The organism is Nocardioides sp. NPDC057772, assembly GCF_042798075.1.
Taxonomy (GTDB): Bacteria; Actinomycetota; Actinomycetes; order Propionibacteriales; family Nocardioidaceae; genus Nocardioides.
Window position 1 is genome coordinate 1 of the sequence record NZ_JBHVKN010000020.1, and the last position, 44100, is coordinate 44100.

Below are 44100 nucleotides of genomic sequence, written 5' to 3' on the forward strand. Positions count from 1 at the left end.
ACCACGTCAAGGCCGGCGAGGTGACCCGCGGTGAGTGACGAGCCGGTGGTCGAGCCTGTGGTCGAGCCGGTGGTCGAGCCTGTCGAGACCACCGCCGCAGGCGGTGAGGAAGAGGAACCCGAGAAGCGCCCCGACGGCCTCGATCTCGCCCGCTCCCTGACCCGGGCCACGGCCAAGATGCCCGCGCCCAAGGCAGGCATGCGGAAGAAGCGGCGTACGCCGGACGGAGCCACGCGACGGGGCATGGTCTCCGGAGCCCGCCCCGACGACCGCGACCCGCAGCTCATCGACTCCGTGGTCAGCCGGATGGTCAACGACCATGGCTGGGACACCTCGCTGCGGGTCCACGGTGTGATGGCCCGCTGGCCCGACATCGTCGGCGAGGAGATCGCCGACCACACCACCCCGGAGTCGTACGCCGACGGCAAGCTGTCAGTACGTACCGACTCGACCGCCTGGGCGACCCAGCTCAAGCTGCTCGCGCCCAATTTGGTGAAGCGGCTCAATGAGGAGCTCGGCCACGGCACCGTCCTCGTGATCGAGGTCCTCGGGCCGCATCTTCCCTCCTGGAAGAAGGGCCCCCGCGGCCTCCGGGACGGCCGCGGGCCACGCGACACCTACGGCTGAGAAGGCGTCCTGAGCGAGGCCATGAACAGGTGTTCGAGGCGTATCTCCTGAGCCGCGATCTGCCGCTCCAACGGGCTCTTGGACGTATAGGGACTCACCCAGGCCCCTGCTGAGGGCGCAGAGACACCGTCAGGAGACGCACAGACGCCCATTTCCGTCACAGTTCCCCCTCAGGAAAGCCCGCGTGCGTGGAATCCGGGGTTCTACGGGGTAACATAGGGGTTGGGTCGATCGTCCTAGGTTTCAGTTCCCCGGCGCAGGTCGGCCCGTTGCATGCCCGACCGACACCACGTCCGATTCCGGACCGAAATGACAGGTGGATCGCACCGGTGACCGCTGCCGACCAGACGACTCCCATGCCGGACGACCAGACCGCAGACGGAGTCGAGTACGACGCGTCTGCCATCCAGGTTCTCGAAGGACTCGAAGCGGTCCGCAAACGACCGGGTATGTACATCGGCTCGACGGGATCCCGGGGTCTCCACCACCTCATCTGGGAGATCGTGGACAACGCGGTCGACGAGGCGCTCGCCGGCTACTGCGACACCATCAAGGTGACGCTGCGCGAGGACGGCTGGGTGAGCGTCTCCGACAACGGCCGCGGCATCCCGACCGACACCGCGCCCGGACAGGAGATCCCCGCTGCGACCCTGGCGCTGACCGTGCTGCACGCCGGCGGCAAGTTCGGCGGTGGCGGCTACAAGGTCTCCGGTGGTCTGCACGGCGTCGGCTCCTCCGTGGTGAACGCCCTCTCGACCAACCTCCACATGGAGATCAAGAACCGCGGACGCCTGTGGGAGCAGGAGTTCACCCGCGGCGTACCAGACTACGACCTGCGCGAGGTCCGCGAGCTCGAGGAGGGTGAGCGCACCGGCACCACGATCTCGTGGAACGCCTCCGCCGAGATCTTCGAGTCGACCGACTACAACCTCGAGACCATCTCGAGCCACTTCCGCGAGACCGCGTTCCTCAACAAGGGGCTGCGGATCGAGCTGCGCGACGAGCGTCCGCAGGCCTCCGCGATCGCCGAGGCCGTCGAGGACGGCACGGTCGAGCAGGACACCGACGGTGCCGACGAGCTGCACAGCTCCGGCAACGGCGAGCGGGTGCTGGAGCAGTCCTTCTTCTACGAGCGCGGCCTGGCCGACTATGTCGACCACCTCAACAAGCGCAAGACCCCGGTCTCCAGCATCATCGCCTTCGAGGCCGAGACCGACGACAAGGCGCCCAACCCGATGAGCGTCGAGATCGCGATGCAGTGGCAGGCCTCGTCCTACAACGAGTCGGTCCACACCTTCGCCAACACGGTCAACACCCCCGGCGGCGGCACCCACGAGGAAGGGTTCCGCGCCGCGCTCACCACCCTGATCAACCGTTGGGGCGAGGAGTGGGGTCTGATCAAGAAGAAGGAGGACCGGCTCACCGGTGACGACATCCGGGAGGGTCTCACCGCGATCATCTCGGTGAAGATCAGCGAGCCGCAGTTCGAGGGCCAGACCAAGGACAAGCTCGGCAACACCGAGGTCAAGGGCTTCGTGCAGGGCGCGGTCAACGACCAGCTCGGTGCCTGGCTGGAGCAGAACCCGGCCGAGGGCAAGGAGATCATCCGCAAGTCGATGGCCGCGGCCTCGGCCCGGATCGCCGCCCGCAAGGCCCGCGACCTCGCCCGCAACCGCAAGGGCATCGGCGGTGGTGGCGGTCTGCCCGGCAAGCTCGCCGACTGCCAGTCGACCAACCCCGAAGAGTGCGAGATCTTCATCGTCGAGGGTGACTCCGCGGGTGGCTCGGCCAAGTCCGGCCGCGACCCACGCATCCAGGCGATCCTCCCGATCCGAGGCAAGATCCTCAACGTCGAGAAGGCCCGCATCGACAAGGTGCTCGCCAACCAGGAGGTGCAGTCGATCATCTCCGCGCTGGGCACCGGCGTGCACGACGACTTCGACATCAACCGGCTGCGCTACCACAAGATCGTGATGATGGCCGACGCCGACGTCGACGGTCACCACATCAACACGCTGCTGCTGACGCTGCTGTTCCGGTTCATGAAGCCGCTGATCGAGCAGGGCTACGTCTACCTTGCCCAGCCGCCGCTCTACCGCCTCCGCTGGAACAAGCCCGCCGAGCACGAGTTCGTCTACTCCGATGCCGAGCGGGACGCGCTCATGCGCGACGGTCTGGAGCAGGGCAAGAAGCTCCCCAAGGAGAACCCGGTCCAGCGCTACAAGGGTCTGGGCGAGATGAACGCCGACGAGCTGTGGGAGACCACGATGGACCCCTCGCAGCGACTGCTGCTGCAGGTCACGCTCGAGGACGCCGCCCACGCCGACGAGATCTTCTCCATCCTCATGGGTGAGGACGTCGCCGAACGGCGCTCCTTCATCCAGCGCAACGCCAAGGACGTCCGATTCCTCGATATCTGAGTCTCGCCGAGGCCGTAGATACCGATAGACGCACGCAGAAAGTGAAATCGTGACCGAGACTCCTCCGGAAGGCCCCGGGCAGACCGCTGCCGGCGGCCGGATCGAGACCGTCGAGCTGCAGTCCTCGATGCAGGCCAGCTACATCGACTACGCGATGGCCGTCATCGTCGGCCGAGCGCTGCCCGACGTACGCGACGGCCTCAAGCCCGTCCACCGGCGGGTGCTCTACGCGATGTACGACGGTGGCTACCGCCCCGACCGCGGGTTCTCCAAGTGCGCCCGCGTCGTCGGTGAGGTGATGGGTAACTACCACCCCCACGGCGACTCGGCGATCTACGACACCCTGGTCCGCCTGGCGCAGCCGTGGGTGCTGCGCTACCCGCTGATCCACGGCCAGGGCAACTTCGGCTCGCCCGGTAACGACCCGGCCGCGGCCATGCGTTACACCGAGTGCCGGATGGCGCCGCTGGCCCTGGAGATGGTCCGCGATATCACCGAGGACACCGTCGACTTCGGGCCCAACTACGACGGCCGTTCCCAGGAGCCGTCGATCCTGCCGTCGCGGTTCCCCAACCTGTTGGTCAACGGCTCCGCCGGCATCGCGGTCGGCATGGCGACCAACATCCCGCCGCACAACCTGCGGGAGGTCGCCGCCGGCGCGAAGTGGGCGCTCGAGCACCCCGACGCCACCCGTGAGGAGCTCCAGGACGCGCTGATCGAGCGGGTCAAGGGCCCCGACTTCCCCAACGGCGCGCTGATCGTCGGCCGCGAGGGCATCGAGCAGGCCTACCGCACCGGCCGCGGCTCGATCACCCAGCGTGCGGTGATCGACGTCGACGAGGACAACAAGGGCCGCACCACCCTGGTCATCACCGAGCTCCCCTACATGGTGAACCCGGACAACCTCGCCCAGAAGATCGCCGACCTGGCTGACACCGGCAAGGTCCAGGGCATCGCGGACGTCAAGGACAACACCTCCTCCCGCACCGGGCAGCAGCTCGTGGTCGTGCTCAAGCGCGACGCGGTCGCCCGGGTCGTACTCAACAACCTGCTCAAGCACACCGAGCTGCAGACCAACTTCTCCGCCAACATGCTGGCGCTGGTCGACGGTGTGCCCCGCACCCTGAGCATCGACCAGTTCATCTCCAACTGGGTCGAGCACCAGATCGACGTCATCCGGAGGCGTACGGCCTTCCGACTGCGCAAGGCAGAGGAGGACGCCCACATCTGGCGCGGCCTCGTCAAGGCGCTCGACCAGCTCGACGCGGTCATCGCGCTGATCCGCTCCTCCCCCGAGGTCGACGATGCCCGTCAGGGCCTGATCCAGCTCCTCGAGATCGACGAGATCCAGGCCAACGCGATCCTCGACATGCAGCTGCGCCGCCTCGCCGCGCTGGAGCGGCAGAAGATCATCGACCGGCTCGCCGAGCTCGAGCGGATCATCGCCGACCTCGAGGACATCCTCGCCAACGTCACCCGCCAGCGTGCGATCGTCGGTGAGGAGCTCGACGAGATCGTCGCGAAGTACGGCGACGACCGGCGCACCCAGATCATCGCCGCCGACGGCGACCTCTCCATGGAGGACCTCATCCCCGATGAGGAGCTGGTCGTCTCGATCACCCGCGGCGGCTACGCCAAGCGCACCCTCGCCAACGAGTACCGCACCCAGAAGCGCGGTGGAAAGGGCGTACGCGGCGCCACCCTGCGCGGCGACGACGTGGTCGAGCACTTCATCTCGACCACCAACCACCACTGGCTGCTCTTCTTCACCACGGCCGGCCGGGTCTACCGGATCAAGGCCTACAACCTGCCCGAGGCAGCGCGTGACGCCAAGGGCGGTCACGTCGCCGGGCTGCTCTCGTTCCAGCCGGACGAGTCGATCGCCCAGGTGCTCGCGATCCGCGACTACGAGCAGGCGCCCTACCTCGTGCTGGCGACTCGCTCCGGTCTGATCAAGAAGACCCGCCTCGGCGACTACAACTCGCCGCGTCAGGCCGGCGTCATCGCGATCAACTTCCGCGAGGACGACGACGAGCTGATCGGGGCCGAGCTGGTCAACTCCGAGGACGACATCCTGCTGGTCTCCCGCAAGGGCCAGGCGATCCGGTTCCGAGCCGACGACAACCAGCTGCGGCCGATGGGCCGGGCGACCTCGGGCGTCACCGGCATGAAGTTCCGGGAGAACGACTCGCTGCTGTCGATGTCGGTCATCCGCGCCGAGCATGTCGCCGCCGAGATCGCGGCCGGGCTCTCCGAGGCCAACGAGGACACCGCAGACGTCGCCGCTCCTGTCTCCGGCGCGGAGTCGCCCGACGAGGTCAAGGAGCAGTTCGTCTTCACGATCACCGACGGCGGCTTCGCGAAGCGTACGAAGATCTCCGAATACCGGCTCCAGTCCCGCGGCGGCCTCGGCATCAAGACGATGGCCCTGGCCAACGCCGACCGCGGCGGTCTGGTCGGTGCGTTCATCGTGGTCGACGGCGACGAGGTCCTCTCGATCACCGCGTCCGGCCAGGTCGTACGCAGCCCGATCAACTCGGACTTCCGAGCCACCGGTCGCTCCACCCAGGGCGTCAAGTTCGTCTCGCCCAAGAAGGGTGACTCGGTTGCCGTCGTGGCCCGTTCCGTCGAGGCCCGCGAGGTCGACGAAGACGTCGTCCCCGGGACAGAGGTTGCGGATGATGTAACAATCGGTGGAGACGGTGAGCCCGGAACGCCGTCCGAGACGACTACGGAAGATGAATCCTGATGACGGACCGCACCGCCGACAGCACGACTGGGGGAGTCGCGATGACCGAGCGGAACGAGACCGCAGCACAGCCGGTGACCCAGCGGATCACCGACACGGTGGCCAACGCCGCCAGTGAGTTCAAGCGTACGACCTCGGCAGCCGCCTCCGCCGTGGCCTCGACCGCCCGCACCTCCGGCCCGGCCGGCGCGGAGCGGGCCGCCGCCGGCGGGTCGGCGCGCCGGGCGCGGCTGAGCCTGAGCCGGATCGACCCGTGGTCGGTCATGAAGATGTCCTTCCTGCTCTCGATCGCGCTCAGCGTCGTGGTGATCGTCGCCGTCTTCGTCATCTGGTCGGTGCTCGGCGCCGCCGGTGTCTGGGACGCGATCAACCAGGCGGTGCAGGACGTCGTCGGTGACTCCAGCGCCGGCTGGAACGTGCAGGACTACATCGGCCTCGCCCGCGTCATGGGCTTCACCATGGTCGTCTCGGTGGTCAACATCGTCCTGATGACCGCCGTCGCCACCCTCGCCGCGTTCCTCTACAACATGGCCGCGGCGCTCCTCGGCGGCGTCGAGGTCGAGCTCACCGAGAACTGAGCCGCACCCGCTTCTCTCAACCTGGGGAGGGCTGTCCGAACATGGTTCGGATGGCCCTCCCCAGGTTCATCTGTTCAGTGACCGATCCCAATTGCGCGAGATCGTCCAACGAGCGGTCCGAACCAGGTTCGGACTGACCTCCCCAGGCTGGGTAGGGTGCCACCGTTTTGGTTCCACGGGCGGCGGCCGGGTAGTGTTTCCTCTCGCCTGCTGGTGGGGCTTCCACCCCCGGTTGGCACCTGCGCTTATAGCTCAGACGGTTAGAGCACCACACTGATAATGTGGGGGTCGGAGGTTCAAGTCCTCCTAAGCGCACAGCAGTTTCACCAGGTCAGAGGCTCCCGTCGGGGGCCTCGACTTCGTTTTCGGGGCCTCGCCTTCGTCAAACCTGCGCTACGAGCGCTGTTGGGGTTCTTTGTGCCGAATCCACTGACGGATACCTGCAGGGGTGTTTCAATTCAGGCGTGCTGCACGTCGCAGCGTGCCTCGACTTCGAAAGAAGACCCCATGCCCCGCAAGTTCACGCTTGCTGCCGCCGCCCTCGCGCTCGGCGCAGCGTCTCTGTCCTTTGGTGGTTCCGCGCAGGCTGCGACCACCCCATCTGTCAATGTCACAAGCGCCTGCCAAGGCGGCGCCGGCGTCATCACCGTCGGCGCCCGGCGCTCGCCCACCGGCGGCACCGTCGGAACGACCGTGATTCGTGACGTGAAGAGGCCCAACTGGTCCGGATTCACGATGGTCGGCAACAGCGAGCCGTCCGATCCGTCGACTGAGCCAGCGATGCTCCACCCGGTCGACGGCGTCGTACGCGACACCACGAAGTCCACCCTCGCCTGGCCGAAGCCGGTCATGGGCATGTACTTCTCGGGCGACTACTCGGTCTTCTGCGTCGGACGTGTCGACCAGAACCCCTACCGAGTCATCGGCATGGGCCCGACCTCCCAGATCACCGTACGCCGCGACTCCGGCATTGTCCGGGTCGAGGGCGAGGCGAACAGGCTCGGCAAGTACCGCCTCACCGTACGCCTGTGGACTCCGGCCGGCTTCCAGGAGAAGTCGAAGGTCGTCAACGTGGGCGTTGACACGAACATCGGCGAGTTCCGGCACCGCTTCACCGGATTCCAGCGGACCAACAAGTTCACCAAGGCCGTACTGATCGCAAAGAACATCCGAAGCGGCAAGACCACCACGGTCACATTGCGGCGCACGTTCTGATCCTCGATACTGCGGCGGGCGGAGCGCTCTTCCGTGTGTCTAGAGGCGGCTGGACGCGTCGTGGTCGTGGGTCGGGACGACGCGCATCAGATGACGCGCCAGGTGCAGGCGGTGAAGGGTGGCGAAGGCGGCGTCGCGGTCCTCGTCGACGAGGTCGCCGGGGAAGGCCGGCTTCTGCCTGATCAGGTCGACCTGGTCGTAGTGCCAGGCGGCATCGCCGGCGATGAGGATCCAGCCCGATGAGGTGCGGGCAAGGACGCCGACGCTGCCGGGGGTGTGGCCGGCGAGCTCGACCAGCAGGACGGAGCTGTCGCCGAACAGGTCGTGGGAGGCGCTGAAGGTGGCGACGGGCGGGCCGTCGAGGTCGTACGTCTCCACCGGCCGCCCATCGGTCAGGGCCGTGCGCACTCCCCCGACCGGGGGCCGGCCCGGGCCGAGGATCCAGTCGCGCTCGGTGGTCCGCATGCGTACCGGCAGACCGGGCAGGTCCAGGAGGCCGCAGACGTGGTCCCAGTGAGCGTGGGTGGGAAGGGCGAAGTCGGGCTGGATGTCAGCGGTCCGCAGCGAGTCGACGGTGGGAACGGTGTCCGACGGCGGCGTCACGAGCCGGCGCAGCATGGTGGGAAGCTCGCCCAGGGCGCGATCAGGGGCGTCGCGGCAGTAGGACGGGTCGACGACGAAGGTCGCCTCGGGATGCGTGATGACGAAGCAGGTCATCGCGTTGCGTACGCGTCGAAGGAGGCCTGCACCTTCGATGAGGCCGCCGGCGGGCAGCGTGCGCGCCACCTGCGGCATGGTGCGTACGGTCACCGTGCGGTCGCCCTGGGGCAGGCCGGCGTCGGTGATCGAGGCGAGGAGGCGCTCGTCGGGGCGCCGCGGGCGAAGCAGACCTCGGCCGAATCCGGCCAGGGCACCGGCCAGCTCGCGAGGAGTCGGCGTGGCTGGAGAGTCCATGGGATCGCTCGTCACACCAGGAACGTATCGGCCCAGGGTCCGTGCGCCATCCGACCACGGTAGGAACCGCGTGCGAACATCACCATCATGACGAAGATCGACCTTCCGTTCGACCTCGACTCCATCCCGGGACGTACCCGCCGATGGGTCAGGGGAGGGATGCGGCGCACCGAAAAATGGGGGCAGCGGCTCGGTGGGCGTGTCGGCCCGCTCATCCCCAACACCCTGGCCACCGGTGGCACGGATGACTGGACGCCGCAGGGTCTGGGGTACGGCCCCGAGGACAACGTGCTCGCCCAGAGCTACTACTCCCACGACAAGGGCTCGGCGATGGTGCTGGTCGATCTGAAGAGTGGGAAGTCCGTCGCCGAGGTGCTGCTGGTCGGCCACAAGGGCAAGGCCGGTCCCGGTCACGCCGGCGGGGTCGCGATCGACGGCGACGACGTCTGGGTCTCCAAGGGCGCCGGCGGCGGCACCGGCCGGCTCTACCGTTACTCGCTGTCGGCGATCCGGGAGTCGGCGAAGGCGGCCGAGGTCGAGCCGGTCGAGGCGCCGGTGAAGGTGGCGGCGGGTTCGTACTGCCGGATCCGTGGCAACCAGCTCTACGTGGGCGGCTTCGGCAACCAGACGCTGTTCGCCTACGAGAAGAGTGCCGGCGGTGAGTGGGACTTCTCCGAGCCGGCGCTCTCGACCACCACCCCACCGAAGGTCCAGGGCGTCGTCGTGCGCAACGCGGAGTACGTCTTCTCCTCCTCGTTCGGCCGCCACCGCCCCAGCACGATCTTCATCTGCGAGCGGAGGGCCGACGGCGGCGTCGGCGCGGTGCAGCGCAAGTACCGGTTCCCCAACATGGCCGAGGCGATCGTCGAGGTCTCGGGCGAGCTCATCACGACCTACGAGTCCGGCGCCTCCCCCTACAGCCGGCCCTCGGCGTACGGGTTCGGGCTCCTGACCGGCCGGATGTGGGCGAGCACGCACATGACCCTCACCCCCATCGACTCCCTCGGCCTGGCGCCCGATCCCGAGGCCGGTTGATTTCGTACGCCTCATGGCGGGCCGGTACGCTTTCCTGGTCTAACGGGCAGCGATGCCCACCACGACCCGCAGGAGAAGACATGAAGAAGCTCGTCCTCGTACTGCTGGCCGCGGCCGGCATCGTCCTCGCCAAGAAGAAGCTCGACCAGTCCAACCCCGAGAAGGGTCACTGGGCCGCGGCGACCGACAAGGTGAACTGACCGACGGACACCCGTCCGGGGCGTTGGCGCAATTGGTAGCGCACCTGCTTTGCAAGCAGGGGGTTAGGGGTTCGAGTCCCCTACGCTCCACCAACTCTGACCAGGCAAAACGCGAAAGCGAGTGAGCCAGAGTCGGCGGCCAGAGGGCCGAATCCTGACGAACTTCCTGACGTCGCGTCGTCGTCCTGATCCTCGGTGTCTTCGCCGGCGCCCGCGAGGGCTTAGTCCTCTACGCGGTGCCGAGAGTGCGATGCATCAAAATCAACGCAGTACGTAGACAGACAAACGTCCGACAGCGTTGATCAGCAAAGCGATCGCGGTCAGCCCGGTGATCGCCGTCCACAAGATTCTGTTGACCCATTCCAGGCCGCTGAGCGGAGCGTCGGCACTCACTTCTTTAGGCTGGCGGCGGCCGAACGAGAACGTACGCTCCGTCATCTCCATCAGTTGCCTGTTGTGTGGAACGCTCCACCGCCACCAGGCGTAGGAGAAGAGCCCGAGCAACGCCCCCGCTATGAACGTCGCAAGTATGTTCATGTGTCATCCTCATTCGCTTTGTCGGGGAAACTAGCGGGTAGGAGTCTCGCGCGGGGAGGAACGCAACCGCGGCGGTGACTGCGCAGCAAGCATGGGAAGCCTGGGATGACCCATCGATTCCCGACGAAGACCGTCTCCTCCGAGAGTTCATCGCCGCCCAGACTTCGCGGCGGTGCGGCCTGGCGCCGGTCCCCCTAAGTGCCGCGCAAATGAAGAAGAGCTCCACCAGAGAGAACGCAGGATGACCTGCGGTTTCGCTCGTTCATGACGAGATCAGGGCGGCGTACGCCGGGCGCAGCTCGTCGGCCTGGGCCATGACGCGCTGGACGACGACGGCAGGGGACTCCTCGGTCGGTGGTTCCGGCGCATCGAGGAGGCCGGCGAGCTGGTCGAGGCAGACGTGCCAGCCGACGGCGGTGTCGGTGTTGCCGATGGGGCCGCCCAGCCAGGTGGTGAAGGTGAGGCGGGTGCCTTCGTCGGTGGGCTCGAGGTCGAAGCGGAGCAGGTCGGTCAGGTCCGTACGATCGTCCATTCCCCAGGTGAACTCGAAGGTCCGGGGCGGGTCCCACACCCGCAGCTCGCCCTCGGACACGTAACTGTCCGGGTCGACCCCCATCTCCTCGATCGCTTCTGTGGTGCTCGCCAGCTCCAGGCCCTCGGGCCAGAACGGGAGGCTCAGCCGTGCCCCGGTGACACGCTCGCCGACGATGTCGGCCGGGAACCAGTGCCGCAGGCCGTCCGGCTCGGTCAGCGCCCGCCACACCTTCTCGGGCGGGTGGCGGAGCAGGCGTACGTAGCGAAGGCCCGTGCGCTCACCGTCTCTGAGCACCTCGCCCATGGGGCCGGTCGTCGCGGTCATCTCTCAGTCCTCCTCGTGGTCAGGGTCGTCGAGCTGGTCCAGGTGACGCTCGAGCGCATCCAGACGGTCGGCCCACATCCGGCGGTAGGGCGCCAGCCACTCCTCCAGCTCGCGGAGCCGCTCGGGGCGCAGCCGGTAATGGCGGCGCGGCCCGTCGATGCGTACGTGGACCAGCTCCGCCTCGCCCAGGGTCCGCAGGTGCTTGGACACGTTCGGCTGGGCGAGCCCAAGGGTCTCCACCAGCTCGCCCACCGCCATCTCGCGCTGGCAGAGCAGGTCGAGGATCTGCCGACGTGTCGGGTCGGCGATCACGCTGAAGACGTCTCGAGCGGGCACGCCTAAAACATGCCGCACTAGGAATATTCCTGTCAAGGCATGTGATCTCAGCGCACGACGAGCTGGTCGATGACGAGCCAGAGGGCGAAGATCGCGAACCCACCGGCCAGGATCCCCAGGCCAACGGAGGCGTACGCCCGGAGCGGCGCGGACGAGCGAACCCGTGACGGGGCGGGCCAGGGTGACGAGGGGATCGGTGGCTGAACCGGGGATGGTGTGCCGGGCGTGACCGGTCGATGATCGCCCGTCCCGAAGATGTCGTCCATGGTCGCGGGTCCGCCGCCGTCAGCGGGCGCGAGAGGTCCGTCGGGAAGCGGCGCGGGAGCGAACGTCGGCGTCGCACCGGTCAAGGTGCTCAGCTTCTCGGCCTCGGCGGCCAGGACAGCCTCCAGATGGACCCGCGCCGGATGGCCGTACGGGATGTCTTTGAGGATCTGGGTGTAGCGCTCGATCCGGGAGAGGAGGCGGGCCCGACGGCTGCCGTTCTGCAGACCCCAGGCGACGCAGGCGAGCACCACGGCGAAGAGTCCCGAGATGATCGCGGTGCCCATGCTTTGGAGCGTAGTGCTCCGGGGTGGTTCCCGCTATCAGACGGCGATCGCGATCAGCGCGACTGCGGGGAGTACGGACGAGGCGATCGTGCCCTTGATGCTGCCGCCGCGCGGTAGCCAGTAGCCGAGGGCGTCGGCGATGCCCATGAACAGCGAGGCGAGCAGCATGTAGATGCAGGCCACGACCACGACGACGACCCCCGTGGCCTGGTCGCCGAAGTTCACCATCCAGAGCCCGACGAGGGTGCCGACGCCGGCGAGGGCGTTGCGGGCGCCGATGCAGAACGACCACAGGTGGACGTTGCGGATGCCGTGCGGCTCGATCCCGAGGAATCGCTGGACCTCCGGGCGGTGGATGAAGAAGGCCTCGAGGGGGAAGACGGCGATGAGGATCAGGGCGGCGATTCCGGCACTGAGCTGCGCGACTGCGTTCATGGTGACCTGCTCGGGACGGGCCTCGTCGGGCGAGGCTGTTGAGATCGTGGAAGCAACACGCGTCCGGCGGCGCCCCGTGAACAGACGGTCGTCTGGACACCGGAAAGCGGTATGATAGTCAGTCTTACTGACCATATTGGCCAGGGTGCCGACGAGTGTCAAGGGAGTCCATGGACATCGCAACGCTCATGCTCATCGCCTACCGGGCGATGGACGAGCGGGTCATCTCCGCGATGCGGGACGCCGGCTACAACATCACCGTCGCTCAGGCGCGGATCGCCCAGAGGATCGCGGAGGACGGCTCGCGGCTGGTCGACCTGGCCGAGCAGGCCCAGGTCACCAAGCAGACGGCCAGCCTGCTCGTCGCCGCGCTGGAGCGGGAGGGGCTGGTCGAGCGGGTCCCCGACCCGACCGACGGGCGGGCGCGCCTGATCAGATTCACCGCCGACGGTCAGGCTGCCGCTGACTACGCGCGCGAGGTGGTGATGAGCGTCGAGCGAGAATGGAACGAACACCTCGGCCCGCGGCAGGCGACGGCACTCCGGGAGGCGCTCACATCGCTGCGTGAGCTCGTCGATCCGTACCGGTGAGGGTTCTGCGTACGATTTCCGAAAAGCCAGGCTGAGCGGGCAAATCTCTGGTAGTCGGGATACCGCACGGGAGATACATTCCCTAAACAGGTCCAGGCCGTTTGCGCAAGGGGCCTAATACCTATCGTCTCGTCATTTGGACCTATCACTCGTTTGAATTCCGTACGGCGGAACAAAGTGGTCTCGAACTTAGGAAACCCTTTGGTGCGGGTGCCAGAAAACGCTTCTGACGAAACCCCTCCACCACAAAGTCCGAAAGGTCAATGTTGTGGGCGCAGAGTCCGTCGTCACCCGGGTCGAGATGACCCCAGCCGAGTCCCAGGCCGCAGCCACGCTTGCGGAGTCGTTGCTCGCTCGATTCGGGGATCCGGTCTCCTCGGAGTTCCTCGAGACCGCCCCGTTCCTCGGTGGTGAGCTTCCGGACAGCGTCGCTCAGGCGATCCGCGCGTTCCGCTACGGCGATGCGACCGACGCTCTGGTGATCAGTGGTCTCCCGGTGACGGCCGGCCCGACTCCGCCGCACTGGAACCACCCTGACGCCCAGGCGCCGCACGCCGCCGACTTCTGGCTGGCGCTGATCATGGCCCAGCTCGGCGACGCCGTCTCCTGGTCCTCGCTGCAGGGTGGCCAGCTGGTCAACAACATCCTGCCGATCCAGAAGCAGGAGAGCCTGCAGACCGGCCACAGCAGCGACGTCGTGCTCGACCTGCACATCGAGGACGCTTTCAGCAACCTGCGCTGCGACCACCTCGGCCTGATCTCGCTGCGCAACGAGGACATGATCCCGACGACCGCGGTGGGGATCAGCTCCATCGACGTCACCGGCCCGGAGTACGCGCCGCTGTTCGAGCCCCGCTACGTGATCCGCCCCGACGACGAGCACCTGCGCAACCTCCGTGAGGCAGGCGTCAACGAGGGCGAGCTGCTCGCCGCGCCGACTGCGGTGCTCTCCGGCTCCCCGCAGGCTCCCGACGTCCGGCTCGACCCGCCCTACATGGAGGCGCTGCCGGGTGATGTCGAGGCCGACCGGGCGCTCCAGCTGCTCATCATGGAGCTCTCCGCGAACATCGAGGACGTCGCGCTCGCCCCGGGCGAGGTCCTCATCGTCGACAACCACCGTGCTCTGCACGGTCGCAAGCCGTTCAAGGCTCGCTACGACGGCACCGACCGTTGGCTCCGCCGCCTCACGACCGTCAAGGACCTGCGCCGCAGCCGGGTCGCTCGGTCGGAGGCCTCGTCGCGGATCATCGACCCGGTGCTCGAGCCTCTCCCCGCATCCCTTGAGCTCACAGGCGCTGGTCGCTGACGCTCGGGATCAAGGAGGCCGCAGGCAGTCTGCCTGCGGCCTCCATCTATTTCACGCCATCTCACCGGGACGGATGTACCGCATACCGTGACGGGGATCGGGAATACTCGGTGGCGTGAACGTGAGGCGATGGGGCATCGGGGTGTTGGCCGCGGGGCTGATGCTGGCGCTGGTCGGCTGCGGCGACGACAGCAAGCCGAAGAAGCCGGAGGCTGCGGCGACCGAGGACACCTACCCCGTGTACGCCGCCACGATGGACCCCGCCATGGCCGCCATGACGCTCGTGCCCGCCGACGCGACGACGCTGGCGGTGACCGACTACGACGAGGTGAAGTCGCTCTTCGGCCTCGACGACGTCACCAGCAGGTCCAACCCGGCGGACCAGGGCGACCTGTGGAGCCGGGCCGACAAGGGCGCGGCCCAGGTCAGCGGAGGCTTGCTGCGCGGGGTGGATCAGCGCCTGCGCGACACCTACCGGTGGGGCGCGGCCGATGTCGTCTGGGAGGCCAGGTTCGCCGGCGGAGGCAAGGAAGGATTCGTCATCAAGGTGGCCGACCGGGTCAAGCCCGGACAGGCGATCAAGGCGGGCGTCGGCCCGCTGAAGGGCGCGAAGTTTGACCCGAAGACCCACCTGATCACCAAGAACACCGCGGCCCCGGACGCCGAGAACTGGGCAGCGCAGGAGGCCTTGGTCGCGGTCGCCGGAGGCCCGGCCACCTCGACGTACGTCGTCAGGGGCTGCGCCGAGGGCGGGCCCAAGGAGAAGACCCGGCTGGCGCCGGTCCGGGCCTACTCGGTCGAGTTCGGTGGCGGGCTGGCCACGCTGCGACTCGGCGAGGACCGCGACGACCTGTTCCACCGGCTGCAGCTGGGTGATCGGGCGGATGCGTACAAGAAGGTGTTCACCAACGGTGTCGCGGACCCGTCGACGGGACGGATCGGTTTCCGGGTGACGAACCCGGTGACGGCGGCCACGCTGGTCACCAGCGAGCCCGTCCCATTCGCCGTCTGTGATTGAGGGGCCGTACTCTGGGAGTGCTATGGCCGCCCAGACCAGACCCCCGCGAAGCATCTTCTCCCCCAGGATGTGGGGCGCCCACGCGCTGATGGTGGTCTTCGTGACCGGCGCGGTGCTGCTCGGGGTCTGGCAGTACCAGTCGAGCCAGCAGGACAAGCAGGACCAGGTTGCCGAGCTGGTGCACGCGAAGCCGAAGGCGTTCACCGACCTGATCGGGCCCAACGACGCCTTCCCGTGGGAGCAGATCGGCCGCCCGGTGACCGTCTCCGGGATCTGGATGCCCGAGGAGACCATCTTCATCGACGGGATGGAGCGAGGCTCTCAGGTGGGCTTCTGGGCCGTCACGCCGGTGCTCGTCGAGGACACCGAGTCGGCCGTCTACGTCGTCCGCGGCTGGACGCCGGAGGTCGGCAGTGCACCACCCGCGCCGCGCGGCCACGTCACCGTCACCGGCTGGCTGCAGCCCAGCGACTGGACCAACGTCGCTGACGACCGCAAGTCCGACAACGTCTTCCCGCAGCTCGACATCTCCGACCTGATCTCGCGCACCAGCTACGACCTCTACAGCGCCTACATGGTGCGCTCGCCGGTCGAGGACGACTGGCCGGCCAGCTCGATGCCGGTCAACGACGGCTCCACCGATGTCGCCGACGTGCCCGCGCCGCAGCTGCCCGAGCCGGAGGCCACGACCGGGCTGCGCAACCTCCTCTACGCGATCGAGTGGTGGCTGTTCGGCGTCTTCGGGATCTACGTGTGGTGGCGCTATGTGCGCGACACCCTGCGCCCGCGGCCGGAGGACGAGGACGGGGACGGGGACGAGGACGGGGACGGGGACCGCAGCGACGAGGCCGACGAAGAAGACCCTGAGAAAACCACTCAGGCTCTGCGCGTACGCTCAGACGCGTGAACAAGCTGTTCGGCACCTACAAGGTGCTCGCGTACGTCGTCGGTGTGCTGCTGCTCGTCGGCACCATCTCCTCGCTGTTCAAGTACCTGCTCCCCGAGGGCAACGCCCTGCAGTCCTTCGGCGAGGCGATGACGCCCCTGTGGGTCGCGCACGGCTGGATCTTCATCGTCTACGTGATCGTCGCGTTCCTGCTCACCCAGAAGGCCCGCTGGACGATCCCCGAGTTCCTGCTGATGATGATCGCCGGCCTGATCCCGGGGCTGATCTTCTGGGTCGAGCGCCGTGTCGCCGACCGGATCGCTCCGAAGCTGGCTGACGCGGCCTCCTGACCTCGGGCCCGCGACCGACACTGTGGGAGGATCGAGGGGTTACATCCCGTACCAATCCCAATGTCGGAAGGGCAGGTCATGGCTGACCAGAAGGCCATCCTCCACACCAACCACGGTGACATCACGATCACCTTGTTCCCCAACCACGCTCCGGAGACGGTCGCCAACTTCGTCGGCCTCGCGACGGGGACCAAGGAGTACACGGACGACGCCGGCCGCTCCGGTGTCCCCTATTACGACGGTCTCGGCTTCCATCGCGTCATCGACGGGTTCATGATCCAGGGCGGTTGCCCCCTGGGGACCGGTACGGGCGGCCCGGGCTACACCTTCAAGGACGAGCCGCACCCCGAGCTCACCTTCGACAAGCCCTACCTGCTCGCGATGGCCAACGCCGGCCCCGGCACCAACGGCTCGCAGTTCTTCATCACCACCGGCCAGGCGCCGTGGCTGAACTTCAAGCACACCATCTTCGGCGAGGTCGCCGACGAGGCGTCGAAGAAGGCCGTCGACTCGATCTCCGGCACCAAGACCGGCGCGATGGACCGCCCGGTCGAGCCGGTCGTCATCGAGACGGTCGAGATCGTCGAGGGCTGATTGTCCGAGACGACCCCGGTCGGGGTGCCGGTCTGCTACCGCCACCCCGACCGTGAGACGCATATTCGCTGTCAGCGCTGCAGCCGCTCCATCTGCCCTGACTGCATGACGCCCGCCTCGGTCGGCTTCCAGTGCCCCGAGTGCGTGCGCGAGGGCCACAAGTCCGTACGTCAGCCCAAGCGTTTCACTGGGGCGCGGGTCGGTTTCCGCGCGCTCCCGGTGACCTACTCACTCATGGCCGTGAATGTCCTGGTCTGGTTGAGCATCATGGTCACCGGCGGCGCCAGCTCGAGGATCGCCGATTTCATCGCCATCCGTCTGCAGGGCTACTGCTTCACGCCGGACGGCGGGTTCGTGGTGCCCCAGAGCGTCTGCCGGGCGAGCGGCTACACCTGGATGCCCGGGGTCGACGACGGTGCCGTCTGGCAGGTGCTGACCTCGACGTTCACGCATGTCGCGATCCTCCACCTGGCCGTGAACATGTTCTCGCTCTACGTCCTCGGCTCGTTCCTCGAGCCGATCGTGGGCAGGCTGCGGTTCCTGGCCTTCTACCTGATCTCCGGGCTGGCGGGCTCGGCCCTGGTGGTCTGGGCGTCGGCTCCGGCGGGATCGACCGTCGGCGCCTCCGGCGCGATCTTCGGGCTGCTGGGTGTCCTGGTGGTGCTCTTCGTCCGGGCCGGACAGTCGCTCTCCCCGCTGCTGCCGATCCTGCTGATCAATGCGGCGATCACCTTCTTCGGCCCCGGCATCTCCTGGCAGGGGCACGTCGGTGGCTTCGTCGGCGGTCTCGTCGTCGCGGGCATCTTCACCTCGCTCCGGGCTGACCGGAAGGCGCCGTTGCAATGGGCTGCCCTCGGTGGCTTCACGTTGCTGTTGCTTGCCATGGTCAGCGTACGAATGGTGCTGTTCTGACGCCTTCGAAGTAGGTGTTTTCGGGGCGTTTTCACGGCGTGGACAAATCCACAGGTGTGGAAGACCCTGTGGAGAACTACACCCGTGTAACGCAAAGAGGCGCAACCCCAAGGGTTGCGCCTCTTTCGACGGTATATGGAGGGTTTTCACTCCCACTTCGTGGCGAAGGTGAAGCCCACCGCCATGAAGCCGATGCCGACCAGGAGGTTCTTCTGGCCCAGGTCGTTGAAGACCCAGATCTTGTCCAGGTGGTCGTTGGCGAAGACATAGAAGACGCAGATCCAGATCAGTCCGATCAGGAAGCAGCCGAGCATGCCGACCACGACGCCGCGGCCGCGGCCCAGCGGGGTCTTCGGGTGGGCGGCGACGGCCAGGCCCAGGAACAGCAGGACGAAGCCGATCAGGTAGTTCCACCCCTCGAGCTTCTGCACCGGCTTCGGCCCGGTGAAGTCGCCGCCGATCTCGTTGGGGCGGACTCCGATGTAGTAGTAGGCGATCCAGCCGATGCCGAGGGCGATCAGCAACAGGGCGATCCCGAAGCGCGGAGTGAAGATCGGGTCCTTGGGCAGGTCGAGATCACTCTTCTTCGAGAGCTTGAGCTTGGCCACGGGTGATGCTCCTCAGACAAATGTGATTGCTGCGCATACCCTAATGGTCGTGAGCTCCGGAACCCAGGCTAACCCCACCTCTAAACCAAAGCGCTGGTCCCGCGCCACCTCTTGGAGGGTCGGTACGCCCGTCGTGGTGCTGCTCTGTGGCGGCCTGCTGGCGGTGAGTTTCGTGAACGCGGACGGCACCGACCTGCGCCCAGGACGCTACGAGGACCTGGCGACGCTCGTCGACGGCGAGCGGGCCCGCTACAACCGCCTCGAGGCCCAGCTGGCCGACCTGCAGAGCGAGGTCGACCACCTGACCAGCGGGGTCACCGACAAGGACGTCAAGAAGCTCCAGAACCAGTCCAAAAGGCTCGCCGACCCGGCCGGCACCTCCGACCACAGCGGAGCAGGCATGCAGATCGTCCTCGGCGACGCTCCCTCGGAGGTCCAGGAGAACTACACCGGCGACGACCCCAACTCGCTGGTCGTGCACCAGCAGGACATCCAGGCCGTCGTCAACGCGCTGTGGGCCGGCGGCGCCGAGGCGATCACGATCGCAGGCAAGCGGATCATCACCACCACTGGCATCAAGTGCTCCGGCAGCACGGTGCAGCTCGACGGCGTCCCTTACCCCCAGCCGTACGTCATCGAGGCGGTCGGCGACCCCGACCGGCTGCAGGCGGCGATCGACCGTGACGACCACGTGCAGAACTACCGGGCCGACGCTCGTGACCCCAACGTCCAGATCGGCTGGTTCCTCAAGCCGCTGACCTACCTCACCGCGCCGGCCTACGACGGCCTGCTCGAGGTGAAGTACGCGAAGCCCCTGCCTCAGGACAACTGAGTGTAGGTCGAGCCGCTGGAGGCGCGTCGCGACCAGCACGGTCCCATCGGCGCTCGACGGGACCGTGTCGGTCTCGACACCGCTCGCTTGCGCTCGCGGGCTCGACCATCGTTGATCAGGGCGCTGCCGGCGTGCTCGGCGGGAGCGCCGGGTCACACGTCGGCGGGTCGCCAGGCTCGGCGGTCTGGGTGGCCGACGCCGACGGGTTGGCCGGGTCGGTGCCCGGCACCAGCGTCTGACAGCTCGGCAGGGCCTCTTCCTTCGTCGAGACGAAGATGATCACCTCGCCGTCCTGTGCGAGCGGAGTGCCCTTGTCGGGGGACTGCTCCACGACGGTGTCCTTGGGCTTGTCGGTGTTGGGCTCTTCCTTGACGACCGGCGTGAAGCCGGCAGCGCGGAGGATCTCCTTCGCCTCCTCAGCGGTCTTCCCGACGACGTTCGGGACCTTGTTGGGGCCCTTGGAGACGGTGAGGGTGACGACCGTCGCCTTGCCGGTGGTGACGCTCTCGCCGTCGACCGGGTCGGACTCGATCACGGTGCCCTTCGGCTGGTCGGAGTCCTCCGTCTCGATCTTCACCGTGAAGTTGTAGGGATCGTTCTCCAGCAGCTGCTTGGCCGTCTTCTGCGGCGACCCGATCACGTTGGGCATCTCCCGGTTGGGCGGCCCGGTGGAGACCGTCAGGGTGACGGTGCTGCCCTCTTCGACGTCCTGGCCGGCGGGCGGGTCCTGCGAGATCACCACACCCACCGCAACGGTGTCGCTCGACTCCTGCTTCACGTCGCCCTTGAGCTTGGCCGCGCTGAGCTCGGCCATCGCCTTCTCCTGGGTCAGGCCGGTGACGTCGGGCGCGGGCGTGGTCTGGGGGCCGAGGGCCGTCGGCAGGAAGTAGGCACCCACCGCGATCAGGCCGATGATGACGAGACCGAGCAGCACGAGCACCCACGGACGCGGCCCGTCGGGCCGGTCGTCCTGGGGCGAGTAGTAGCCGCCGTTGGTGGGGTCGCCGTAGGGATCGCCGGCGACGGCGCGGTTCTGAGCGACCTGGGTCTGGTCGATGCTGGGTGGCACGGTCGCCTGGACCGGACGTCCGGCGAGGTAGCGCTCGATGTCGGTGCGCATCGCCTGCGCCGACTGGTAGCGGTCCTCGACCCGCTTGGCCAGCGACTTCATCACGATCGCGTCGAGCTCACGGGGCAGCGACGGGTCGTGGACCGACGGAGGCTGGGCGTGCTCGCGCACGTGCTGATAGGCCACCGAGACCGGCGAGTCGCCGACGAACGGCGGGCGGCCGGTGAGCAGCTCGTAGAGGAGGCAGCCGGCCGAGTAGACGTCGGAACGGGCGTCGACCTGCTCGCCGCGAGCCTGCTCGGGGCTGAGGTATTGCGCGGTGCCGACGACGGCCGCGGTCTGGGTCATCGTGGACTGGACGTCGTTGAGCGCCCGGGCGATGCCGAAGTCCATCACCTTGACGTCACCGGCCGGCGTCAGCATGACGTTGCCCGGCTTGATGTCGCGGTGGATGATCCCGTTGCGGTGGCTGTAGTCGAGAGCGTTGAGTACGTCGGAGCTGATCTCCAGCGCCCGCTCGGGCAGGATCTTGCGACCCTCACGGAGCACGTCGCGCAGCGTGCGGCCGGCGACGTACTCCATCACGATGTAGGGCTGGGCGACACCGTCGTCGGTCTTCTCCTCGCCGGTGTCGTAGACCGACACGATCGAGGGGTGGTTGAGCTTGGCCGAGGACTGTGCCTCGCGCCGGAAGCGTGCCTGGAAGGTCGCATCGCTGGCGAGGTCCATCCGCAGCCGCTTGATCGCGACCACGCGGCCGAGCCGGTGGTCGGTGCCCTTGCGGACCTCCGCCATCCCGCCTCGGCCGAGCAGTTCGCCGACCTCGTAGCGACCGGCGAGGAGAGCTCCCTCAGCCATTGCCGCCCCCGTTGCCGTTCCCGTTGCCGCCGCCGTCGGTGTTCTCGTCGCCGGGAAGGTCCGGGATGCCCCAGTCGCCGGAGGACTCGCCGTCGGTCGGCTCCTCCTCGTCGGTCTCCTCCTCGTCAGGCTCCTCCTCGGTGGGAGTGGGCTCGACCACCGGACGCTCGCCGTAGTAGCGGATGGTGATCGGGTCACCCTCGTAGAGGTTGCGGGTCGGGTCGAGGCCGGCGACGGTGTCGGGCTCGTAGCTGCCGTCGTTGTCCTGGACGGTCACCTTGACGTTCAGGCCGAGGTCGGACAGCTCGGCGCGCACCTCGTCGACGTTGCGGCCGATGTAGTCGTCCTCGTCGATCTCGACGGGCTTCGGCTCCTCCTCGGGCTCCTCCGACGGGGTCGGGGTCGCAGAGACCGAAGGAGTGGTCGAGCTGTCGTTGGCCGGAGGCGTCTCCGGGTCGGCGGCGAGGGTCGAGATGATCCAGATGATTGCGATGATCACGGCCACCAGCATCACGAGCACGACGATGTTGAACGGCTTCTTGTACCAGGGCCGCTGGTCCTCGTCCTCGTCGTAGCGGTCGTAGGGGTCCTGGTAGCGGGGCGGCGGCGGGCCCTCAAGGCCACCGGCACCACCCTGCATGCCGACGTAGTTCTGGGTGGGCGAGGGCACCGGGTCCATGACCGACGTCGCGGTCGCGTCACCGGGCGCGGCGGCGACGACGGTGGTCGCGTCGGCATCCGCGTCGGCGGCGCCGTGACCGATCATCGCGGTCGTGAACGCGGCGGCGTCGGCGTAGCGGAGGGTCGGGTCCTTCTGCAGGCTTCTCATCACGACCGCGGCCAGATCGGCGGGGACGTGGTCGGGCAGCGGCGGCACCGGGTCGTGCAGGTGGGCGATCGCGGTCGCGACCGGGGTCTCCTTCTGGAACGGCCGGTAGCCGGCCAGGCACTCGAAGGCGACCACGCCGAGGGAGTAGACGTCGGAAGCCGGGGTGGCCTTCTCGCCGCGTGCCTGCTCGGGGCTCAGGTATTGCGGCGTGCCCATCACCTGGCCGGTGCCGGTGATGCCGGTCGACGCCTGGGCACGCGCGATGCCGAAGTCGGTGACCTTCACCTTCCGCTGCGGGGTGATCAGCAGGTTGGCGGGCTTCACGTCACGGTGCACGATGCCGGCCCGGTGAGCGGCGGCCAGCGCGTCGCCGGCCTGACCGAGGAGGTCGCGTACGACCTCGGGGTCCAGGGGACGGCCGTCACGGAGCAGCTCGGAGAGCGGCTTGTGGTCGACCAGCTCCATCACCAGGAACGGGCGCATCAGACCGGAGGCGGTCGGCATCTCGCCGACGTCGTAGACGGCGACCACGTTGGGGTGGTGGAGCGCGGCGGCATGCTTCGCCTCGGACTCGAAGCGGGACCGGCCGATCGGGTCCTCGGCATGCTCCGGCTTGAGGAGCTTGATCGCGACCTCGCGGTTGAGCGTTGTGTCGGTCGCCCGCCACACCTCGCCCATCCCGCCGGTGCCGATGAGCTCGTGGAATACGTAACGACTCATGAGATCGCTGCCTCCATCATGGCCTTCGCGATTGGGCCGCCCAGCCGTCCGCCGGCGATTTCGCTGCGTTCGGTGCCGCTCTTCTGGACCATCACGGCGACCGCGATGGAGGGGTTCTCCGCCGGGGCGAACGAGGTGAACCAGGCGTACGGTGGCTTGTCCGGCGTGGTCTGGGCGGTGCCGGTCTTGCCGGCGACGCTCACGCCGTCGATCGCGGCCGCCTCGGCGGTGCCGTTGTCGACGGTGCTGACCATCATCTGGGTCAGGATCTCGGCGGTGTCCTGTGAGACGGCGGGCTGGTTGTCGATCGTCGTCGGATTGCCCTGGTCGATGACGTCGAGCGAGGAGGAGGTGACGCGGTCGACGAGGTAGGGCTTCATGACCTCGCCGCCGTTGGCGATGCCGGCGGAGACCATCGCCATCTGCAGCGGGGTCGCGATCACGCTCTGCTGGCCGATCGCGGCTCGGGCCTGCTCGGCCTTGCCGTCGTTGGTGGGGTACTGGCTCTTGGCCAGCGGGCGCAGGTCGTCGAGGTAGTCCTGGCCGAACCCGAAGGCCTCGGCCTGGTCCTGCATCTCCTCGTCGGAGAGCTCCATGCCGAGCTGGCCGAAGGCGGTGTTGCAGGAGACCTCGAGAGCGCGGGTGAGGGTGATCTCCTCGCCACCGCAGCTGCTGCCGTTGAGGTTGGGCAGGTCGGTGGTGGTGCCGGGCAGGTCGAGGGACGCACCGCCGTAGACCTTGCTGTCGCCGTCCATGTCGAGGTTCTCGATCGCGGCTGCGGCGGTGACGAGCTTGAAGGTCGAGCCCGGCGGCAGCGCGGTCTGGATGGCACGGTTGAGCAGCGGCTCGTCGTCGTTCTTCGAAAGCTGGTTGTAGGACTTCCCCGCGGCGGCGAAGTCGTGGGTCGCCAGCCGGTCGGGGTTGTAGGTCGGGGTGGACGCCATCGCCAGGATCGCGCCCGTCGTCGGCTCGATCGCGACTGCGGCCGCCTGGACGTCCTCACCGAGAGCGGTCAGACCCTCGTACGCAGCGTCCTGGACCTTCGGGTCGATGGTCAGCTCGACGTTGCCGCCGGCCGGCTCGGAGTTGGTGACCAGGTCGACCAGGCGGTTGGTGAAGAGCTTGTTGTCCTTGCCCGACAGCACCGAGTCCTGGGACCTCTCGATCCCGGTCTGGCCGTAGGAGTAGGACATGAAACCCGTGATCGGGGCGTACTTCTTGCCGCCGGGGTAGGTGCGCAGCCACTCATACTTGTCGTCGCTCGGCTTGCTGGTGGCGATCGCCCTCTTGCCCACCAGGATGTCGCCGCGCTGCTGGGAGTAGGCCTCCTCGGTGACCCTTCGGTTGTCGGCGCGGTTGTTGTACCAGCTCGCCTTGAAGAACTGGACGTACGTCAGGTTCAGCATCAGCGCCACGAACAGGATCAGGCAGCCGACGCTGAGCGTGCGGATGGGGCGGTTCACTTGGTCATCGCCCCTTTGTCGAGCTTGACGATCTGGGTCTCCTCAGCGGCGAGGTCTTCGTCGGACGGCGCAGTCGGCAGCGGACGGCGCGACTGGTCCGAGACGCGCAACAGCAAGGCCACGATCACCCAGTTGGCGACCAGCGAAGATCCACCATACGAGAGGAACGGTGTGGTCAGACCCGTGAGCGGGATCAGGCCGGTCACGCCCCCGACGACCACGAAGGTCTGCAGCGCGACCGAGGTGGCCAGACCGACGGAGAGCAGCTTGCCGAAGTCGTCGCGGGCCACGATCGCCGTGCGCAGGCCGCGCTCGACGATCAGGCCGTAGCAGAGCAGCAGCGCGAGGAGCGCGGTCAGGCCGAGTTCCTCGCCGATCGCCGGAATGATGAAGTCGGAGTTGGCGTAGGGGACTCGCCAGGGCTCGCCGGAGCCGAAGCCACGACCGATCATGCCGCCCCAAGCCATCCCGAACAGCCCTTCGACCAGCTGCCCCGAGGAGGTGCCGTTGAGCGGCTCAGGGTAGTAGTCGAACGGGTTGAGCCAGGTCAGCACGCGGACGCGGACATGGCTGAAGAGGCTGAGCGCGGCGAAGACCCCGCCGGCGAAGAGCAGCCCACCGACGACGATCCAGCCCTTGCGCTCGGTCGCCACGTAGAGCGTCACCACGAAGAGGCCGTAGAAGAGCAGGCTGGAGCCGAGGTCGCGCTGCAGGACCAGGATCGCGAGGCTGATCACCCACATCATCAGCAGCGGGCCGAGGTCGCGGCCGCGGGGCAGGTCGATGCCGACGAAGCGGCGTCCGGCCAGGGCGAGCGCGTCGCGGTGGACCGCCAGGTAGCCCGCGAAGCAGATCACCAGCAGGACCTTGGCGACCTCACCGGGCTGGAAGCCCACCGGACCGATGTTGATCCAGATCCGGGCGCCGTTGATCTCCTTGCCGATGAGCGGGAGCATCGGCAGGATCAGCAGGACCACCGCGGCGAGGCCGGCGGTGTAGGTGAACCGCTGCAGCATCCGGTGATCGGGGACCACGAAGAGCGTGATCAGGAACAGCACGATGCCGATGGTCATCCAGATCAGCTGCTGACGGGCGAAGACGCCGTCACCCGCCTTCATGGCCAGGTCGAGCCGGTGGATGACCGCCAGGCCGAACCCGTTGAGCATCGCCACCAGCGGAAGCAGCACGGGGTCTGCGTACGGAGCCATCAGGCGTACGCCGATGTGGGCCGCCACCAGGAGCGCGACCAGCCACGTGCCGTAGCCGACGAGGTCGACCGGCATCTTCTCCTGCACCCCGAGGCCGACCGCGGCGTAGGCGCCGATCCCGACCGCGAGGGCGAGGAGCAGTAGGACCAGCTCCGCCCCACGGCGTGACCGGTGGACGAAGACGGGCATCGAGCTCGCCGGCGTAAAACCGCTCATGACCCGCTTCCCGCGTCTGCGGCGCTCTGGTCGGCCAGCGACTGCACCTTCTCCTGGGCGCCGGCCAGGTCCTTGCTGTGGATGCCGTCCTCGAGCTGGTTCTGGTAGGTCTCGGCCAGGTCGGAGACCTTCAGGTCCGAGGTCTGGTAGGGCTCGGAGAGGTCGAAGCCGATCATGGTGGTGGGCACACCACGGAAGATCGTGACGTTGCCCTCCTGCTCGCCGATGTACCACTGGTTCTGCGACCAGACGAACGCGGTCGCGGCGGCGATCCAGACGACACCGAGCAGGGTCAGCAGCCCGAAGGCCCAGCGCAGCTTCAGATACTTGGCGGGCGCCTGGAGGGCGTAGCGCATCTCCTCCGGGTCGGCCGCGATCGCGCCGTCGGGGATCTCCTCGTCGATCGGGTCCAGCTCGCCGGTGTCGCCCATCCGGTGACCGCGGAACAGGGCGGTCATCTGCCCGGTCCTGGTGGTCTTCTTCTTGAGCTCGGCCGCCGCACCCACCATCTGGGCCTCGGGGCCGGCCGACGGAACGGTGTCACTGGGCACCACATCGGCGACCACGCAGGTCACGTTGTCGGTGCTGCCGGAGTCGAGGGAGACCCGGACCAGCTCGACGGCGGCGTACTCCGGGGTGCCGGTGGCCAGGATGTCGGCGATCCGCGGGTCGTCCACGTAGCCGCAGACGCCGTCGCTGCAGAACATCAGCCGGTCGCCGGCGGCGAGGTCGACGATGAACAGGTCGGGCTCGAGCTCGCGGGTGCCGTCGAGGGCCTTGAGGATCAGGTTGCGGTGGGGATGGGTCTTGGCCTCCTCCTCCGTGATCCTCCCCTCGTCGAGCAGCGTCTGGACGAAGGTGTGGTCATGGGTGACCTGGTGGATCGCGCCGTTGCGGAGCAGGTAGGCACGGCTGTCGCCGACGTGGCCGACGGTCAGCTTGGAGCCGTCGAACAGGCCGACGGTCGAGGTCGTGCTGGTGCCGTTGAGCGTCGGGTCGTGGTCGACCAGGTGGCCGATCTCGTCGTGGGCCATGTGGAGCGCGTGGGAGACCAGGCCGATCAGGTCGTCGTCGACCAGGCCGGGAGCCGGCTCCTCGTCGAGCTTGCGCAGCTGCTGGACGGCCGTGCTGGAGGCGATGTCACCGCGAGCGGCGCCGCCGACGCCGTCGCAGACGGTCAGCAGCCAGGGGCCGGCGTACCCGCTGTCCTGGTTGTCCTTGCGGACGCGGCCGACGTCCGAGATCGCGGCGAACTCGAGGCGAAACGGGCGTCCGTCGGCAGAGCCACGGACAGGAGCGGGATCGGGGGTCGGGTCGGTCGCAGCGGTCACTTGCGCAGCTCCAGGATTGTCTTACCGATCCGCACCTGGGTTCCGAGCGAGATGGCGGTCGGCTGATTGATCCGGACGGACCCGATGTAGGTGCCATTGGTCGATCCGAGGTCCTCCACGAACCACTGGTCGCCGGAGACGGCGATCCGGGCGTGGCGGGTGGAGGCGTAGTCGTCGTCGAGGATGATCGCGGCATCGCTGCCGCGGCCGATGACGATGGGTGCCTGCGAGAGAGGCACGGTCACGCCGGCGTTGGAACCGGTGGTGACCGCGACATGCGTGGGTACGCCGCGACGAGGTGCCCGCGCCGCAGGAGACTTGCCGCGACCCGGTGCGGCCGGCTGGCCGGCGGAGGCGTTGGTGACCCGCGCGCCGAACATGTCGGAACGGATCACCGACAGCGCGGCCAGCACGAAGATCCACAGGATCGCCAGATAGGCGACCCGGATCAGGAACAGGGTCAACTCACTCAACGGCGCTCCTCCACGATGTGCGCGGTGATGACGGTGGTGCCGATGCGCACCTGAGAGCCGTCGTCCAAGGTGGCACTCGCCATCTTCTGCCCGTTGATCAGCATGCCGTTGGTCGAGCCGAGGTCGTAGACCTCGACCCGCACGCGGTCGCCGGCCGGCTTCGAGCGGAACTCGATGTGGCGGCGGCTGATCCCCGGGTCGTTGATGCGCAGATCGGCGTCGGTGCCTCGTCCCACGACGAGGTTGCCGTGGAGCGGGTGCCGGGTGCCGTTGATCTCCAGGTAGGCCTGCGCACGGCTGACCTGGGTGTCGCTCATGTCGCCACCGGAGACCGCGGCCTGGGCGCGGCTGCGCACCCGGAACCGGCCGATGGTCAGGTCCTTCGCCTCGCCGAACTCGATGTTCACGCGGCCCGGGAAGACGAATCCCTGCGCCTCGGCGTGGTCCATCAGCTGGCGCTTCAGCTCTTCCTTGAGGTGGGGTCCGTAGGACTCCAGCTTGCCCAGGTCGCTGGAGGACAGCTCCACGAAGAAGTCGTTGGGGACCAGGCGCCGCTGGCGGCTGAGCACCTGGGCGTTGTTGTCGATCTCGCGCTGGAGCGCGGCGACGATCTCCACCGACTTCACCTCGGACCGGAACGCCTTGGCGAAAGCGCCTGAGATGAGCTGCTCCAGCTTCTGCTCGAACTTCTGCAGGCCGCTCACGTTGTTGCGCTCCTCTCAGGTGCCGGGTGGGCCGGTCGGGTCGGGGTGGTCAGTCGCGTGCGGGCATAGTGGTCCCACCGGATTCGGCCCGATCGTATCGGTGTACCCCAGGGGATCTGCCACTTCCCGCATTCTGCGTGGTTTCGATCCTCCCACGATCCGGTGACCACCAGCGTCAAGGCGAGCGGGGTGCCGTCGTTTTGGGTCGGTGGCCGCGCGTGGGCTAACGTTTCCTCTGCTGCACGCGCGAGTGGCGGAATAGGCAGACGCGCACGGTTCAGGTCCGTGTGTCCGAAAGGACGTGGGGGTTCAACTCCCCCCTCGCGCACGTGAGAAGCCCCAGGTCATCGACCTGGGGCTTCTGCCATTTCGCGGCGTTCCCGGACGTGTGTGTCACGGGTCCGCCAGTAGAAGGGCTCGTACCTGCGCACGGGCTGATCTGACAGTCGAGACACCGGCCTGTGCGGCATGCCTTGTTGTACGCCTATATCGAGGCGACTTGCATAGTGACCGACCTCACTTTGGCGCTCTAGCGTCGCGGGAAAGACATTCCCTCTGGAGGTTCCCATGGGATCAACCACTGAGCACGACGACTACGCACTCAGTCGTGTGCCGCAGGACGAGCGCTACCACTGGTTCTCGATCGCAGTTCAACGGTTCGGGATGCTGAGCTCGCTGGCCAGCTTCCTGATCGGCGCCACACTCGGCTTCGGCATGAGTTTCTGGAACGCCGTCCTCGCCATCACCCTGGGCGCGGTGATCTTGGAGATCCTCACCATCTTCACCGGCATCGCCGGCCAGCGTGAGGGTCTCTCCACCTCGGTGCTGGCTCGCTGGACCGGCTTCGGCCGCGCGGGCTCGTCGGTCATCGGCCTGGCCATCAGCGTGAGCGCGATCGGGTGGTTCGGGATCCAGAACGCGGTATCCGCACAGGGGCTGACCAACCTCGTAGGCGTGCTCCCGCTGTGGGCCTGGGCGCTGGTGTTCGGCCTGGCCGTGACCGCGATCGTGGTGTTCGGCTTCGAGAAAATGGCCTGGACGGCGTACGTCACTGTGCCCGCCTTCCTCCTGCTCGCCGGGTGGTCGATCGTGAGCGAGCTCTCTCGTCACGACTTCGGCGACCTGCTCGCGGCCGCCCCCGCCGGTCCGCAGCTGAGCCTGATCCAGGGCACGTCGATCGTCGCCGGCGGTTTCATCGTCGGCGCGGTGATCACTCCGGACATGAGTCGCTTCAACCGGACACCCGGAGACGTGGTCAAGCAGACTGTCGTCGGCATCTCGATCGGCGAGTACGTCATCGGACTCATCGGCGTGCTGCTCGCCCTCGCCCTGCGTACCAACGATGTCATCGCGATCGTCACCTCGACCTCGGGTTTTCTGGGGACCCTGGTGATCATCGCCGCGACCTTGAAGATCAACGACTGGAACTTGTACGCGGCTTCCTTGGGGATCGTGAACTTTCTGGATCAGGCCTTCGGGTGGCGCGTACACCGTGCGGCAGTGACGCTCATCGTCGGGATCGCCGGCTCGATCGCGGGAGCCGCAGGAATTCTCAACAGCTTCACCGACTTCCTGATCCTGCTGGGTGTGATCTTCCCGCCGATCGCGGGGATCATGGTCGCCGAGTACTTCCTCGTCCGGACCTGGCGCGGCGAGCTCGACGGCTCCAGGGCCGTCGACGGCCTACCTGCCACGGCACCCACGTGGGTGCCGACCAGCCTGGTCATCTGGATCGCCGCCTCGGTGATCGGCCACTACGTCACCTGGGGCATCCCCTCGATCAACTCCGTGATCGCCGCACTCGTCCTCTATGGCATCGCCGCGAAGCTCGGCCTCGTCCGTGGGCTGGGTGTGTCGCGAACCGACCCCGTCGACCCCACACCGACCGTTCCCGCCAGCGCCTGAGCCGGCAACCCAATCGAGCAAGGAAGACACCATGTTGAGACTCGGTATCGACGTCGGAGGGACCAACACCGACGCCGTCCTGATCGACGGGCAGCGGGTGTTGGCCGCGACCAAGGCATCCACCACCGCCGACGTCACGACCGGCATCGTCAACGCGATCGCCCGACTGCGGGAGGCATCGGGGTTCGACCCGGCCGACGTCGCCGCAGTGATGATCGGCACCACCCACTTCATCAACGCCCTCGTCGAAGGCTCCCGGCTGGCGCCGACGGCGGCCATCCGGTTCGGGCTCCCGGCCACCAGTGCGCTGCCGCCGCTGGTGGACTGGCCGGCGGCGCTGGCGAAGACCATCGGCGGACACAGCTACCTGTGCCATGGCGGTCACGAGTACGACGGGTCGCGGATCGCTGACTTCGACGACCAGGAGTTCCGCGACGTGCTCGAGAAGGCCGTCCAGGGCGGCGCCCGTTCGTTCGCGATCTCCTCGGTCTTCTCGCCCGTCAACGCCGAGTTCGAGCTGAGGGCCGCCGAGATCGTCGCCGAGCAGCTGCCCGGCGCTCCGGTAAGCCTCTCTCACGAGATCGGGCGCATGGGCCTGCTCGGCCGAGAGAACGCGACCATCGTCAACGCCGCTCTTCGGGAGCTGGCCGAGCACGTGACGACGGGTCTGACCGAGACGGTGCTCGGTGCCGGCATCCAGGCGCCCGTCTTCCTCAGCCAGAACGACGGAACCCTGATGGATGTCGACCACGCTCGCCGCTACCCGGTGGCCACCTTCGCTTCCGGTCCCACCAACTCGATGCGTGGTGCGGCCTTCCTGTCCGAGCAGAGCTCCTGTGCGGTGGTCGACATCGGCGGGACGACGACCGATGTGGGCATCCTGCAGAACGGCTTCCCGCGAGAGGCGTCGACCGACGTCGCCGTTGCGGGTATCCAGACCAACTTCCGGATGCCGGACGTGCTTTCGGTCGGTATCGGCGGCGGTAGCCACGTCGGCTCCGGACCGATCCCCGAGGTGGGGCCGCAGAGCGTCGGCTACCGGCTCACCGAGCAGGCTCTGGTCTTCGGCGGCGACCGGCTCACCGCCACCGACCTCGCCGTGGCTGCGGGCCGCGCCGACATCGGCGACGCGGGTCGGGTCGCACACCTCGACCCCGCCGTCGTGCGGGCCGCCCTCGACGGGGTGGCCGTCCGGATCGCCGAGGTCGTGGACCGGATGAGGCTCTCGGCCGAACCGATCCCGGTGGTCGCCGTCGGTGGCGGCAGCATCCTGGTGCCCGAGCAGCTCGACGGAGCCTCGGTCGTCGTGCGGCCCGAGCACCACGCCGTCGCCAACGCCATCGGCGCGGCCATCGCCGAGGTCGGGGGCGAGGTCGACCGAGTCTTCTCGGTCGAGCAGGGAAGGCGTGACGCCGTGCTGGACGAGGCCCGGCAGGAGGCTGTCGACCGTACGGTCGCGGCCGGTGCCCGTCCCGGGTCGGTGCGGGTCGTCGACATCGAGGAAGTACCCCTGGCGTACCTGCCGGGGAACGCCACCCGGATCCGGGTCAAGGCGGTCGGAGAGCTGAGCCTGGGAGGCAACGATGCGTGAGATCACCCCACTGGACCTGCCGGACATGGCGCGCGGCGCCGCGGTCCTCGGCACCGGCGGCGGCGGCGATCCGTACGTCGGCCGGCTGCTCGCCCAGCAGGCGCTGCTGCGCCACGGGCCCGTGCAGCTGATCGACCCGGCGGAGATCGACGACGACGCCGTCGTCATCCCGACCGCCTTCATGGGGGCGCCGACGGTGATGCTGGAGAAGCTGCCCTCCGGGGCCGAGCTGACCGCGTCCCTCCAGGCGCTCGAGCAGCTGATCGGCAAGAAGGCCGCGTACACCGTCTCCATCGAGGCGGGCGGCCTCAACTCGTTGATCCCGTTCGTGGCGGCGGCCGAGCTCGGTCTTCCTCTCATCGACGCCGACGGCATGGGTCGGGCCTTCCCGGAGCTGCAGATGCTGCTGCCGACGCTGGGCGGCGTCGCAGCCACCCCGATGGCGATCGCCGACGAGCGCGGCAACGCGGTCAGCCTCGAGACGGTCTCCAACGGCTGGGCCGAGCGCTTCGCTCGCGGCGTGACCATCGAGATGGGCTGCAGTGCCGCGGTGAGCCTCTATGTCTTGACCGGGCGGCAGGTGAAAGACCTCATGGTGCACGGGACCATGACGCTCTGCCAGCGTCTCGGCGCCGCGATCCGTGAAGCCGGCGAGCAGCATCGCGATCCTGTGGTTGCCGCAACGGAGGTGATGGGCGGGCGTGTGGTGTTCCGCGGGAAGATCGTCGATGTCCAGCGTGGCACCCAGGGCGGGTTCGCCCGAGGAGAGGCAGTCCTCGAGGGTCTCGCCGACGATCTCGGCTCGCGGATGGAGGTGGCGTTCCAGAACGAGAACCTCGTGGCGAGCCGCGACGGAGACGTCGTCGTGAGCGTCCCGGATCTGATCTGCCTCCTCGACACGGACACCGGGGAGCCGGTGACCACGGAGACGCTGCGCTACGGCCTCCGGGTCAGTGTCGTCGCCGCTCCCTGTGATCCGCGCTGGCGCAGTGCCGAGGGGCTCGAGCTGGCCGGGCCCTCGTACTTCGGCTACGACCACGAATACGTGCCGGTCTGACGCGCTTGATGCGATCATCGGCGGATGAACGAGATGTCGTACGACGTGCTCCGCATGATCACCGCGGAGCACGTCGACGCGCTCGCATCCGGCGCCACCCTGCTGGGATCCGGCGGTGGCGGTGACGTCACGCTCGGTTCGATGCTGCTTCGGCGCATGCTCCTGGAGGATGAGGGCGCCGCGGCGGTGCCCGTCGTCGGGGCCGAGGAACTGGCGGCCGATGCGCTGGTCGTGCACGCCGGTGTCTGTGGGGCTCCGGACGTACTGGCCGAGCGGTTGGTTGATCCGGACGACTGTGCCCAGGCAGTCGAGGCAGTGGTGGCCCAGATCGGCGGCCGGCTCGCGGCGGTCGGAGTGATCGAGATCGGCGGCCTCAACGCTCTGATGGGCGTGGTCGCTGCCGCCCGCCTGGGTGTTCCCGTGATCGACGGCGACCTGATGGGCCGGGCCTTCCCGCGGCTCGATCAGGCGACCCTCACGATCGCCGGCCACCACATCGCGCCGATGGCCGTGGTCGGTCCCTTGGGCGACACGGTCGTGGTCACGCGATCGTCGGCTGCCGCAGCCCAGGCCCTCATGGTGTCCTCTGCCGCCGCCTTCGGAGGCGCGGCGACGTTGGCGATGTTCCCTGCGGCGGCCGGCACCCTGGTCGATCACGGCGTACGGCGCAGTCTCAGCGCATGCGTGGGCCTGGGGCGCGTCTTCCTCTCGGTCGATGGCGACGCTCCGGCCGACGTGGTGGCCGAACGGATCGGTGGTCGGTTGCTCTGTGAGGGGCGGGTCGACCAGGTCCGGCCACGCTCGGGTCGTGAGCCTGGCAGCATCACCCTCATCGACCGTCGCAGCGGCAGCGTCGTGCGAGTGGACCACATGGAGGAATACCTCGCAGTCACCATCGACGGCCGGACGATCGTCCGGGCGCCGGAGGTCATCGTGGCGCTGGACCATCGGGCCCGCTGCCCTATTCGGACCGATGAAATCCGGTTCGGGCAGTCGGTCGTCCTGGCCACACTCTCTGCGCTGCACCCCTGGCCACCGGAGGCGGTCGAAGCAGTCGGCCCGGTGGCGTTCGGCCTCCACCTCGACGAGCCCGTGCCATGAACCTGCCAAGCGTCGCTGAACTGCTTGCCGAGCCGATCCTCTCCGACGTGAGCGTGCTGGCGGGGGCCGCAGGGCTGGAGCGTGAGGTCGCCGACGTGCGGTGGTGGACCGGGGAGCCGGCCTCGGTCCAGGATCACCTCGTGGTGTGCGGACCGGAACCGGTGACCCCGCCGTACCGCCTCGATGCGCTGGTGCGCCGGACCGGGGACGCCGGTGCGGCCGGGCTGCTCGTTGTCGGCGCATCCGTCAGGCCGCTGCTCTCGAGCGTCCGGCTCGCCGACCGACTGGAGATCCCGGTGCTCTGGCTGGAGAACGCGGACCCGGTTGTCCTCGTCCAGGAGCTGACTCCCCGCGTGCGGGCGTCTGAGCTGGTCCGTGCCCGTGTTGTCGAGCGGCTGCTGCGGCAGCTGGCGCCGCGCCGTACCGGACAGGACATCGTGGCGGCGGCTGAGGCGGTGCTCGAGGCGCCGCTCGCGCTGGTGACGTCCGACGGCACGAACCTGATCGGTACGCCGATGGAGCTCGACGAGACCCTGCACCTCGACCGGCCGGTGGTACAGCGTGGTCGTGGTGTCCTCGTGCATCCGGTCCTCGACCCGGACGGGAATCGTCCGGCGGCGTGGCTCGCCTGCCGGGTCGAGAGGGCAGCCGAGTCGCGAGTGGGCGTGCTGGCCGCGGGGCTCGCCACCACCGAGCCCTTCTTGCGCTCTTGGCTCACTGCCCAGCGAGCGCACGCAGACCGCGACCTCCTCTTTCGTGCTCGGCTGCTCTCGGAAGTCCTCGCCGGCCGCGACTCGGTGAGCCGCGATGTCGTCGAGGGTGCGGTCTCGGTGGGGTGGCAGCTGTCGGACTGGCACGTGGGTTTGCACGCCTCCTGCGATGTCCGGACCGGGAGCGATCAGCAGGCAGCCGTACCGGCGCGGTTGCACGCAGCCCTCGTCGAGCATGGCATCGCCTTGACGGAGGCGGTCGACCGCGGCGACGGTTGGGCGCTGTGGAGCAGCACTGAGGTCGAGCCCGGCACCGCCGATGCTCGGGCGCTGTTGCGCGCCGTACGTCTGGTGACGGCTGCGCTGCCGCGGGAGTGGGGTCTGGTGGTGGGCATCGGTCGTGCCCATCGCGGCCCCGGTGGCCTGGCAGAGACGCTCGCCGAGGCTCGGGACGCGGCTCATCTCGCCTCGAGTCACGATTTCCGGCCGGCCGTCGAGCACTCCGACGAGCTCGGAGTCGCGCGTCTGCTCGCGACCTGGCAGCAGTCGGAGGTGACGCGTGCGTTCGCTGAGACCGCACTGGCGCCGCTGCGCTCGAGCGAGTCTCTGCTGGCCACGCTCCGTGCCTACCTCGAGAGCGGTGGTTCGGTGGTGCTCGTGGCCGAAGCGCTGGGCGTTCACCGCAACACCGTCACGGCACGCCTGCAACAGGTGCGAGACAGGCTGGGCGTCGACCTCGACGATCCGAGCCAGCGGCTGGCGCTGCAAGTGGCATGCCGCTCGATCGGGGCTTGAGCGGCTCGAACCCGCAACACACCGTGCAGTTCGCCCACCTGGCAGCGCACAGTCAGGCAGGCCGCACATTCCGGAGGCTGCGCTGCGTACCTAGCGTCGAGTCATCCACCCCTCATCCTTCGATGGTCCGCAGCGGGTGGCACCCAACCCAAGGAGACGACATGCACATCCGAGTCATCCTCCCGATCATCGGCGACAGCCTGATCGATCATGTCCGTTCCGAGGTCGTCGGCTGGGCCGCTCCCGACACGAAGGTCGACGCAGTGGTTCTGGCGCGCGGGACCGCGAGCATCGAGTCGGAGTACGACGAGGCGCTGGCCGCGCCCGGGATCCTCGAGCAGATCGCGCAGGCCGCCGAGGACGACGTCGATGCGGTCTTCATCAGTTGTTTCGGCGACCCCGGTGTGCACGCCGCCCGGGAGATCATCGACGCACCGGTAGTCGGCGGCTTCGAACCTGCCGTGCTCACCGCGCTCAGCCTCGGCGAGCGCGTCGGCATCATCACGGTGCTCCCCAACGTCCTGCCGATGCTGCGCTCGCTCGCACGTCGCTACGCCATCCAGGACCGCATCGGCACGATCCGTGTCGTTGACCTGCCGGTGCTCGGTCTCGAAGATCGTGACCTGCTGCTGCAGCGGCTGGAGGAACAGGCAGTCGAGGCGATCACCTCCGGCGAGGCCGACGTCATCGTGCTCGGCTGCACCGGCATGCTCGGTGTCGCCGCCGAGCTGCAGGACCGGCTGGCCGCGGCCGGGATGAAGGTCCCCGTCGTCGACCCGACCGGGGCCGCAGTGACCTGGCTCGAGAGCTGCGTCCGTCTTGGCGTGACCCCCAGTCGGACGACGTACCTGCCGCCGCCGGCCAAGGACCGGTCGGCGTGAGCGACGCGCCGGGGTTTGCCGACAGCCTGCGCGCCGGGGTGCCGGCCACGCTCCGCGGGCTATGGGTGACCTTCCTGACCCCGTTCGGCCTCGAGGTCGTCGCCGGCAGCGGCGCGGACTGGATCGGCGTGGATCTCCAGCACGGGGACCTCCACCTGGCCCAGCTCGCACCGCTGCTGCGGGCCACGGACGCGCCGGTGCTGGCCCGGCTGGGTTCGCATGACCCGGCCGCGCTGGCGCGGGCGATCGACGCCGGCGTCGACGGGGTCATCGTGCCCACGGTCGAGTCGGCGGCGGAGGCCGAGCGTCTCGTCGCTGCCGCCCATCTACCGCCACGAGGAAGGCGCAGCGGCGGGCATGCCCGTGCCGGACTGGTCGGCGCGCCCGAGCGACCCCTGCTGCTGCCGATGGTCGAGACGCGGCGGGGCCTGGCGGCCGCCGACGAGATCGCGGCGATCCCGGGGATCGACGGCATCTTCGTCGGGCCCTACGACCTTGCCCTCTCGCTCGGGAAACCGGTGCGCTCGGAGAAGGTGCTGGACGCCATCCATGAGGCGCTGGCGGCGGCCCGGCGACACGGTCGGATCACCGGTGCCTTCACCGGGGATCCGGGCCTGGTGGCGGATCTTGACGAGCGCGGAGCGGTGCTCGACCTGCACGCCGTCGACACCGATGCCGCCGCGCTCCGGGCCGGTCTGGCGGCGCTCTTGGAGGCACGATGAGGAAACGCGAGACGCGACGCGACTTCGCGAGCGACAACTGCGCGGCCGCACACCCGAAGGTCCTCGCGGCGCTCGCGGAGGTGGACGGCGGCCATCTGCCCAGCTACGGCGCCGATCCCTATACGTCCCTTGTCGAGGAGCGGGTGCGTGAGGTCTTCGGACGGCACGCGCGTACGTTCCCGGTGTTCAACGGGACCGGCGCCAACATCCTCGGGCTGCAGGCGGTGACGCCACGATGGTCCGCCGTCGTGTGTGCGGACGCCGCCCATCTGCACACCGACGAGTGCGGCGCCCCCGAGTACGCGGGGTTCAAGCTGCTCACCCTGCCGACCACCGACGGGCGGCTCGACCCCGCTGACCTGGCGGACCTCGCTCGGGACGCCCGCAACCGGCACCGCGCCCAGCCGGGAGTGCTGTCGCTGACCCAGAGCACCGAGCTCGGCACCAGCTACGACTCCTCCGAGGTGGCCGCCCTCGCCGAGGAGGCTCACCGGCTCGGCTGGAAGGTCCACGTCGACGGCGCGCGGCTGGCCAATGCCGCCGCTCGGCTGGGGGTCGGCCTCGCCGAGGCCGCGGCAGGGGCGGACGTGATTTCCCTGGGCATCACCAAGAACGGCGGCATGATCGGTGAGGCGGTGATCGTGCTCGATCCGGAGGCGGACGGCGTCGGCTTCCTACAGAAGGCCAGCACCCAGCTGCCTTCGAAGACCCGGTACGTCTCGGCGCAGCTGCTCGCTCTGCTCGACGGCGACCTCTGGCTCGCCAACGCCACCCAGGCGAACTCCATGGCGGACCGGCTCGCTGCCGGCCTTCGGGAGACGCCAGGCGTGCGCGTCGTCCACCCGGTCGACGCCAACGCCGTCTTCGCCGCCCTCCCCGAGGGAGTCGCGGAGCAGCTGCGGGCGACATACTCCTTCAGCGACTGGGGTCCCGGCGTCGTGCGGTTGATGACGGCATGGGATACCCGGGCGGATGACGTCGACGGACTGCTCGCTGCCGTGCGAGCGCTGACGCCGGGCGGAGTGCACGCCCGGAGGGCTCCGGCTGTGCAGGAGGCCCCTTCACCGGAGTCGGTGGGATTCCTAGCGTGATGGCCATGACAACCACGCCAACCTCCGTGCCCACGGCACCCGCCGACGCGCTCGGCTTCGGCCAGGTCTTCACCCCGCACATGACGACGATGCGCTGGACGTCCGGGGGCTGGGAGCGGCCCCGACTGCGCCGCTTCGAGAACCTCGCGCTGAGCCCGGCGACGATGGTCTTCCACTACGGCCAGGCGATCTTCGAGGGCATGAAGGCCTACCGGCATCCCGACGGTGGCGTACGCCTCTTCCGGCCCGAGCGCAACGCGGCCCGAATGATGGCCTCAGCCCGGCGGATGGCGATGCCCGAGCTCCCCGAGGGGGACTTCGTCGAAGCGGTCTCGCTGCTCATCGATGCCGACCGGGAACACGTTCCGGCAGAGCCCGGGCACAGCCTCTACCTGCGGCCGTTCATGATCGCCACCGAGGTCACCTTGGGCACCCGGCCGGCGCGGGAGTATCTCTTCCTGGTCATCGCCTCACCGTCTGGTCCCTACTTCACCGGAGGCTTCGATGCGATCACGGTCTGGGTCTCCGAGGACCATCCGCGTGCCCACCCAGGCGGCACCGGACACGCCAAGTGCGCCGGCAACTACGCCGCCGGCATGCTGGTGCAGCAGGTCGCGGCCGAGCACGGTGCGGAGCAGGTGGTCTTCCTGGATGCGCGCGAGAGACGCTGGCTCGAGGAGCTCGGCGGCATGAACCTCTTCCTGGTGCGCGAGGTCGGCGGCCGGCAGACCCTGGTCACCCCACCCGTGTCCGACACCCTTCTCGAGGGCATCACCCGGTCCTCGCTGATCATCCTGGCCGACGACCTCGGTCTGGGCGTCGAGGAACGGCCGGTCTCATTCGAGGAGTGGCGCTCCGGAGCGGCGGACGGCACGGTGACGGAGGCCTTTGCCTGCGGCACGGCAGCGGTGGTCACCCCGATCGGCACGGTGCGTACGCGGTCAGCAGAGTTCGTGGTCGGCGACGGCCGTCCGGGCCCGTGGACCACTCGTCTGCGCGAAGCGCTGCTCGGCATCCAGGAGGGCACCGCCCCCGACCGCCACGGCTGGATGAGAACGATCTCATGACTGCCGGTGCCGATGCGGGCACGGCAGTCCTCGTGACACTGGCCGACCGGATCGACGCGGGGATGCCCGCGCTGATGGCCGACCTCGAGAGCCTGGTGCGGATCCCGTCGGTGAGCTCGCTGCCGCGCCACCGCCCGGACGTCGAGCGCAGCGCTGCCGCGGTCGCGCGGCTGCTGGAGGTCGAAGGTCTCGACGTCGTGGTCGTCCGCGCGGAGGATGGCCTGCCATCCGTCATCGGGCATCGTCCCGGCCCGCCAGGCGCGCCGACCGTCCTTCTCTATGCTCACCACGACGTCCAGCCCACCGGGGACCCCGAGGCGTGGACGGGAGCGCCCTTCGAGCCGACCGAGCGAGACGGACGGCTCTACGGCCGCGGAGCTGCCGACGACAAGGCCGGCCTCGCTGTCCACCTCGCTGCGATCCGAGCGCTCGGTGCCGACCTGCCCGTGGGTGTCACGGTCCTCATCGAGGGCGAGGAGGAGATCGGCTCGCCGACGCTCCCAACCCTGCTGGCCGAGCACCGTGACCTGCTGGCCGCCGACGTCGTCGTGATCGCCGACGCTCTCAACTGGGAGGCCGGCACCCCGGCGCTCACGGTGTCGCTGCGCGGCCTGGTCGAGACGTCCGTCGAGGTGGCGACCTTGGAGCATCCGCTTCACTCGGGTGCTTTCGGCGGCGCCGTACCTGACGCCTTGGCGGTGCTGGTTCGGATGCTGGCCAGCCTCCACGACGAGGACGGTTCGGTCGCGGTGCCCGGCCTGGTGGCCAGGTCTGTTCACAGTCCGGTCGAGTACGACGAGCAGCAGTTCCGCACTGACGCCGGCCTGCTTCCCGGCGTCGCCCTGACAGGCACCGGCAGCCTCACAGACCGTCTTTGGAACCAGCCCTCGATCACGGTCACCGGCCTCGACTGTCCCAGCGTTGCCGACGCACCCAGCGCGCTGACTGCCACCGCCAGCGCGAAGATCTCGATGCGGCTCGCTCCTGGCGACGACCCCGACCGCGCACTACGTGCGCTGACCGAGCACATCCATGCCACTGTTCCCTTCGGCGCTCGCGTACGCGTGATGCCCGGTATCAGAGCCCACCCGTTCGCGGCCGATCCCACCGGCCCCGCGCACCGGCTGGCACTCGACGTTCTCGGTGCGGCCTGGCCGGAGTCGAGTCCGGTGACCGTCGGTGTGGGCGGCACGGTTCCGCTGGTCCACCTGCTGGCGTCGGCGTACCCTCACGCGGCGCTCCTGGTCACCGGTGTCGAGGACCCGGACACGCGCGCACATGGCTACGACGAGAGTCTGCATCTGGGCGACTTCCGCAACGCCTGCCTGGCCGAGGCGCTGCTCCTGCATCGATTGGGGTCGCCTGATCGCGCCGACTGACCCTGAGGGAGTCACTCAGCGGTGACATCGTCGAGTGTCGGACCGGCGCCCAACGCCTCGGCGATGTGCGCGACGGTCTGCCTGACCGGGCCGAGCGCACGCTCGGCGACATCGGCTCGGTAGGTGATGACGTTGACGCAGGCGGCCGGCATCCCGGACCGTGCGGGCAGGGGCACCGCGATCCCGTAGGCGCCCGGCTCGACCTGGCCGTGCGTGCTGGCGAAACCCAGCTCTCGCGCTCTGGACACGTCGGTCGGGTCCGTCGGTCTCGGCGGAGAGAGCGTCTGCAGCGCGATACCGGCCGACCCTCGATCCAAGGGGTGTCGACTCCCTTCGCGGAACGAGACGTGATAGCGCGCATTCACAGGTTCCACCACCGCGATCGCCACGGCCTCCTCGCCCTCCGCGACAAGCAGCGACACCGTCGATCCCAGCTCGTTCGCGAGCGTGCGGAGAAGCGGTGAGGCCACCTCGCGCAAGCTCGTCAGCGTGCCCTGGCTCAGCGCCGTGAGGCCGGCGCCGGGCAGGAACCGGCCGTCAGGTCCGCGCGTGACCAGCCGGAAGTCGCTCAGTGTGCTCAGCAGCCGGTAGGCGACGGTGCGGTGCACACCGAGCGCCGCGGCGACGTTCTGGATGCTCACACCATCCGTGCTGGTCGCCACCAACTCGAGGGCGCGCAGGCCGCGGGCGAGCGTCTGGGTGCCTACGTTGCGCGACCTGGTGGGTGGCTCCTCGGCGGCGCTGCTCATGGCTTCCACCGTATCCATCGCTGGTCCTCGTTCCCTGCGGCCTCTTGACAGAAGAGGGTGACTGGGATCACTCTGTTCTAAATCTACACGCCAACGTGCGTTATTTACACGAGGAGATGTGATGACCTCCCAGGACTATGTGTTGCTGCTGGGCACTTCCGGCGGACCTCGGTGGCGTCGTACGCGCTCCGGGATCTCCACCGCCGTGGTGGTGGGAGGGGATGTCTACCTGGTCGACTGCGGCTACGGTGCGGGCGCGCAGCTCGCGCGCTCCGGGCACAGCCCGGCACAGCTGCGCGCGGTGCTCGTCACCCACCTTCACTCCGACCACACCGCTGACCTGGCCAACCTGTTGCACTACGGCTGGTACGAGGGCCTCGAGGATGTCGCCGAGCCGGTCATCTGCCTCGGTCCGCCTTCGCGCGGGAGCTTCCCGGACGCGGTCGCCGACGGCGGTCCGGTCCCGCGGTTGGTGCGTCCGGAGGAGCCTTCGCCGGGCTTCACCGCGATGGTGCGTCATCTGGAGGCGGCGTATGCCACCGATCTCAACGATCGGATGCGTGACACGAGGCGGCGTGACCCGCGCGAGCTGATCACCGTGGCTGACATCGATCTTCCCGATGGTGTCGTGATCGATCCGGACCACGACTCCGCTCCCGACGTCGAACCCTGGGTCGTGCTCGAGAACGACCGGGTGCGCGTGTCGGCCACGCTGGTCCAGCATGCGCCGATGGCCCCTGCCTTCGCCTTCCGCTTCGACACCGAGAGCGGATCCGTTGTGATCTCCGGCGACACCGGGCCGTGCGAGAACCTGGTGCGCCTGGCCGCCGGTGCCGACGTGCTGGTGCACGAGGTCATCGACGAGGAGTACGTCGCCCGGGCCTACGAGAACGGCCGGACGGTTCAGCAGCGCGCGATGATCGCCCACCATCTCTCGGCGCACACGACCGTTCCGCAGGTCGGCCAGATCGCCGAGCGGGCCGGTGTCCGCACCCTCGTCCTGTCCCACTTCGTGCCGGGCGACATCGACGTGCCGCGCTGGCACGAGGCCGCCAAGCACTTCTCCGGCGAGCTCGTCATCGGCGAAGACCTGCAGCGCATCCCGATCACTTCCCCCTGACCCGTCCAGACCAGCCCACACCCGACCGTCCCATCGCGCACAGGAGAGAAGAACCATGTCCGAGACCACCACAGCCGAGCCGCAGAGCGACCGTCGCCACATGCGGCGGGTGCTGCTGTCGAGCTACCTCGGCAGCACCGTCGAGTTCTACGACTTCCTGCTCTACGGCATCGCCGCGAGCCTGGTGTTCAACCAGCTGTTCTTCAGCAACCTCGATCCGCTCGTCGGTACGATCGCCTCGTTCGGCACGCTCGCGACCGGCTACCTCGCGCGCCCCGTGGGTGGCATCATCTTCGGCCACTTCGGTGACCGGTTGGGCCGTAAGTCGATGCTGGTGGTCACGATGTCGATCATGGGTGTGGCCAGCGCTCTCGTGGGCGTGCTCCCGACGTACGACCAGATCGGCTCTCTCGCGCCGCTGCTGCTCATCGCGCTGCGCGTGCTGCAGGGCATCGCTGTCGGAGGTGAGTGGGGCGGTGCCGCGCTGATGGCGCTCGAGCACGCCGACCCGGACAAGCGTGGTTTCGCCGCCAGCGTGGCCAACATGGGCGGACCCAGCGGCGCGGTGCTCGCGACCGTCGTGCTGACCCTGTTCAGCCTGCTTCCCGAGGACCAGTTCCTGGCCTGGGGCTGGCGCGTGCCCTTCCTCCTGAGCGTGGTCCTGGTCGCCGTCGGCCTGTTCGTCCGGCTCCGGGTCAGCGAGTCGCCGATGTTCGAGCAGGCGCGCAACCGTCCTGCCCCGACCAAGCCGCCGCTGGTCGAGGTGCTGCAGAAGCAGCACCGCCAGGTCATCCTTTCCTGCTTCGGTGGCGCCAGCGCGTTCGTCATCCAGTCGCTCCTCGCTACCTTCGCCCTCTCCCTGGCGATGCAGGCCGGACACAGCCGGACCACCGTCCTGGTCATGCACGGGCTGGCGTCCGTCCTGCACATCGTCACGATCCCGGCGTTCGCCATCCTCTCGGACCGGATCGGTCGTCGTCCGGTGATGATCAGCGGAGCCCTCGCCACTGCCGTGCTGATCTATCCCGTGCTCCTCATGATCGGCAGCGGGTCCACCTGGCTGCTGCTGGCCGGGTTCGTGCTCGGCAACCCGATCCTCCAGGCCTCGATGTACGGTCCGCTCGCCGCCTACATCAGCGAGATGTTCGGCACCACTTCCCGCTACACGGGAGCCTCGTTGGGCTACCAGATCGCGTCGACGCTGGGCGCCGGTTTCGCGCCGATCATCGGTGCGTCGCTGCTCGGCGCCGCGGGCGGCTCGAACCCTGTGCTGGTGGCGGCCTTCGCGGCCGCGGTCTGCCTGGTCAGCGTGGTCGCCATCTGGTGTGCCGGGGAGTCCCACCGTGCCGACCTCGCCGATCCGACCGACCAGACGGGCGAGGCGAGCCCGGCGGAGGACGCCTCTACTCTGCCCGCCGTCTGAACAGCTGGTCAGGAACGCGTACGGCTTCGGCCACTCAGCGCCGCCC

42 protein-coding genes and 3 tRNA genes are annotated in these 44100 nt (G+C 68.5%); 30 read left to right on the forward strand and 15 right to left on the reverse strand.

Going from position 1 to position 44100, the window contains the following annotated elements; genetic code table 11:
* The first annotated feature begins 30 nt into the window (after window positions 1-30).
* From ACFVJS_RS06030 to ACFVJS_RS06055, 6 genes are all read left to right on the forward strand, one after another.
* Window positions 31-627 (forward strand): DUF721 domain-containing protein, encoded by a 597-nt coding sequence (locus ACFVJS_RS06030; RefSeq protein WP_378877999.1) that lies wholly within the window; start codon window positions 31-33, stop codon window positions 625-627.
* A 356-nt stretch (window positions 628-983) separates the two neighbouring features.
* Window positions 984-3047: a DNA topoisomerase (ATP-hydrolyzing) subunit B gene (gene gyrB, locus ACFVJS_RS06035; RefSeq protein WP_378878050.1), complete on the forward strand. Its 2064-nt coding sequence runs from the start codon at window positions 984-986 to the stop codon at window positions 3045-3047.
* A 49-nt stretch (window positions 3048-3096) separates the two neighbouring features.
* Entirely contained in the window at window positions 3097-5796 is a 2700-nt protein-coding gene (gene gyrA / locus ACFVJS_RS06040; protein WP_378878000.1) for a DNA gyrase subunit A, read from the forward strand.
* The gene (locus tag ACFVJS_RS06045) at window positions 5796-6374 is read left to right on the forward strand and encodes a DUF3566 domain-containing protein (protein WP_378878002.1); all 579 of its coding nucleotides are present in this window, start codon (window positions 5796-5798) and stop codon (window positions 6372-6374) included. Before gyrA ends, ACFVJS_RS06045 begins: the two co-directional genes overlap by 1 nt.
* 241 nt (window positions 6375-6615) lie before the next feature.
* Window positions 6616-6689 (forward strand) — tRNA-Ile (locus tag ACFVJS_RS06050).
* 192 nt (window positions 6690-6881) lie between these two features.
* On the forward strand, window positions 6882-7589 hold the full coding sequence (locus tag ACFVJS_RS06055) for a hypothetical protein (protein ID WP_378878004.1): 708 nt from the start codon (window positions 6882-6884) through the stop codon (window positions 7587-7589).
* A 39-nt stretch (window positions 7590-7628) separates the two neighbouring features.
* Here ACFVJS_RS06055 and ACFVJS_RS06060 read toward each other — a convergent pair whose 3' ends face one another.
* Window positions 7629-8543, reverse strand: coding sequence for an MBL fold metallo-hydrolase (locus ACFVJS_RS06060; protein ID WP_378878005.1), 915 nt, complete (start codon window positions 8541-8543; stop codon window positions 7629-7631).
* Window positions 8544-8630: 87 nt separating this feature from the next.
* Between ACFVJS_RS06060 and ACFVJS_RS06065 the strand changes: the two genes are divergently transcribed.
* From ACFVJS_RS06065 to ACFVJS_RS06075, 3 genes are all read left to right on the forward strand, one after another.
* The gene (locus ACFVJS_RS06065; RefSeq protein ID WP_378878007.1) at window positions 8631-9578 is read left to right on the forward strand and encodes a hypothetical protein; all 948 of its coding nucleotides are present in this window, start codon (window positions 8631-8633) and stop codon (window positions 9576-9578) included.
* An 80-nt stretch (window positions 9579-9658) separates the two neighbouring features.
* Entirely contained in the window at window positions 9659-9778 is a 120-nt protein-coding gene (locus ACFVJS_RS06070; RefSeq protein ID WP_241248699.1) for a DLW-39 family protein, read from the forward strand.
* A gap of 17 nt (window positions 9779-9795) precedes the next feature.
* Window positions 9796-9871: transfer RNA gene (locus tag ACFVJS_RS06075), tRNA-Ala, on the forward strand.
* A gap of 168 nt (window positions 9872-10039) precedes the next feature.
* Here the strand turns inward: ACFVJS_RS06075 and ACFVJS_RS06080 are convergent.
* The 5 genes from ACFVJS_RS06080 to ACFVJS_RS06100 all read right to left on the reverse strand — a co-directional run bounded on the left by ACFVJS_RS06080 (window position 10040) and on the right by ACFVJS_RS06100 (window position 12496).
* The gene (locus ACFVJS_RS06080) at window positions 10040-10315 is read right to left on the reverse strand and encodes a hypothetical protein (protein ID WP_378878008.1); all 276 of its coding nucleotides are present in this window, start codon (window positions 10313-10315) and stop codon (window positions 10040-10042) included.
* Between the two features lie 262 nt (window positions 10316-10577).
* On the reverse strand, window positions 10578-11174 hold the full coding sequence (locus ACFVJS_RS06085; protein WP_378878010.1) for an SRPBCC domain-containing protein: 597 nt from the start codon (window positions 11172-11174) through the stop codon (window positions 10578-10580).
* 3 nt (window positions 11175-11177) lie between these two features.
* Window positions 11178-11510, reverse strand: coding sequence for an ArsR/SmtB family transcription factor (locus ACFVJS_RS06090; protein ID WP_378878012.1), 333 nt, complete (start codon window positions 11508-11510; stop codon window positions 11178-11180).
* A gap of 47 nt (window positions 11511-11557) precedes the next feature.
* Entirely contained in the window at window positions 11558-12061 is a 504-nt protein-coding gene (locus tag ACFVJS_RS06095; RefSeq protein ID WP_378878013.1) for a hypothetical protein, read from the reverse strand.
* A 36-nt stretch (window positions 12062-12097) separates the two neighbouring features.
* Window positions 12098-12496, reverse strand: a complete 399-nt coding sequence (locus ACFVJS_RS06100; protein WP_378878014.1) for a DUF1304 family protein — start codon at window positions 12494-12496, stop codon at window positions 12098-12100.
* A gap of 170 nt (window positions 12497-12666) precedes the next feature.
* On the opposite strand from ACFVJS_RS06100, the gene ACFVJS_RS06105 reads away from it, so the two are divergent.
* From ACFVJS_RS06105 to ACFVJS_RS06135, 7 genes are all read left to right on the forward strand, one after another.
* Window positions 12667-13086, forward strand: a complete 420-nt coding sequence (locus ACFVJS_RS06105; RefSeq protein ID WP_378878016.1) for a MarR family winged helix-turn-helix transcriptional regulator — start codon at window positions 12667-12669, stop codon at window positions 13084-13086.
* Between the two features lie 268 nt (window positions 13087-13354).
* On the forward strand, window positions 13355-14392 hold the full coding sequence (locus ACFVJS_RS06110) for a TauD/TfdA family dioxygenase (protein WP_378878017.1): 1038 nt from the start codon (window positions 13355-13357) through the stop codon (window positions 14390-14392).
* 115 nt (window positions 14393-14507) lie between these two features.
* Window positions 14508-15410 carry a hypothetical protein gene (locus ACFVJS_RS06115; RefSeq protein WP_378878019.1) on the forward strand — a complete coding sequence of 301 codons (903 nt, stop codon included), beginning with the start codon at window positions 14508-14510 and terminating at the stop codon, window positions 15408-15410.
* Window positions 15411-15432: 22 nt separating this feature from the next.
* Entirely contained in the window at window positions 15433-16317 is an 885-nt protein-coding gene (locus ACFVJS_RS06120) for an SURF1 family protein (protein ID WP_378878020.1), read from the forward strand.
* The gene (locus ACFVJS_RS06125) at window positions 16314-16646 is read left to right on the forward strand and encodes a DUF3817 domain-containing protein (protein WP_378878021.1); all 333 of its coding nucleotides are present in this window, start codon (window positions 16314-16316) and stop codon (window positions 16644-16646) included. The genes ACFVJS_RS06120 and ACFVJS_RS06125 overlap by 4 nt, the downstream gene beginning before the upstream one ends.
* A 78-nt stretch (window positions 16647-16724) precedes the next feature.
* Window positions 16725-17240: a peptidylprolyl isomerase gene (locus ACFVJS_RS06130; RefSeq protein ID WP_008355625.1), complete on the forward strand. Its 516-nt coding sequence runs from the start codon at window positions 16725-16727 to the stop codon at window positions 17238-17240.
* 105 nt (window positions 17241-17345) lie between these two features.
* A complete protein-coding gene (locus ACFVJS_RS06135; protein WP_378878022.1) occupies window positions 17346-18152 on the forward strand; it encodes a rhomboid family intramembrane serine protease in 807 nt (268 codons plus the stop codon).
* 146 nt (window positions 18153-18298) lie between these two features.
* Here the strand turns inward: ACFVJS_RS06135 and ACFVJS_RS06140 are convergent, their stop codons facing one another.
* The gene (locus ACFVJS_RS06140; protein WP_378878023.1) at window positions 18299-18760 is read right to left on the reverse strand and encodes a cell division protein CrgA; all 462 of its coding nucleotides are present in this window, start codon (window positions 18758-18760) and stop codon (window positions 18299-18301) included.
* A 163-nt stretch (window positions 18761-18923) separates the two neighbouring features.
* On the opposite strand from ACFVJS_RS06140, the gene ACFVJS_RS06145 reads away from it, so the two are divergent.
* Complete coding sequence (locus ACFVJS_RS06145) at window positions 18924-19592, forward strand: DUF881 domain-containing protein (RefSeq protein WP_378878024.1); 669 nt, start codon at window positions 18924-18926, stop codon at window positions 19590-19592.
* 115 nt (window positions 19593-19707) lie between these two features.
* Here ACFVJS_RS06145 and pknB read toward each other — a convergent pair whose 3' ends face one another.
* The 7 genes from pknB to ACFVJS_RS06180 are packed head-to-tail and all read right to left on the reverse strand — an operon-like array spanning window position 19708 to window position 28463.
* Window positions 19708-21519: a Stk1 family PASTA domain-containing Ser/Thr kinase gene (pknB, locus tag ACFVJS_RS06150; protein ID WP_378878025.1), complete on the reverse strand. Its 1812-nt coding sequence runs from the start codon at window positions 21517-21519 to the stop codon at window positions 19708-19710.
* A complete protein-coding gene (locus ACFVJS_RS06155; protein WP_378878026.1) occupies window positions 21512-23068 on the reverse strand; it encodes a protein kinase in 1557 nt (518 codons plus the stop codon). Before ACFVJS_RS06155 ends, pknB begins: the two co-directional genes overlap by 8 nt.
* Window positions 23065-24531, reverse strand: a complete 1467-nt coding sequence (locus ACFVJS_RS06160; protein ID WP_378878027.1) for a peptidoglycan D,D-transpeptidase FtsI family protein — start codon at window positions 24529-24531, stop codon at window positions 23065-23067. The genes ACFVJS_RS06155 and ACFVJS_RS06160 overlap by 4 nt, the downstream gene beginning before the upstream one ends.
* The gene (locus tag ACFVJS_RS06165; RefSeq protein WP_378878028.1) at window positions 24528-25955 is read right to left on the reverse strand and encodes an FtsW/RodA/SpoVE family cell cycle protein; all 1428 of its coding nucleotides are present in this window, start codon (window positions 25953-25955) and stop codon (window positions 24528-24530) included. The genes ACFVJS_RS06160 and ACFVJS_RS06165 overlap by 4 nt, the downstream gene beginning before the upstream one ends.
* Window positions 25952-27286, reverse strand: coding sequence for a PP2C family protein-serine/threonine phosphatase (locus tag ACFVJS_RS06170; RefSeq protein ID WP_378878029.1), 1335 nt, complete (start codon window positions 27284-27286; stop codon window positions 25952-25954). The genes ACFVJS_RS06165 and ACFVJS_RS06170 overlap by 4 nt, the downstream gene beginning before the upstream one ends.
* Window positions 27283-27759 (reverse strand): FHA domain-containing protein, encoded by a 477-nt coding sequence (locus ACFVJS_RS06175; RefSeq protein WP_165112674.1) that lies wholly within the window; start codon window positions 27757-27759, stop codon window positions 27283-27285. Before ACFVJS_RS06175 ends, ACFVJS_RS06170 begins: the two co-directional genes overlap by 4 nt.
* Window positions 27756-28463, reverse strand: a complete 708-nt coding sequence (locus ACFVJS_RS06180) for an FhaA domain-containing protein (RefSeq protein ID WP_378878032.1) — start codon at window positions 28461-28463, stop codon at window positions 27756-27758. The genes ACFVJS_RS06175 and ACFVJS_RS06180 overlap by 4 nt, the downstream gene beginning before the upstream one ends.
* Before the next feature lie 244 nt (window positions 28464-28707).
* On the opposite strand from ACFVJS_RS06180, the gene ACFVJS_RS06185 reads away from it, so the two are divergent.
* From ACFVJS_RS06185 to ACFVJS_RS06235, 11 genes are all read left to right on the forward strand, one after another.
* Window positions 28708-28791, forward strand: a tRNA-Leu gene (locus ACFVJS_RS06185).
* A 239-nt stretch (window positions 28792-29030) separates the two neighbouring features.
* A complete protein-coding gene (locus ACFVJS_RS06190; protein WP_378878033.1) occupies window positions 29031-30368 on the forward strand; it encodes a purine-cytosine permease family protein in 1338 nt (445 codons plus the stop codon).
* 31 nt (window positions 30369-30399) lie between these two features.
* Window positions 30400-31959 (forward strand): hydantoinase/oxoprolinase N-terminal domain-containing protein, encoded by a 1560-nt coding sequence (locus ACFVJS_RS06195; protein WP_378878034.1) that lies wholly within the window; start codon window positions 30400-30402, stop codon window positions 31957-31959.
* Window positions 31952-33016 (forward strand): DUF917 domain-containing protein, encoded by a 1065-nt coding sequence (locus tag ACFVJS_RS06200; protein ID WP_378878035.1) that lies wholly within the window; start codon window positions 31952-31954, stop codon window positions 33014-33016. Before ACFVJS_RS06195 ends, ACFVJS_RS06200 begins: the two co-directional genes overlap by 8 nt.
* Before the next feature lie 24 nt (window positions 33017-33040).
* Window positions 33041-34117 carry a DUF917 domain-containing protein gene (locus ACFVJS_RS06205; RefSeq protein WP_378878036.1) on the forward strand — a complete coding sequence of 359 codons (1077 nt, stop codon included), beginning with the start codon at window positions 33041-33043 and terminating at the stop codon, window positions 34115-34117.
* On the forward strand, window positions 34114-35622 hold the full coding sequence (locus ACFVJS_RS06210; RefSeq protein ID WP_378878038.1) for a helix-turn-helix domain-containing protein: 1509 nt from the start codon (window positions 34114-34116) through the stop codon (window positions 35620-35622). The genes ACFVJS_RS06205 and ACFVJS_RS06210 overlap by 4 nt, the downstream gene beginning before the upstream one ends.
* 161 nt (window positions 35623-35783) lie before the next feature.
* Window positions 35784-36503 carry an aspartate/glutamate racemase family protein gene (locus ACFVJS_RS06215; RefSeq protein WP_378878039.1) on the forward strand — a complete coding sequence of 240 codons (720 nt, stop codon included), beginning with the start codon at window positions 35784-35786 and terminating at the stop codon, window positions 36501-36503.
* Window positions 36500-37225: an HpcH/HpaI aldolase/citrate lyase family protein gene (locus ACFVJS_RS06220; protein WP_378878040.1), complete on the forward strand. Its 726-nt coding sequence runs from the start codon at window positions 36500-36502 to the stop codon at window positions 37223-37225. Before ACFVJS_RS06215 ends, ACFVJS_RS06220 begins: the two co-directional genes overlap by 4 nt.
* Entirely contained in the window at window positions 37222-38316 is a 1095-nt protein-coding gene (locus ACFVJS_RS06225; protein WP_378878042.1) for a threonine aldolase family protein, read from the forward strand. The genes ACFVJS_RS06220 and ACFVJS_RS06225 overlap by 4 nt, the downstream gene beginning before the upstream one ends.
* 5 nt (window positions 38317-38321) lie before the next feature.
* Complete coding sequence (locus ACFVJS_RS06230; RefSeq protein ID WP_378878043.1) at window positions 38322-39383, forward strand: branched-chain amino acid aminotransferase; 1062 nt, start codon at window positions 38322-38324, stop codon at window positions 39381-39383.
* Complete coding sequence (locus ACFVJS_RS06235; protein WP_378878044.1) at window positions 39380-40762, forward strand: dipeptidase; 1383 nt, start codon at window positions 39380-39382, stop codon at window positions 40760-40762. The genes ACFVJS_RS06230 and ACFVJS_RS06235 overlap by 4 nt, the downstream gene beginning before the upstream one ends.
* 11 nt (window positions 40763-40773) lie before the next feature.
* On the opposite strand, the gene ACFVJS_RS06240 is transcribed toward ACFVJS_RS06235, so the two are convergent.
* Entirely contained in the window at window positions 40774-41511 is a 738-nt protein-coding gene (locus tag ACFVJS_RS06240) for an IclR family transcriptional regulator (protein WP_378878045.1), read from the reverse strand.
* Between the two features lie 121 nt (window positions 41512-41632).
* On the opposite strand from ACFVJS_RS06240, the gene ACFVJS_RS06245 reads away from it, so the two are divergent.
* Together ACFVJS_RS06245 and ACFVJS_RS06250 are read left to right on the forward strand one after the other, a co-directional pair.
* A complete protein-coding gene (locus ACFVJS_RS06245; protein ID WP_378878047.1) occupies window positions 41633-42631 on the forward strand; it encodes an MBL fold metallo-hydrolase in 999 nt (332 codons plus the stop codon).
* Between the two features lie 55 nt (window positions 42632-42686).
* The gene (locus ACFVJS_RS06250) at window positions 42687-44054 is read left to right on the forward strand and encodes an MFS transporter (protein WP_378878049.1); all 1368 of its coding nucleotides are present in this window, start codon (window positions 42687-42689) and stop codon (window positions 44052-44054) included.
* The last annotated feature ends 46 nt before the right edge of the window (window positions 44055-44100 follow it).

Excerpts from the sequence above, each read along its gene's own strand:
- ACFVJS_RS06135 (WP_378878022.1), top strand. The coding sequence starts at position 17,346 with ATGACGCCCGCCTCGGTCGGCTTCCAGTGCCCCGAGTGCGTGCGCGAG.
- ACFVJS_RS06120 (WP_378878020.1), top strand. The coding sequence starts at position 15,433 with ATGGCCGCCCAGACCAGACCCCCGCGAAGCATCTTCTCCCCCAGGATG.
- ACFVJS_RS06095 (WP_378878013.1), bottom strand. The coding sequence starts at position 12,061 with ATGGGCACCGCGATCATCTCGGGACTCTTCGCCGTGGTGCTCGCCTGC.
- ACFVJS_RS06085 (WP_378878010.1), bottom strand. The coding sequence starts at position 11,174 with ATGACCGCGACGACCGGCCCCATGGGCGAGGTGCTCAGAGACGGTGAG.
- ACFVJS_RS06205 (WP_378878036.1), top strand. The coding sequence starts at position 33,041 with ATGAACGAGATGTCGTACGACGTGCTCCGCATGATCACCGCGGAGCAC.
- ACFVJS_RS06210 (WP_378878038.1), top strand. The coding sequence starts at position 34,114 with ATGAACCTGCCAAGCGTCGCTGAACTGCTTGCCGAGCCGATCCTCTCC.
- ACFVJS_RS06215 (WP_378878039.1), top strand. The coding sequence starts at position 35,784 with ATGCACATCCGAGTCATCCTCCCGATCATCGGCGACAGCCTGATCGAT.
- ACFVJS_RS06245 (WP_378878047.1), top strand. The coding sequence starts at position 41,633 with ATGACCTCCCAGGACTATGTGTTGCTGCTGGGCACTTCCGGCGGACCT.
- ACFVJS_RS06190 (WP_378878033.1), top strand. The coding sequence starts at position 29,031 with ATGGGATCAACCACTGAGCACGACGACTACGCACTCAGTCGTGTGCCG.
- ACFVJS_RS06100 (WP_378878014.1), bottom strand. The coding sequence starts at position 12,496 with ATGAACGCAGTCGCGCAGCTCAGTGCCGGAATCGCCGCCCTGATCCTC.
- ACFVJS_RS06235 (WP_378878044.1), top strand. The coding sequence starts at position 39,380 with ATGACTGCCGGTGCCGATGCGGGCACGGCAGTCCTCGTGACACTGGCC.
- ACFVJS_RS06240 (WP_378878045.1), bottom strand. The coding sequence starts at position 41,511 with ATGAGCAGCGCCGCCGAGGAGCCACCCACCAGGTCGCGCAACGTAGGC.
- ACFVJS_RS06195 (WP_378878034.1), top strand. The coding sequence starts at position 30,400 with ATGTTGAGACTCGGTATCGACGTCGGAGGGACCAACACCGACGCCGTC.
- ACFVJS_RS06045 (WP_378878002.1), top strand. The coding sequence starts at position 5,796 with ATGACGGACCGCACCGCCGACAGCACGACTGGGGGAGTCGCGATGACC.
- ACFVJS_RS06200 (WP_378878035.1), top strand. The coding sequence starts at position 31,952 with ATGCGTGAGATCACCCCACTGGACCTGCCGGACATGGCGCGCGGCGCC.
- ACFVJS_RS06060 (WP_378878005.1), bottom strand. The coding sequence starts at position 8,543 with ATGGACTCTCCAGCCACGCCGACTCCTCGCGAGCTGGCCGGTGCCCTG.
- ACFVJS_RS06250 (WP_378878049.1), top strand. The coding sequence starts at position 42,687 with ATGTCCGAGACCACCACAGCCGAGCCGCAGAGCGACCGTCGCCACATG.
- ACFVJS_RS06230 (WP_378878043.1), top strand. The coding sequence starts at position 38,322 with ATGACAACCACGCCAACCTCCGTGCCCACGGCACCCGCCGACGCGCTC.
- ACFVJS_RS06080 (WP_378878008.1), bottom strand. The coding sequence starts at position 10,315 with ATGAACATACTTGCGACGTTCATAGCGGGGGCGTTGCTCGGGCTCTTC.
- pknB (WP_378878025.1), bottom strand. The coding sequence starts at position 21,519 with ATGGCTGAGGGAGCTCTCCTCGCCGGTCGCTACGAGGTCGGCGAACTG.
- ACFVJS_RS06055 (WP_378878004.1), top strand. The coding sequence starts at position 6,882 with ATGCCCCGCAAGTTCACGCTTGCTGCCGCCGCCCTCGCGCTCGGCGCA.
- ACFVJS_RS06130 (WP_008355625.1), top strand. The coding sequence starts at position 16,725 with ATGGCTGACCAGAAGGCCATCCTCCACACCAACCACGGTGACATCACG.
- ACFVJS_RS06065 (WP_378878007.1), top strand. The coding sequence starts at position 8,631 with ATGACGAAGATCGACCTTCCGTTCGACCTCGACTCCATCCCGGGACGT.
- ACFVJS_RS06225 (WP_378878042.1), top strand. The coding sequence starts at position 37,222 with ATGAGGAAACGCGAGACGCGACGCGACTTCGCGAGCGACAACTGCGCG.
- ACFVJS_RS06165 (WP_378878028.1), bottom strand. The coding sequence starts at position 25,955 with ATGAGCGGTTTTACGCCGGCGAGCTCGATGCCCGTCTTCGTCCACCGG.
- ACFVJS_RS06105 (WP_378878016.1), top strand. The coding sequence starts at position 12,667 with ATGGACATCGCAACGCTCATGCTCATCGCCTACCGGGCGATGGACGAG.
- ACFVJS_RS06070 (WP_241248699.1), top strand. The coding sequence starts at position 9,659 with ATGAAGAAGCTCGTCCTCGTACTGCTGGCCGCGGCCGGCATCGTCCTC.
- ACFVJS_RS06155 (WP_378878026.1), bottom strand. The coding sequence starts at position 23,068 with ATGAGTCGTTACGTATTCCACGAGCTCATCGGCACCGGCGGGATGGGC.
- gyrB (WP_378878050.1), top strand. The coding sequence starts at position 984 with ATGCCGGACGACCAGACCGCAGACGGAGTCGAGTACGACGCGTCTGCC.